The 57,088-nt window shown below is 70.7% G+C and carries 52 protein-coding genes and 1 pseudogene (1 of these 53 running past the window's edge); 34 read left to right on the top strand and 19 right to left on the bottom strand.

What is annotated here, in order from left to right:
• Positions 1-39 precede the first annotated feature (39 nt).
• From tpiA to HNR73_RS17110, 6 genes are all read left to right on the top strand, one after another.
• Positions 40-834, top strand: a complete 795-nt coding sequence (gene tpiA, locus HNR73_RS17135) for a triose-phosphate isomerase (RefSeq protein ID WP_184788504.1) — start codon at positions 40-42, stop codon at positions 832-834.
• Between the two features lie 148 nt (positions 835-982).
• Positions 983-2,737, top strand: a complete 1,755-nt coding sequence (locus HNR73_RS17130; RefSeq protein ID WP_184788503.1) for an ABC transporter substrate-binding protein — start codon at positions 983-985, stop codon at positions 2,735-2,737.
• 1,113 nt (positions 2,738-3,850) lie between these two features.
• Positions 3,851-4,093: a preprotein translocase subunit SecG gene (secG, locus tag HNR73_RS17125; protein WP_184788502.1), complete on the top strand. Its 243-nt coding sequence runs from the start codon at positions 3,851-3,853 to the stop codon at positions 4,091-4,093.
• A 139-nt stretch (positions 4,094-4,232) separates the two neighbouring features.
• Complete coding sequence (locus HNR73_RS17120) at positions 4,233-4,574, top strand: RNA polymerase-binding protein RbpA (protein WP_184788501.1); 342 nt, start codon at positions 4,233-4,235, stop codon at positions 4,572-4,574.
• Between the two features lie 127 nt (positions 4,575-4,701).
• Positions 4,702-5,379: a DUF2975 domain-containing protein gene (locus tag HNR73_RS17115; RefSeq protein ID WP_184788500.1), complete on the top strand. Its 678-nt coding sequence runs from the start codon at positions 4,702-4,704 to the stop codon at positions 5,377-5,379.
• Positions 5,379-5,615 (top strand): helix-turn-helix domain-containing protein, encoded by a 237-nt coding sequence (locus tag HNR73_RS17110; protein WP_184788499.1) that lies wholly within the window; start codon positions 5,379-5,381, stop codon positions 5,613-5,615. Before HNR73_RS17115 ends, HNR73_RS17110 begins: the two co-directional genes overlap by 1 nt.
• 47 nt (positions 5,616-5,662) lie before the next feature.
• On the opposite strand, the gene HNR73_RS17105 is transcribed toward HNR73_RS17110, so the two are convergent.
• A complete protein-coding gene (locus tag HNR73_RS17105; protein WP_184788498.1) occupies positions 5,663-6,625 on the bottom strand; it encodes a trypsin-like serine peptidase in 963 nt (320 codons plus the stop codon).
• A 317-nt stretch (positions 6,626-6,942) separates the two neighbouring features.
• On the opposite strand from HNR73_RS17105, the gene HNR73_RS17100 reads away from it, so the two are divergent.
• Together HNR73_RS17100 and HNR73_RS17095 are read left to right on the top strand one after the other, a co-directional pair.
• The gene (locus HNR73_RS17100) at positions 6,943-8,157 is read left to right on the top strand and encodes a tetratricopeptide repeat protein (protein ID WP_184788497.1); all 1,215 of its coding nucleotides are present in this window, start codon (positions 6,943-6,945) and stop codon (positions 8,155-8,157) included.
• A gap of 7 nt (positions 8,158-8,164) precedes the next feature.
• Positions 8,165-9,208: a tetratricopeptide repeat protein gene (locus HNR73_RS17095; protein WP_184788496.1), complete on the top strand. Its 1,044-nt coding sequence runs from the start codon at positions 8,165-8,167 to the stop codon at positions 9,206-9,208.
• 24 nt (positions 9,209-9,232) lie between these two features.
• On the opposite strand, the gene pgl is transcribed toward HNR73_RS17095, so the two are convergent.
• The 6 genes from pgl to tkt all read right to left on the bottom strand — a co-directional run bounded on the left by pgl (position 9,233) and on the right by tkt (position 17,463).
• The gene (gene pgl, locus HNR73_RS17090) at positions 9,233-10,003 is read right to left on the bottom strand and encodes a 6-phosphogluconolactonase (protein ID WP_184788495.1); all 771 of its coding nucleotides are present in this window, start codon (positions 10,001-10,003) and stop codon (positions 9,233-9,235) included.
• Complete coding sequence (locus tag HNR73_RS17085) at positions 10,000-10,962, bottom strand: glucose-6-phosphate dehydrogenase assembly protein OpcA (RefSeq protein WP_184788494.1); 963 nt, start codon at positions 10,960-10,962, stop codon at positions 10,000-10,002. The genes pgl and HNR73_RS17085 overlap by 4 nt, the downstream gene beginning before the upstream one ends.
• A gap of 19 nt (positions 10,963-10,981) precedes the next feature.
• Positions 10,982-12,499: a glucose-6-phosphate dehydrogenase gene (gene zwf, locus HNR73_RS17080; protein WP_184788766.1), complete on the bottom strand. Its 1,518-nt coding sequence runs from the start codon at positions 12,497-12,499 to the stop codon at positions 10,982-10,984.
• Positions 12,500-12,501: 2 nt separating this feature from the next.
• Positions 12,502-14,094, bottom strand: a complete 1,593-nt coding sequence (locus HNR73_RS17075; RefSeq protein ID WP_221330962.1) for a phosphoglucose isomerase-related protein — start codon at positions 14,092-14,094, stop codon at positions 12,502-12,504.
• A gap of 135 nt (positions 14,095-14,229) precedes the next feature.
• Complete coding sequence (gene tal, locus HNR73_RS17070) at positions 14,230-15,345, bottom strand: transaldolase (protein ID WP_184788492.1); 1,116 nt, start codon at positions 15,343-15,345, stop codon at positions 14,230-14,232.
• A 30-nt stretch (positions 15,346-15,375) separates the two neighbouring features.
• Complete coding sequence (tkt, locus tag HNR73_RS17065; protein ID WP_184788491.1) at positions 15,376-17,463, bottom strand: transketolase; 2,088 nt, start codon at positions 17,461-17,463, stop codon at positions 15,376-15,378.
• Positions 17,464-17,769: 306 nt separating this feature from the next.
• On the opposite strand from tkt, the gene HNR73_RS17060 reads away from it, so the two are divergent.
• Entirely contained in the window at positions 17,770-18,762 is a 993-nt protein-coding gene (locus HNR73_RS17060) for a heme o synthase (protein WP_184788765.1), read from the top strand.
• A 17-nt stretch (positions 18,763-18,779) separates the two neighbouring features.
• Entirely contained in the window at positions 18,780-19,655 is an 876-nt protein-coding gene (locus tag HNR73_RS17055; protein WP_184788490.1) for an ATP-grasp domain-containing protein, read from the top strand.
• On the opposite strand, the gene HNR73_RS17050 is transcribed toward HNR73_RS17055, so the two are convergent.
• The gene (locus tag HNR73_RS17050; RefSeq protein WP_184788489.1) at positions 19,652-20,800 is read right to left on the bottom strand and encodes a low temperature requirement protein A; all 1,149 of its coding nucleotides are present in this window, start codon (positions 20,798-20,800) and stop codon (positions 19,652-19,654) included. The genes HNR73_RS17055 and HNR73_RS17050 overlap by 4 nt on opposite strands.
• Positions 20,801-20,915: 115 nt before the next feature.
• On the opposite strand from HNR73_RS17050, the gene HNR73_RS17045 reads away from it, so the two are divergent.
• Both HNR73_RS17045 and HNR73_RS17040 read left to right on the top strand, forming a co-directional pair.
• Positions 20,916-22,904 carry a hypothetical protein gene (locus HNR73_RS17045; RefSeq protein ID WP_184788488.1) on the top strand — a complete coding sequence of 663 codons (1,989 nt, stop codon included), beginning with the start codon at positions 20,916-20,918 and terminating at the stop codon, positions 22,902-22,904.
• Positions 22,905-22,935: 31 nt separating this feature from the next.
• Positions 22,936-23,871, top strand: coding sequence for an SMP-30/gluconolactonase/LRE family protein (locus HNR73_RS17040; protein WP_239122319.1), 936 nt, complete (start codon positions 22,936-22,938; stop codon positions 23,869-23,871).
• Between the two features lie 84 nt (positions 23,872-23,955).
• Here the strand turns inward: HNR73_RS17040 and HNR73_RS17035 are convergent, their stop codons facing one another.
• On the bottom strand, positions 23,956-24,864 hold the full coding sequence (locus HNR73_RS17035) for a nitroreductase/quinone reductase family protein (RefSeq protein WP_184788487.1): 909 nt from the start codon (positions 24,862-24,864) through the stop codon (positions 23,956-23,958).
• Between the two features lie 999 nt (positions 24,865-25,863).
• Between HNR73_RS17035 and HNR73_RS17030 the strand changes: the two genes are divergently transcribed.
• Positions 25,864-26,655 (top strand): metallophosphoesterase family protein, encoded by a 792-nt coding sequence (locus HNR73_RS17030; protein WP_184788486.1) that lies wholly within the window; start codon positions 25,864-25,866, stop codon positions 26,653-26,655.
• Between the two features lie 233 nt (positions 26,656-26,888).
• The gene (locus HNR73_RS17025; RefSeq protein ID WP_184788485.1) at positions 26,889-28,325 is read left to right on the top strand and encodes a hypothetical protein; all 1,437 of its coding nucleotides are present in this window, start codon (positions 26,889-26,891) and stop codon (positions 28,323-28,325) included.
• 43 nt (positions 28,326-28,368) lie between these two features.
• Here the strand turns inward: HNR73_RS17025 and HNR73_RS17020 are convergent, their stop codons facing one another.
• Both HNR73_RS17020 and HNR73_RS17015 read right to left on the bottom strand, forming a co-directional pair.
• Entirely contained in the window at positions 28,369-29,925 is a 1,557-nt protein-coding gene (locus tag HNR73_RS17020; protein WP_184788484.1) for an SMI1/KNR4 family protein, read from the bottom strand.
• Between the two features lie 63 nt (positions 29,926-29,988).
• Positions 29,989-31,203 (bottom strand): cytochrome P450 family protein, encoded by a 1,215-nt coding sequence (locus HNR73_RS17015; protein WP_184788483.1) that lies wholly within the window; start codon positions 31,201-31,203, stop codon positions 29,989-29,991.
• Positions 31,204-31,366: 163 nt separating this feature from the next.
• Here HNR73_RS17015 and HNR73_RS17010 point away from each other — a divergent pair, with 163 nt between their 5' ends.
• From HNR73_RS17010 to HNR73_RS17000, 3 genes are all read left to right on the top strand, one after another.
• Entirely contained in the window at positions 31,367-31,510 is a 144-nt protein-coding gene (locus tag HNR73_RS17010; RefSeq protein WP_184788482.1) for a hypothetical protein, read from the top strand.
• A gap of 137 nt (positions 31,511-31,647) precedes the next feature.
• Entirely contained in the window at positions 31,648-32,637 is a 990-nt protein-coding gene (locus HNR73_RS17005) for a GlxA family transcriptional regulator (RefSeq protein ID WP_184788481.1), read from the top strand.
• A 71-nt stretch (positions 32,638-32,708) separates the two neighbouring features.
• Positions 32,709-33,332, top strand: coding sequence for an isochorismatase family protein (locus HNR73_RS17000; protein WP_184788480.1), 624 nt, complete (start codon positions 32,709-32,711; stop codon positions 33,330-33,332).
• Positions 33,333-33,365: 33 nt separating this feature from the next.
• On the opposite strand, the gene HNR73_RS16995 is transcribed toward HNR73_RS17000, so the two are convergent.
• Positions 33,366-33,743, bottom strand: a complete 378-nt coding sequence (locus HNR73_RS16995; protein WP_184788479.1) for an MmcQ/YjbR family DNA-binding protein — start codon at positions 33,741-33,743, stop codon at positions 33,366-33,368.
• A 217-nt stretch (positions 33,744-33,960) separates the two neighbouring features.
• On the opposite strand from HNR73_RS16995, the gene HNR73_RS16990 reads away from it, so the two are divergent.
• From HNR73_RS16990 to HNR73_RS16935, 12 genes are all read left to right on the top strand, one after another.
• A complete protein-coding gene (locus HNR73_RS16990; protein WP_239122320.1) occupies positions 33,961-34,701 on the top strand; it encodes an SDR family oxidoreductase in 741 nt (246 codons plus the stop codon).
• A gap of 12 nt (positions 34,702-34,713) precedes the next feature.
• A complete protein-coding gene (locus tag HNR73_RS16985) occupies positions 34,714-35,298 on the top strand; it encodes a TetR/AcrR family transcriptional regulator (RefSeq protein ID WP_184788477.1) in 585 nt (194 codons plus the stop codon).
• Entirely contained in the window at positions 35,291-36,274 is a 984-nt protein-coding gene (locus HNR73_RS16980; protein WP_239122321.1) for an NADPH:quinone oxidoreductase family protein, read from the top strand. The genes HNR73_RS16985 and HNR73_RS16980 overlap by 8 nt, the downstream gene beginning before the upstream one ends.
• Positions 36,271-37,008: an SDR family oxidoreductase gene (locus tag HNR73_RS16975; protein WP_184788476.1), complete on the top strand. Its 738-nt coding sequence runs from the start codon at positions 36,271-36,273 to the stop codon at positions 37,006-37,008. The genes HNR73_RS16980 and HNR73_RS16975 overlap by 4 nt, the downstream gene beginning before the upstream one ends.
• A gap of 94 nt (positions 37,009-37,102) precedes the next feature.
• On the top strand, positions 37,103-37,840 hold the full coding sequence (locus HNR73_RS16970) for an ABC transporter ATP-binding protein (protein ID WP_184788475.1): 738 nt from the start codon (positions 37,103-37,105) through the stop codon (positions 37,838-37,840).
• The gene (locus tag HNR73_RS16965) at positions 37,837-38,553 is read left to right on the top strand and encodes an ABC transporter ATP-binding protein (protein ID WP_184788474.1); all 717 of its coding nucleotides are present in this window, start codon (positions 37,837-37,839) and stop codon (positions 38,551-38,553) included. The genes HNR73_RS16970 and HNR73_RS16965 overlap by 4 nt, the downstream gene beginning before the upstream one ends.
• Positions 38,553-39,431, top strand: a complete 879-nt coding sequence (locus HNR73_RS16960; RefSeq protein ID WP_184788473.1) for a branched-chain amino acid ABC transporter permease — start codon at positions 38,553-38,555, stop codon at positions 39,429-39,431. The genes HNR73_RS16965 and HNR73_RS16960 overlap by 1 nt, the downstream gene beginning before the upstream one ends.
• Entirely contained in the window at positions 39,428-40,492 is a 1,065-nt protein-coding gene (locus tag HNR73_RS16955) for a branched-chain amino acid ABC transporter permease (RefSeq protein WP_184788472.1), read from the top strand. Before HNR73_RS16960 ends, HNR73_RS16955 begins: the two co-directional genes overlap by 4 nt.
• A gap of 5 nt (positions 40,493-40,497) precedes the next feature.
• Positions 40,498-41,763 (top strand): ABC transporter substrate-binding protein, encoded by a 1,266-nt coding sequence (locus HNR73_RS16950; protein WP_184788471.1) that lies wholly within the window; start codon positions 40,498-40,500, stop codon positions 41,761-41,763.
• 19 nt (positions 41,764-41,782) lie between these two features.
• The gene (locus HNR73_RS16945) at positions 41,783-42,880 is read left to right on the top strand and encodes a phosphotransferase family protein (RefSeq protein ID WP_184788470.1); all 1,098 of its coding nucleotides are present in this window, start codon (positions 41,783-41,785) and stop codon (positions 42,878-42,880) included.
• A complete protein-coding gene (locus HNR73_RS16940) occupies positions 42,856-44,085 on the top strand; it encodes an acyl-CoA dehydrogenase family protein (RefSeq protein WP_184788469.1) in 1,230 nt (409 codons plus the stop codon). The genes HNR73_RS16945 and HNR73_RS16940 overlap by 25 nt, the downstream gene beginning before the upstream one ends.
• Positions 44,082-45,707, top strand: a complete 1,626-nt coding sequence (locus tag HNR73_RS16935; protein WP_184788468.1) for an AMP-binding protein — start codon at positions 44,082-44,084, stop codon at positions 45,705-45,707. Before HNR73_RS16940 ends, HNR73_RS16935 begins: the two co-directional genes overlap by 4 nt.
• Here HNR73_RS16935 and HNR73_RS16930 read toward each other — a convergent pair.
• Both HNR73_RS16930 and HNR73_RS16925 read right to left on the bottom strand, forming a co-directional pair.
• Positions 45,673-46,095 (bottom strand): acyl-CoA thioesterase, encoded by a 423-nt coding sequence (locus HNR73_RS16930; protein WP_184788467.1) that lies wholly within the window; start codon positions 46,093-46,095, stop codon positions 45,673-45,675. The genes HNR73_RS16935 and HNR73_RS16930 overlap by 35 nt on opposite strands.
• Positions 46,096-46,112: 17 nt before the next feature.
• Complete coding sequence (locus HNR73_RS16925; protein ID WP_184788466.1) at positions 46,113-46,760, bottom strand: QsdR family transcriptional regulator; 648 nt, start codon at positions 46,758-46,760, stop codon at positions 46,113-46,115.
• Between the two features lie 88 nt (positions 46,761-46,848).
• Here HNR73_RS16925 and HNR73_RS16920 point away from each other — a divergent pair, with 88 nt between their 5' ends.
• Together HNR73_RS16920 and HNR73_RS16915 are read left to right on the top strand one after the other, a co-directional pair.
• On the top strand, positions 46,849-48,042 hold the full coding sequence (locus tag HNR73_RS16920) for an acyl-CoA dehydrogenase family protein (protein ID WP_184788465.1): 1,194 nt from the start codon (positions 46,849-46,851) through the stop codon (positions 48,040-48,042).
• Positions 48,043-48,068: 26 nt separating this feature from the next.
• A pseudogene (locus HNR73_RS16915) lies at positions 48,069-49,291 on the top strand (acetyl-CoA C-acetyltransferase).
• 44 nt (positions 49,292-49,335) lie between these two features.
• On the opposite strand, the gene HNR73_RS16910 reads toward HNR73_RS16915, so the two are convergent.
• The 4 genes from HNR73_RS16910 to HNR73_RS16895 form a co-directional block, all read right to left on the bottom strand.
• Complete coding sequence (locus tag HNR73_RS16910; RefSeq protein WP_184788464.1) at positions 49,336-49,800, bottom strand: MaoC family dehydratase; 465 nt, start codon at positions 49,798-49,800, stop codon at positions 49,336-49,338.
• On the bottom strand, positions 49,797-50,549 hold the full coding sequence (fabG, locus tag HNR73_RS16905; RefSeq protein ID WP_184788463.1) for a 3-oxoacyl-ACP reductase FabG: 753 nt from the start codon (positions 50,547-50,549) through the stop codon (positions 49,797-49,799). The genes HNR73_RS16910 and fabG overlap by 4 nt, the downstream gene beginning before the upstream one ends.
• Positions 50,550-50,574: 25 nt before the next feature.
• Complete coding sequence (locus HNR73_RS16900) at positions 50,575-51,666, bottom strand: zinc-binding dehydrogenase (protein WP_184788462.1); 1,092 nt, start codon at positions 51,664-51,666, stop codon at positions 50,575-50,577.
• 94 nt (positions 51,667-51,760) lie between these two features.
• Positions 51,761-52,504, bottom strand: a complete 744-nt coding sequence (locus HNR73_RS16895) for a CPBP family intramembrane glutamic endopeptidase (protein WP_184788461.1) — start codon at positions 52,502-52,504, stop codon at positions 51,761-51,763.
• 106 nt (positions 52,505-52,610) lie between these two features.
• On the opposite strand from HNR73_RS16895, the gene HNR73_RS16890 reads away from it, so the two are divergent.
• Complete coding sequence (locus tag HNR73_RS16890) at positions 52,611-53,432, top strand: hypothetical protein (protein WP_184788460.1); 822 nt, start codon at positions 52,611-52,613, stop codon at positions 53,430-53,432.
• Positions 53,433-53,926: 494 nt separating this feature from the next.
• Positions 53,927-55,960, top strand: coding sequence for a right-handed parallel beta-helix repeat-containing protein (locus HNR73_RS16885; RefSeq protein WP_203686813.1), 2,034 nt, complete (start codon positions 53,927-53,929; stop codon positions 55,958-55,960).
• Positions 55,961-56,086: 126 nt separating this feature from the next.
• Here the strand turns inward: HNR73_RS16885 and HNR73_RS16880 are convergent, their stop codons facing one another.
• Positions 56,087-56,635 (bottom strand): EF-hand domain-containing protein, encoded by a 549-nt coding sequence (locus tag HNR73_RS16880; protein ID WP_184788458.1) that lies wholly within the window; start codon positions 56,633-56,635, stop codon positions 56,087-56,089.
• A 90-nt stretch (positions 56,636-56,725) separates the two neighbouring features.
• On the opposite strand from HNR73_RS16880, the gene HNR73_RS16875 reads away from it, so the two are divergent.
• On the top strand, positions 56,726-57,088 hold the beginning of the coding sequence (locus HNR73_RS16875; RefSeq protein ID WP_184788457.1) for an SDR family oxidoreductase. It continues 786 nt past the right edge of the window; 363 of the gene's 1,149 nt are visible here — the first part of the coding sequence; the start codon lies at positions 56,726-56,728; its stop codon lies off the right edge, out of view.

Raw genomic sequence — 57,088 nt, 5'->3', positions numbered from 1 at the left:
CCGCTTCGACCACAGACCAACGCTCCCGGAAGTGGAACCATGACCAAAAGCACCCGCCGCCCGCTCATCGCCGGTAACTGGAAGATGAACCTCAACCACTTCGAGGCTCTCGCGCTCGTCCAGAAGCTGGCCTTCAGCCTCGACGAGAAGCAGCTGTCCGACGTCGAGGTCGTGGTCCTCCCGCCCTTCACCGACCTGCGCAGCGTGCAGACCCTCATCGACGGCGACAAGCTCCTCATCGGTTACGGCGCCCAGGACATCTCCGAGCACAAGTCCGGCGCCTACACCGGCGAGATCGCCGGTTCGATGCTGGCCAAGCTCGGCTGCGCCTACGTCGTCATCGGCCACTCCGAGCGCCGCGAGTACCACAACGAGGACGACGCGCTCGTCAACCGCAAGGTCAAGGCCGCCCTCGACGTCGAACTGACCCCGATCGTGTGCGTCGGCGAGAAGCTCGACGTGCGCGAGGCCGAAGGCCACATCGAGCACTGCCACACCCAGCTCGACGGCGCCCTCGACGGACTCAAGGCCGAGGACGTCGCGCGGATCGTCGTCGCCTACGAGCCCGTCTGGGCCATCGGCACCGGCCGCACCGCGACCCCCGAGGACGCCCAGGAGGTCATCGGGGCCCTGCGCGCGCGTCTCGCCGAGCGCCACGGCGACGCCACCGCGACCCAGGTGCGGATCCTGTACGGCGGTTCGGTCAAGTCGACCAACGTCGCCTCGATCATGGCCAAGGCGGACGTCGACGGCGCCCTCGTCGGCGGCGCGAGCCTCGACGGCGACGAGTTCGCCGCCCTCTGCCGCTTCCCGGAGCACGCGCGCCTGTCCTAGACCGCGCGGACGGACCGGTCCTATATGGACAACGGTGACTTCCGCAATACGGTTGAATATCAGAAGAGTTTCATCGAGGGACGCAACGGGATCGGTCGGTTACCATCGACCGATCCTTATGCCTTCCCCCGACAGATGGATCTCGACCATGCCCGAGTCCGGTCCCACCCCACGTCGCAGGACCGCCCGGCGCGCGGTCGCCGCCGGGGTCATCGCGCTCGCCGTCGCCGCCTCGGGGGCCGCCTGCACCGCCGAGGAGCCGCCGACGCCCGAGGGCATCAGCGGTCTCCCGGCGAAAGGCGGAACGCTGACGCTGCTCGACGAGGCGCCCTACTTCGATTCCCTGGACCCGCAAGAGGTCTACGTGCTCAACCAGCTGAACCTGAGCTCGCTGATCTACCGGACACTGGTGTCGATCAAGGTGGAGGCGGGGGCCGAGCCGCAGTTGACGCCGGACCTGGCGACCGACCTGGGCCGCCCGTCGAACCAGAACAGGACCTGGGAGTTCAGTCTCCGGCACGGCCTCAAATGGGAGGACGGGCAGGACATCACCTGCGAACAGGTCCGGCACGGCGTCGCGCGGTCCTTCGACGCGCGCAACGGCGGCGACGCCGTCGTGCAGGGCGGGCCGACCTACCCGCGGCAGGTCCTCGACGTCGACGCGGACTACACCGGGCCGTACACGCAACCGAACGCTGAATTCAAGGCCGTGGAGTGCCTTGACGACTGGACGGTGCGGTTCCATCTCAAGCACGGCGTCGGCGACTTCCCGTACATGCTGACGCTTCCGGTGTTCTCGCCGGCGCGGCCGCTGGGCGTCGAGCGGGAGAGCAGGTTCGACCGCAGCCCGCTGGCGAACGGCCCGTACAAGGTCGTCGAGTCGCGGCTGCCGGATCCGGACAACGGGGTCACGGGACAGCTCATCCTCGGCCGCAACGCCTACTGGGACGCCTCGACGGATCCCGTGCGCCCGGCCTACCCGGACCGCGTCGAGGTCAAGTACGGCGTCGACCGCGAACTGGCGACGCAGCAGATGATCGCGGGGAACACCGACTACGACGGCGCGGTGTTCCTGGGATCGAACGTGCCGGGGAACTACATCCAGCAGGTGCTCGCCGACCCGGCGCTCTACGCGCGGGCGCTGACCGGGTACACGAACTCGGTGCGGTACCTGGCGATCAACACGAGCAAGGTGACGGAGTTGGGCTGCCGGCAGGCGCTGGAGTACGCCTTCGACCGGCGGAAGTTCCTGAGCGTCTACGGCGGGACGATCTTCGGGGACTACGCGTCGACCATGGTGTCGCCGCAGTCGCCGGCCTACCGCGAGTTCGACGTGTACAAGGGCAAGGACAACCCCGACGGCGATCTGGCCACCGCGCGCGAACTGTGGACGGATCGCTGTCCTGAGAAGCTGCGGCTGGACCACGCCGACACTCCGCAGCTGCGCAGGGCGGCCGAGACGATCGTCGACACCTACGGGAAGCTCGGGATCAAGGTCGAGACGCGGCCCATCCCCGCCGACGAGTTCTTCCCGACCGTTCAGCAGCCGGACGAGCAGGGTGACCTGACGCTGGCCGCGTGGGTCTCCGACTGGCCGAACGGCTCGGGGACGATCCCGACGCTCTTCCACGGCGACTCCATCGTGGACGGGAGCAACCTCAACCTCGCCCAGCTCGACGTGCCCGAGATCAACGCGCTGATCGACCAGGCCTCGCAGGAACCGGACCTGGCGAAGCAGTACGCCCTGTGGGGCGAGCTCGACGAGCGCATCTCGCGCGAGGCGCCGACGATCCCGATCAGCTGGGGCAAGGCGGTTCAGCTGATGGGGACGAAGGTGCGGGGAGCGGTGATGCACCCGCAGTACGGGATGGCGGGCGTCGCGGCGCTGGGGGTCGCGGGGTAGGGCGCTTTGGGGGGCCGTCGTCGTCTCGGCCGGGGCTCGGATGCGTCCAGGCGCGGGTGGGCGTGGGGGTGACGACATCCTCGACGACGGCGGCGAGTCCGTCTCCGCGCGCGGGCGAGCGTATGGCGGCGGGGTTCTCGCCGTGTTCGGCCGCGCCCGGCAAGTGGTTGCAGATGCCCGCGCACACGTCCCCCGGCCCCGCCCGCGCTCGGCAGGCTCTCCGTGGGGAGATGGTGTCGCGTCGCGGTGTCGGGCGGGGCGGATGGCAGACGCCGATAGTCGGCGGTCGTGGACGGCCTTTGGTGGCGCGCGTTCGAACGAATCGCGCGCTTCCCCATCGCGCCCAAAGGGGCCCCAAAAAATACGATACGGACGAGGTCCGACAATTTCCTACGGCCCTGATCCGGCGACTCGGTTCGTGATCGATCGCTGAGCGGGGTTATCCGCGCGATCTTTTCCGGCGCGCATTCACGTTCTCCGAGTCATTAACCGGCCGGTCGAGTCGCGACTTCCCAGATCGTCGCGGCGCGCGGTTCACGTCGGGCGAGAGTCGGTCAGGGCGGGTGTCCGGCCGTCACCGCGCACACCGGATCGCGCCGCACGTGAGCCGGCCAGAGGAGAGCGCCGCCTGCCGTCGTGCGGACCGGTCGTGCCCCTCGCGAGCCGGTTGCGGGTAAGTCGCGACGTGTGCCCGCCCGCGCCATGGGCAGGCCGGCCGGAGCAGGGCCGAGTCGCCGCCGGACGCCCCGCACCGCTCGGAAGAAGCCTGGCCGGGCGCCGACCACCGCTTGAGGACAGTGGGGCGGGAGAGGTTCGCGGTAGGCGTGTGGTGTCGTGGAACGTGATAGATGGGCCCTCGCCGCCCGCGTGGACGAGCTCGTGCCGGGGGCCACGTGAGCCAGGGTCCCACCGCGCGATCGCACTCGTTCGCCGCACACCGAGCCGGAGATCGCCTCACCCGCCCCACCACCGGATCCGTGCCCCGGGGGGCACCGAATCGCACCCGCCACGTCCACCCCGAGCCGGAGATCGTCGGCACCCGCCCGGTCCTACCCCCCGGCGCGCCCGTCGGCTAAGCTGGCTCGGATCGTGCCTAAGGAAGGGACTGACTACATGTTGGCCTATTCGCTCGTCGGCGGCCTGCTGCTCACCAGTGTGCTGCTGATCGTGCTCGTCCTGCTGCACAAGGGCAAGGGCGGTGGTCTCTCCAGCATGTTCGGTGGCGGCGTCTCCTCCAACCTCAGCGGCTCGTCCGTGGCGGAGAAGAACCTCGACCGCATCACGGTCATCATCGGCGTGCTGTGGCTCGCGTGCATTGTGGCCTTCGGCGTACTGCTCAAGTCCGGCGGTAGCTGAGGTCTTCCATCTGAGCGCGAATCAACTTAGACTCATGCGCGCGGCCCCAATTCGGGCCGCGCGCATTGTGCATACTGCGTCTTCGCTGTCTTCCGGCAGTGCGCCCCGCACAGCAGCCCCCCTGTGACAGGAGCGGAACGTGGCAAGTGGCAACGCCATTCGTGGTACCCGGATCGGCTCCGGACCGGCAAGGTTCATCGAACGTGGCGAACCGGCACCGCGGCAGTTCATCAGTTACTGGTGTGCGAACGATCATGAGACCCGTCCGTCGTTCGCCATGGATGTTCAACCCCCGGAGACCTGGGACTGCACGCGGTGCGGCCTCCCGTCGGGACCGAACCGTGAGGCACCCCCGGACAAGCCCCACGCGAAACCCTTCAAGACCCATATCGCCTACGTCATGGAGCGTCGCTCCGAGGCCGACGGCGCGGCTCTCCTGGAAGAGGCCCTGGCCAACCTCCGCCGACGGCGCGGAGAGTAGACGGGCCGATTTTTTTTGCGCCGGGCGGGTGGTGACGACGGTCACCACCCGCCCGGCTTTTCGTGCCCTTGACACTGCCGCTAGCCTTATCGAAAATCGATGCATCGATAAACGATAAGGAGCTTCGATGACCCTGAACACGGCGGCGAAAGCCCAGGCGAGCGCCCGGCTGTCGTCCAGCTGGCTGGGACGCCTGCAAAAGGCGCTGACGGTCTTCTGCGTCCTCGCCCTCATCGCCGCGGGCCTGACGGCCGCCGCGTGCGCGTATGCCGGTGTCACGGCCGACGACAACCCGCTCTCCTTCATCGTCGGCGACGTTCCGCAGCTCGAACAGGCGATGGAGGACGAGTCCGTGGCGCGGGAGGCGGCGGGCCGTCCGGCCGAGGTCGCCTACGGCAATCCCGAGGGCGTGCGGCTCCAGATCTACACCGCTCTCGGCTGGCTGCCGAGCCTGCTCCTCGTCGCGGGCCTGCTGTTCGTTCTCCGCCGCACGATCCGGCGCGCGCGGCAGTCGGACACCTTCAGCGGGGACACCGCCGACGGGCTGCGGCTGGCCGGCCGCCTGGCCCTCATCGGGGGACTGGTCGCCTGGCTGGCGGAATGGGCCGCGAGGGTCACGCTGAACAACGCGTCGATGAACCTGCGCCCCGGTGAAGAGATCTGGGCCTACATTCCTTACACATTGCGCGCGCTGATCGTTGACCTCCCGTGGCTGTGGGTCCTCCTGGGGGTCGGTCTGCTCGCCATCTCGGCGGTGTTCGCACGCGCGGTCGCGATGCGCGAGGACCTGGACGGCCTGGTGTGATGGTCGATCCCGAGCACCGCGTCTCCGTGCACCTCGACGAGCTGCTCACCGCCCGCGGCATGACCCTCACCGAACTGTCCAGAAAGGTCGATCTGACGCTGGCCAACCTCTCCATCCTGAAGAACGGCCGTGCGCGGGCGATGCGCTTCTCCACCCTCACCGCGCTGTGCGACGCCCTGGACTGCACGCCCGGCGACATCCTGCGCGTCGAATCCGCGGATCCCGCGGACGAATGAGCGGTGGGGGCCCGGGAGGGCCCCCACCGCCGTGGAGGAGTCAGGTTCTAGGCGGACTGCGCCGAGCCGTACAGGTTCTGGGCGTCGGTGCCGAAGTACGGCCCGAACATGTAGGTCGGCAGGAAGTTGTACTTGAAGCTGTTGACCGAGGTCTGCACGCCGGTACCGGTGGCCTCGTTGAAGGTCCGGAACCACGGACCGCCGCTCGAACCACCGGTCATGTTGCAGGCGAGGCCGATGTCGCTGCTGAGCAGGAAGTCGTTGATCGTCCGGCCGGAGCAGTAGATCAGGGTCTCCCCGTTGTACGGCGAGGCGGCCGGGAAGCCGAAGTCGTAGACCTGCTCACCGCGCGGCTGGTTGAACGCGATGCCCTGCGAGCCGACGACGTCGGTGAGGGACTGCCCGTCGAGCTGGTTGACGACGGCGGCGCCGATGTCGAAGTTGATGTCCTCGCTGGCCGTCCACTGCGGCGTCGACAGCGTCTGCCGGGCCGTCCAGGTGCCGTAGGGCCGGTTGCCGTTGTTGTAGCCGGGCACGAAGACCCAGTTGGTGTGCCAGGCCCCTTCCAGCTTCACACAGTGGCCGGCCGTCATGACCGTGCTCTTGTTGTTACTGGTGACGGCGTTGCCGGAGCAGGACGCCGTGCGGCCCTGGTAGCTGAAGAACACGCGGCCGGAGGTCTTGACGACCGCGCCCCCGCCCGTCCACGCGCTGCCGCCGTTGGTTGGCGCCAGCGGGGTGATCGTCTCCGGGCTTCCGGTGGGCACCTTGGTCGACATGCCGGGTATCGCGTCGACCGTGATGACGTCGAGGGGGGTGGCCTCGCGCATCCGCTCATCGGTCCAGAAGGACAGGACGTCGGACTGCTGTTTCGTGGTGACCGCCGCCGAGCGGGAGGTCGCCGTCGCCGAGGTGCCGTCGGCGGGCTCGCCCGCGGAGGCGATCGACGGGGTCGCCGCCAGGAGCGCGCCGCTTAAGAGGGAGAGGAGTACGAGTCTGGTCGATCGCATGGTCGTCCTCTTTCTCGGGGGCAAATACGCCGGGTCGGCGCATCTGTCCGGATGGATGCTGAGGGTCATGTTATGGGTGGATGAGACCCGTGCGCTACCCCCTGGTAACCGAATGTTGACGCGACAATCGCTCCGCGCGGAGATCACCGTTCGTCGAGGAGTCTCCTATGTGGACCTTTTCGTACATCTTCGCCGCCACCGACGGCGAGCGCGGCGACCCGCTCGCACTATCGCACCCACTCACGGGCGGCGAGGACTGACGCCTTCGGCTTTAAGCCCGATGACCACGATGCTCCGGACGCATATCCTCGGTGACCATGAGCACCCCCGACTCGCCCCTGCTCCGCAGCCTCCTGGCCGCGGTCGAGGCCGCTCCCGACGACGTCCCCCTGCGCCTGCACGTCGCCGAACAACTGCTGACGGCCGGACGCGCCGACGAGGCGACCGTCCACATCGGAGCCGCCCTCCAGCGCGAACCCGGCTCCGGTGCGGCCCGCGCGCTCATGGCCCGCGTGCTCGGCGGCCCCACCGGCGAGACCCCCGCCGAGTTCGACTGGAAGCGCGCCGAACAGGAACTCGGTGTTGAGGTCCCGCCCCGCTTCACCGCCGAACGCGACGCCACCGAGACCACCGCCCCCGTGCCCGGCGAGGAAAGCCACGAGATCACCGTCGAATCGGTCCGGCTGAGCGACGTCGCCGGGATGGAGCGGGTCAAGGAACGCCTCGAAACCGCCTTCCTCGCGCCCATGCGCAACGAAAGGCTACGCAGGCTCTTCGGCAAGAGCCTGCGCGGCGGCCTCCTCCTCTACGGCCCGCCCGGATGCGGCAAGACCTTCATCGCCCGCGCCGTCGCCGGTGAACTCGGCGCCGGGTTCATGGCCGTGTCCATCGCCGACGTCCTCGACATGTGGATCGGCAACAGCGAGAAGAGCCTCGCCGAGATCTTCGCGACCGCCCGCCGCAACAAGCCCTGCGTCCTCTTCTTCGACGAACTCGACGGCCTCGGCGGCAAACGCGCCCGCATGCACGCCTCCGGCATCCGCAACACCGTCACGCAACTGCTCACCGAACTCGACTCGGTCGCCTCCGGCAACGACGGCGTCTTCGTCCTCGCCGCCACCAACCACCCCTGGGACATCGACAGCGCCCTGCGCCGGCCCGGCCGCCTCGACCGCACCATCCTGGTCCTCCCGCCCGACGCCGCCGCCCGCGAGGCGCTGCTGCGCTCGGCGCTCGCCGAACGGCCCATCGCCGGGATCGACCTGCCCGGCATCGTCGCCGCCACCGAGGGCTTCTCCGGCGCCGACCTCGTCCACCTCTGCGACAGCGCCGCCGAGAAGGCCATGATCGACTCGATCCGCGACGGCGAGGTCCGCATGATCGAAATGCGCGACTTCACCGCGGCCCTCGGCGAGGTCGCCTCCAGCGTCGGCCCGTGGTTCGACACCGCCCGCAACGTCGCCATGTTCGCCAACGAGGGCGGCGTCTACGACGAACTCGTCGCCTACATGAAGAAGCGGCGCCAGTGGTGACCGCCCGATGAGCGAGGACATCGCCGAGCGGCGCGCCGACGCGCTGCTGGACGCCGGACGCCCCGCCGAGGCCCGCGTGCACGCCGCCCAGGCCGTCGCCTCCGACCCCGGCAACGGCGGCGCCTGGCTCTCCCTCGCCCACGCCCTCAACGAGCTCGGCGAGCACGAGGAGGCCCTCACCGCCGCCGAACGCGTCATCGTCTTGTGGCACGACCCCGCCGCCGGGCACCTCCAGCGCTGCGACGCCCTGCTCCGGCTCGGCCGCATCGACGAGGCGCTCGACGCCGCCCGCGAATCGGTCCGCCTGCGCCCCAACTCCTGGCGCACCCACTTCGAGCTCGCCCGCGCCACCATCGCCGTGCACCGCCGCGCCGAGGCGTGGCCGGTCCTCGGTGAAGGCCGGGCCGCGGCCGCCGAGTCGGTGCGCCTGGGTCCCGAGGAGTCCGACGCCTTCCGGATCCTCGGCGTGATCCACGGCGAGTTCAAGGACCGCGCCGACGCCCGCGTGGCCTTCGAGGAGGCGGTACGGCTCGATCCCAACGCCGCCAACACCTGGCACGCCTACGCCGAGTTCGAGTACCACGCCGACCGCGACCGGGTCGGCGCCGAGTACTACAGCCGCTCGCTGCGCCTCGACCCGCACCGCCGCAACACCGCCGAACGACTGCGTGAGCTGGCCGTGTTCACGTCCTGGGGCCCGGTCCGCAACCTCGGCATCGCCGGTGTCGTCCTCACCCTGTTCTGGCTCACGTCGCTGTTCGCCGCCGACCCCATCGACCACGTCAGCCGCGTGGTGTTCTCCGGCGTCGCGCTGGCCGCGTGCTGGTTCCAGCCGGTGCTGCGACTGTCGCGGACCTCGCGGGACCTGCGCCGCTTCGGCTGGAACGTACTGCGCCGGTCGTGGGTCACGCGCGCGCTCGCCGGTGCCACCGCGGCCCTCGTCGTGGCGGCGGCACTTCCGTGGGACGTTCCCGCCGCCTTCGGCTACCCGCTGGTGCTCGTCTGCGCGGCCACCGCGCTCCTGGCACGCAAACGGGCGCTCCTGGCATAGGAGCGCCCGTTGGCGTGTCGCCGTCTACTTGTTGAGGCTGCGGAACTTCTGCGGCAGCTCGACCGCCGCGTCGGCGTCGAGCAGCCACCGGGTCGCCGAGGTGCCGTGCACGCCCGCCGCCGGGATCTGCACCGGCCCGGCGCCCGACAGCGCCAGCCCGACCGCCGCGGCCTTCCCGAAACCGGAGCTCACCAGCCACACCTCGCGGGCGGTGTTGATCGCCCGCTGGGTCAGCGAGATCCGGTTCGGCGGCGGTTTCGGCGCACCGCGCACCGCCACCACGTCACGCTCGTCGTAGGTCGCGGGATGACCGGGGAACACCGACGCGACGTGCCCGTCCTCGCCGACGCCGAGCATCAGCACGTCGAAGGTCGGCAGGACCAGGTCGCCGGTGGCGCTGTCGGCGAGTTCGGCGGCGTACCGCGCGGCGGCCGCCTCCGGGTCGTCGCCGTCCGGGCCGTCCGCGGCGGGCATCGCGTGCACGCGTGCCGGGTCGACCGGCAGCGTGTCCAGGAACGCCTCCCTGGCCTGCGTCTCGTTGCGTTCCGGGTCGCCGGCGGGCAGGAAACGCTCGTCGCCCCACCAGAAGTCCACCGCCGACCAGTCGACCGCCTCGCGCGCCGGGCTGTCCCGCACGGCGGCGTGGATCCTCGCCGCGATCCGGCCGCCGGTGAGCACCACCGAGGCCGAACCGCGGTTCGCCTGCGCGTCGATCAGCCGCACGATCAGCCGCGCGGCGACCGCCTGGGCCAGGATCTCGGCGTCGCGGTGCACGACGACGCTGGAGGAGGTCATGCCGAGGCCGCCTCGGCGTCCCGGCACAGCTCCAGGTGACCGGTGCACTGCCCGAGGGCCGCCTCATAGGGCTGATCGGGGTCGAGGTGCCGTAGCTCCTCGGCGAGCAGCTCACCGAGGGTGCGGCCCTTGATGGTCTGGGTCCGGTCGGGGAATCCCGTCCGGCGCAGCAGCGTGTTGCCGCCCTCGTCGCGGGTGATGGCGATCTCGTGGCCGTTCTCCAGCGTGATCGTCACCGCCTTGATCGCGGGCAGGTGCTCGCTGTCGCGGACCACGTCGGTGTCGTCGATGGTCGGCGTGACGCCGAGGCGCCCGCCCAGCCAGCCCGACATCAGCACGGCGCTCGGGTCGGTCTGCTTCGCCGTGATCGTCACCGACGCGGCCGGGGCCGACGCGGTGTCGAAGGCACTGGCGATCAGCGAACGCCAGTAGGTGATCCGGGTCCACGAGATGTCGGTGTCGCCGGCGGAGTAGTCCTCCGCGCGGCCCCGCAGCGACGCGATCGGGTCGGCCGAGCGCGCGCTGTAGGTGATGCGGCGGTCGGCGAAGGCGCCCAGCGGGTCGGCCGACGTGTGCACCGGAGGCGACACGAACCAGCACGTCACCACCGGCACGTCCGGCGCCAGCAGCGGCATGACGACCGACTCGGCGTGCTCGACGAGCGGCCCGTAGACCCGCATGACGACGGCCTCGCACGGGCCGAGCCGTCCACCGACGACGATCTCGGCGTCGAGGCGCGGCGCGGTCTGGTCGCTGTCGCGGCGGACCACGATCAGCAGCCGGCAGGGGTGTTGCTGCGCGGCGTGCGTCAGCGCGGCCTCGGCCTCCCGCTCGCCCTTCTCGTCGACGATCACCACCAGGTTGAGCGCGAGCCCACTGGTGAGGCCGCCCGAACTGTGCCGCTCGGAGGCGAGCGCCTTGACGACCTCGGTCGCCGTGGTGTCCCACAACGCGATCACAACTGTCTCCTTTAGGTCGTCAGGCCCGGCGCCACGTGCGGCCGTCGCGGGAGAGCATCTCGTCGGCGGCGGCCGGGCCCCAGCTGCCCGCCGCGTACGGGTGCGGCTTGCGGCCCGCCCAGAAGGCCTCCAGGGGGTCGATGACCGCCCAGCTGGCCTCAACCTCGGCGGCGTCGGGGAAGAGCGTCTTGTCGCCGATGAGGACGTCGCGGATGAGTCGCTCGTAGGCCTCCGGGCTCGACTCGGTGAAGGCCTCGCCGTAGAGGAAGTCCATGGAGATGTCGCGCAGCTCCATGCCCGTCCCCGGCACCTTCGAACCGAACTTCACGGTCACGCCCTCGTCGGGCTGGACCCGGATGACGAGCTGGTTGTGGCCGAGGGTTTCGGTGTCGTAGGCGTGGAACGGCAGGTGCGGGGCCTTCTTGAACATCACGGCGATCTCGGTGACCCGGCGCGGCAGGCGCTTGCCGGTCCGCACGTAGAACGGGACCCCGGCCCAGCGGCGGTTCTGGATGCCCAGTTTGACCGCGGCGTAGGTCTCGGTGGTCGACCCGGCGGGGATGTTCTCCTCCGACAGGTACCCGTCGACCTTCTCCCCGGCGACCCAGCCCTCGGCGTACTGACCGCGGACGGCGTTGTTCTCCAGGTCGCCCGGCAGCGTGATGGCGCGCAGCACCTTCAGTTTCTCGGTGCGGATCTCGTCGGGGGAGTACCCGACGGGCTCCTCCATCGCCGTCAGCGCCAGCAGCTGCAGCAGGTGGTTCTGCAGGACGTCGCGGGCGGCGCCGGCGGTGTCGTAGAACCCCGCGCGCGAGCCGATCCCGACGTCCTCGGCCATGGTGATCTGCACCGAGTCGACGTAGTTGGAGTTCCACACCGGCTCGAACATCGCGTTGGCGAAGCGCAGCGCCAGGATGTTCTGGACCGTCTCCTTGCCGAGGTAGTGGTCGATCCGGTACACGTCCTCGCCGGTGAACACGTCGTCGACGAGGTCGTCGAGCTCGCGCGCCGAATCGAGGTCGTTGCCGAAGGGCTTCTCGACGACGACGCGGCGCCAGCCGCCGCTGACGGTGTTGTCGGCCGCGCCGGTGCGCTCCAGCTGCTTCAGGACCAGCGGGAACGCGCCCGGCGGGATCGAGAAGTAGAAGGCCGCGTTGCCCTGGATCGCGTGCGAGGCGCGCAGATCGTCCAGGGTCGAGGTCAGGGTGTCGAAGGCGTCGTTGTCGTCGAAGGAACCGCCGACGAACTTGAAGTTGCCCGCCAGCCGCGTCCAGACCTCTTCACGCCAGGGCGTGCGGGCGTGCTTCTTGGCGGCCTCGCGCGCGAGGTCCTCGAAGTCGCCGTCGCCCCAGTCACGGCGGGCGAAACCGAGGATCACGAAGGCCGCGGGCAGCAGACCGCGGTTGGCGAGGTCGTAGACCGCCGGGATCAGCTTCTTGCGCGCCAGGTCGCCGGTGACACCGAAGATGACCAGGGCGCAGGGTTCGGGAATCCGCGGGAGCCGCCGGTCCTGGGGATCGCGGAGCGGGTTGGGCACGGTCATTTCGCGAGCTCCTTGACTGCTGCGACGATCTGCGCGATCCCGGCCGCCCGGTCGGTGAGGTGGAGCCTCAGGAGCGGACGCGAGCGCTTGTTCAGCGCCTGCCGGTCGCCGGCGGCCTGCGCGGCCTGGAGTTCGCCGAAGCCGTAGGGCTTCCCCGGCACGTCCAGGTCCTCGGGCGTGGCCCCGGTGATCTGCAGGAAGACGCCGGTGAGCCGGCCGCCCTTGTGGAACTGCCCGGTCGAGTGCAGGAACCGCGGTCCCCACCCGAAGGTGACCGGTGCGGGCGTGGCGGCGGCGAGCAGGTCCCTCAGGCCTTCGGCCGGGGCGTCGCCGACGCGGTCGAGGTAGGCCATCACCGCGAGGTATCCCTCGTCGCCGATCGCGCCGACCAGGCTCCGCAGCGCCGAGACGAGCGTGTCGCCCTCGCCGCCGTAGACCTCGACGGCGTCCTCGGTGAACGACGGCTCCTCGGCGGGCAGGCCGCCTTCGAGGATGGCGTTGGTGTTGTTCTTGCTCTCGGTGACGTTCGGCTGGTTGAACGGGTCGATCCCGATGAGCTTGCCCGCGTAGGCGGTGGCGAGCTCCCAGGCGAGGAACTGCGCGCCGAGGGGGCCGTTGACGGCGACGGCGGCCAGTTCCAGGTGCCCGCTGGTCGACAGGTGCCCGACGGCGGATCCGCCGACGGTCACGGGTACGACGCCCTCGCCGTTGAAGCCGGGGGAGGACGGGCCGTCGACGACCACGGGCAGGATCCCGAGGCCGTCCTTGCCGGTCGACTCGGCGATCAGCTGCTCGGCCCAGTCGCCGAGACCGACGATGCCCGAGCCGTCCGGGGCGATGGTGACGGTCTTCGCCGACGCCAGCGCGGCGCCGAGGGCGAGGGCCGGGTTGTCCTTCTCGTCGGTGATCGACTCGGCGAACTCGGCCGCCTGGTCGAGCAGTTCGGCGATGTCGACCCCGGCCAGCGCCGAGGGGACCAGGCCGAACGCGGTCAGTGCCGAGTAGCGGCCGCCGACGTCGGGGTCGGCGAGGATGACCTCGGCGCCCATCTCGCGGCCGGTAGCCTCCAGCGGCGAGCCCGGGTCGGTGACGATCACGAAGCGGCCGCCGATGTCGGGCAGTCCGTGGTCTTCGAAGGCCTGCCAGAAGGCGCGGCGGTGGCTGTCGGTCTCGACCGTCCCGCCGGACTTGCTCGACACCACGACGACCGTGTTCTCCAGGTCGTTCGACAGTGCCGCGAGGATCTGGCCCGGGTCGGTGGTGTCGAGGACGGTCAGCGGCACGTCGAGCGTGCGGGTGATGACCTCGGGCGCCAGCGACGAGCCGCCCATCCCGGCCAGCACCACGCGGGTGAGGCCCTTCTCCCGCAGCGTGCTTCGCAGTTCCCGCAGGCGGGCCACGAGCTCGCGGCTGCGTTCGTGCGTGTCAACCCAGCCGAGTCGTACCGCCGCCTCGGCCTCGGCCGCCGGACCCCACAAGGTGGAGTCCTTCGCGGCCAGGCGGGCGGGGGTGTCGTCGGCGATCAGCTGAGCCCGGCTCGCTGACGTGTCCACCGTGGTGGTAACCGCCAGCCCCCCGGCAGCCTCCATGCGTATCACCGCGTTCACCTCTTCTTATGTGTATGCAGTTGGTTCGTGGTCTGTGCCTGTTCGGCCGGCGCGACCGAGACGTCCCGCGAGGGACGGGATCGGTCGCGCCGGCCGGCAGAGCTCATGTCTCTATTACTAGCCGACCTTGTCCATCTCGGACGTGATCGTGGCCAGAAGTTCGTTCCAGCTGACCTCGAACTTCTCCACGCCTTCACGCTCCAGGACGGCGATGACGTCGTCGTACTCGACACCGATGGCGGCGAGGGCGTCGAGGACCTCGCGCGACTCGGCGTAGTTCGCGGTGATGGTGTCGCCCCGGGTCTCGCCGTGGTCTTCGAAGGCGCGCATGGTCGCCTCGGGCATCGTGTTGACGATGCCGGGGGCGACGAGCTCCTCGACGTAGAGGACGTCGGAGTAGTCGGGGTTCTTGACGCCCGTCGACGCCCACAGGGGACGCTGCGGGCGCGCACCGGCGTCGGCCAGGGCCTGCCAGCGCGGGGTCCCGAAGGCCTCTTCGTAGGCCTGGTAGGCGAGGCGGGCGTTGGCGACGCCGGCCTTGCCGCGCAGGGCGAGGGCCTCGGGGCTGCCCAGCTTGTCGAGGCGCTTGTCGATCTCGGTGTCCACACGCGACACGAAGAACGACGCGACCGACTCGATCTTCGACAGGTCGTGCCCGTTGGCCTTGGCGGCTTCGAGGCCGGTGAAGAACGCGTCCATGACGTCCTTGTACCGGTCGAGCCCGAAGATCAGGGTCACGTTGACGCTGATGCCCTCGGCGAGGACCGCGCTGATCGCGGGGAGGCCCTCGACGGTGGCCGGGATCTTGATGAACAGGTTCTCGCGGTCCACGGCCCACCACAGGGCCTTAGCCTCGGCGACGGTCGCCGCGGTGTCGAAGGCCAGGCGCGGGTCGACCTCGATCGACACGCGGCCGTCGACGCCGTTGCTGGCGTCGAACGCCGGGCGCAGCACGTCGCAGGCGGCGCGCACGTCGAAGGTCGTCAGCGAGCGCGCGGCCTCGTCGACGGTGACCTTGCGGGTGGCGAGATCGGCGAGCTGGCCGGCGTAGGCCTCGCCCTTGGCGAGCGCGTTGGCGAAGATCGACGGGTTCGTGGTCACGCCGACGACGCTCTGCTGGCGGCGCATGCCGTCGAGGTTGCCGGTGTTGATCCGGTCGCGCGACAGGTCGTCGAGCCACACGGCGACACCGGCGGCGGACAGTGCGGCGAGCCGGTCGTTGTTCTCAGTCATGACGGTGATCCTTTGTCTGATGCGGCCCGGTCAGCCCTGGGCCTTCGCGAGGCTCCGCTTGGCCGCGGCAACGACGTTGTCGACGGTGAAGCCGAACTCGGTGAAGAGCGTCTGGAAGGGCGCGCTGGCGCCGTAGTGCTCAAGGCTGACGGCCTCGCCGGCGTCGCCGATGAGGTCGCGCCACGACATGGCGATCCCGGCCTCGACGCTGACGCGGGCCTTGACCGACTTCGGGAGGACCTCGGCGCGGTAGACCTCGTCCTGCTCGTCGAACCATTCCCGGCAGGGGACGGAGACGACGCGGGTGGCGATGCCCTCGGCCTGGAGCGCCGCGCGGGCCTCGACGGCGAGGCTCACCTCGGAACCGGTGGCCATGAGGATGACCTGCGGGGTGCCGCCGTCGGCCTCGGCCAGGACGTAGGCGCCCTTGGCGGTGCCGTCGGCCGCGCCGAACTCGGTGCGGTCCCAGGTCGGGAGGTTCTGGCGGCTCAGGGCCAGGGCGGTGGGCCGGTCGGTGTTCTCCAGGGCCCTGCGCCACGCCCACACGGTCTCGTTGGCGTCGGCGGGGCGGACCACGTCGAGGCCGGGGATCGCGCGCAGCGCCGAGAGGTGCTCGACGGGCTGGTGCGTGGGGCCGTCCTCGCCGAGGCCGATGGAGTCGTGCGTCCACACGTAGACGACCGGCTGCTTCATCAGCGCGGCCAGGCGCACGGCCGGGCGCATGTAGTCGCTGAAGACGAGGAAGGTGCCGCCGTAGGGGCGGGTCCCGCCGTGCAGCGTGATGCCGTTGAGGATCGAGCCCATCGCGTGCTCGCGGATCCCGAAGTGCAGGGTCCGGCCGTAGGGGTTGCCGGGGAACTTCTTGGTCGAGTGCTCCACCGGGAGGAACGACGGCTCGCCGTCCATGGTCGTGTTGTTGCTGCCGGCGAGGTCGGCCGAGCCGCCCCACAGCTCGGGCAGCACGGGCGCGAGCGCGTTGAGGACCTTGCCCGACGCGACACGGGTCGCGACGCCCTTGGCGTCGGCCGGGAACTCCGGCAGTGCCTCGGTCCAGCCATCGGGGAGGGTGTGCGACGAGAGACGCTCGAACAGCGCCGCGTTCTCGGGGTTCGCCGCGGCCCAGGCGTCGACGGCCTTCTGCCACTCGGCGCGGGCGGCCTTGCCCCGCTCGCCGACGGAGCGGGCGTGCTCGATGACCTTGGCGTCGACGTCGAAGGATTTCTCCGGGTCGAAGCCGAGGATCTTCTTGGTCTCCGCGACCTCCGTGGAGCCGAGCGCCGAGCCGTGCGCGCCGCCGGTGTTCTGCTTGGTCGGGGCGGGCCAGCCGATGATCGTCTTCAGCGAGATGAACGAGGGTTTGTCCGTGACGGCCTTGGCGGCCTCGATCGCGGCGTAGAGCGCGTCGATGTCCTCGTGGTATTCGTCGCCGGCGCGCCAGTCGACGGTCTGCGTGTGCCAGCCGTAGGCGGCGTAGCGGGCGTTGACGTCCTCGGCGAGGGCGACGCGGGTGTCGTCCTCGATCGAGATCTGGTTGTCGTCGTAGATGACGACGAGGTTGCCCAGCTGCTGCACGCCCGCGATGGCGCTCGCCTCGTGGGTGACGCCCTCTTCGATGTCGCCGTCGGAGCACAGCACGAAGATGTTGTGGTCGAAGGGCGACTCACCGGTCGCGGCCTCCGGGTCGTACAGGCCGCGCTCGCGGCGGGCGGCCATCGCCATGCCCACGGCGTTGGCGAGGCCCTGACCGAGCGGGCCGGTGGTGACCTCGACGCCCTTGGTGTGGCCGTGCTCGGGGTGACCCGGGGTGAGCGAACCCCACTGGCGGAGAGCCTTCAGGTCGTCGAGCTCAAGGCCGTAGCCGGAGAGGTAGAGCTGCGTGTACAGCGTGAGGCTGGAGTGTCCACAGGAGAGGACGAAGCGGTCGCGGCCGGCCCAGTCGGCGTCACTGGGGTCGTGCCGCATGACCTTCTGGAACAACAGGTACGCGGCCGGAGCGAGGCTCATCGCCGTGCCGGGGTGACCGTTGGTCGCCTTCTCCACAGCGTCTGCGGCGAGCACCCTCGCGGTGTCCACCGCGCGTGAGTCGAGTTCGGACCAGTCGAGACGGGGCTCGGACACAGCGCTTGCTCCTTTGTGTTCGGACGGACGTACCGGGTGTACCCCCGGCGACGCGGTGGTAATTATTGCCGCCGACGTTTCCTATAGAACCACCGCCCGCCGTGAACCTATCCCGCAGGACGCTCCGGGGAGGCGTGTTTCAGGCCACGTGGCGGGCCTGGAAGAGCCGATCGGGGGTCCGCGTGAGGCCCCGGGAACATGGGGTGCGCGACATAGTCCGGCCCCCATCGCCGCGGCCGCGCGGCCTGCCACATACTCTCCTCTACGATGCGTAGACATGTCACGGCTGAACCCAGCGGCATCCGGATGAGTCTCCTCTCCGACCCGCCCGTCGCCAGCGCCGAGCCCGCTGCTGGTACCGCGACCGACCCGTCGCCGTCCACCGCGTCCGAGCCCACCGGCATGGAGCGGTCTTCGGCCCGGGGGGTCATCGCCGCGTACGCGTCGCTGATGAAGCTGCGCATCGTCGAGCTGCTCCTGATCACCACGGTCCCGGCGATGATGCTCGCCGCGCGCCTCCACCACGACGGACTCCCGTCGCTGGGGGTCGTGCTGACCGTCGTCGTCGGCGGCGCGATGGCGGCCGGGGCGGCCAACGCCCTCAACTGCTACATCGACCGTGACATCGACCAGCTCATGAAGCGCACCTCGCGCCGACCGCTGCCGCAGCACACGGTGACGCCGCGCAACGCGCTCGTCTTCGGTCTCGTGCTCGCCGTGCTGTCGGTCGCGCTGATCTGGATCACCACGAACGCCGTCGCCGCCCTGCTCACCCTCGGCGCGATCGCCTACTACGACCTCGTCTACACGCTGTGGCTCAAGCGCCGCACCGCCCAGAACACCGTCCTCGGCGGCGTCTGCGGCGCCGCGCCGGTGCTCATCGGCTGGTCGGCCATCACCGGCGACCTGAGCTGGGAGGCGTGGATCCTCTTCGCGGTCGTCTTCTTCTGGCAGCCCCCGCACTTCTGGGCCCTCGCCGTGAAGTACCGCGACGACTACGCCGCCGTCGGCATCCCGATGCTCCCCGTCGTGGCCACGCTGCGCCGGGTCGGCCTGGAGTCGGTCGTCTACGCCTGGCTCACCCTCGCCGCGTCCCTGGCGCTGTGGCCCCTGGCGACGACCCTGCTGTACGCGATCGTCGCGGTCGTCACCGGCGGCCTGTTCTGCCTGGAAGCGCACCGCATGTACAACCGCGCCCGCCGCGACGAGGACCTCAAGCCGATGCGGCTGTTCCACTGGTCCACGACCTACCTGACGCTGCTGTTCGTCGCGCTCGCCGTGGACACCTTCCTGATCTAGTCGGATAGGGTCCACGCGTGCCGAGAACTCCTCACATCGCGCTGGTGACCTGCGCCCAGATCCCCGAACTCGACGCCGACGAGCGGCTCCTCATCGAGCCGCTCGCCGCTCGGGGGATCACCGCGAGCCCCGTCGTCTGGGACGACCCCGCCGTGGACTGGGACGCCTTCGACCTCACCGTCGTCCGCAACACCTGGGACTACCCCACCCGGCACGAGCGGTTCGTCGCCTGGGCCCACCGCGTGCCGCGCCTGGCCAACCCCGCCGCGGTCATCGAGTGGAACATCGACAAGCGCTACCTCGCCGAACTCGCCGACGCCGGGGTCACCGTCATCCACACCGACTGGTACGCGCCCGGCGAGGTCCCGCGACTCGGCGACGAGGGCATGTGGGTCGTCAAACCGACCGTCAGCGCCGGCAGCCAGGACACCGAACGCTACGACCTGACCTCCCCGCAGCGCCGGGCGCTCGCCGGCGCCCACGTCGCGCGCCTGCACTCCGCCGGGAAGACCGCGATGGCCCAGCCGTACCTCTCGGCGGTCGACACCGCCGGGGAGACCGCACTGCTCTACTTCCGCGGGCGGTTCAGCCACGCCGTGCGCAAGGGGCCCATGCTCAACGGCAACCATCTCGACTCCACCGGCCTGTACGTCACCGAGGAGATCAGCCGGCGCGTGCCCTCCGGCGCCGAGCTCGCCGCCGCCGAGAAGGCCCTCGCGGCCGTCCCGGGAGGCACCGAGGCGCTGCTCTACGCACGCGTCGACCTCATCCCGGGCGCGGACGGGGAACCGACCCTGCTGGAACTGGAGCTGGCCGAGCCCTCGCTGTTCCTCGCGCACGACGACGGCGCCGCCGGAAGGTTCGCCGACGCCGTCGTGTCGATGCTCGGTTAGAGCCTGCGGTACTTCGCCCGCATGTCCGCGATGACGATGACGGCGAAGATCACCGCGAGCGCGCCGACGGCGGCGATCGCGGGCCCGAACATGGCCAGCGGCGTGACCGCCAGGCACCCGGCGATGCCGACGGGCGTCGACCAGCCGATCGCCTCGTCCCGGCGCAACCGCATCGCGGCCAGCATCAGCAGGAACAACGCGGCCCCACCGCACAGGAGGATCGCGGGCAGGGTCTTGAGATGGTCGCCGGGATGCCCGATGGTCTTCTTGATACCGACCGCCATGAGCACGATCGAGCCGACGAGCGGCATGTGCAGGTAGCTGAAAACGTCGCGGGCCAGGCGCGAACGCGCCACCCCCGTCCGGGCCATCAGCGCGTGCTCGGCACGGGCGGCCTCGGCGTCGAAGTAGCGCCACCACATGGCGCTGACCAGGGCGATCGTGACCAGCCCGGCGACGAGCTCCAGCCCGGAGACCGACGTCCCGTCGGCGGTCGCGCCGACGCCGATGGCCACGATCGTCTCCCCGAAGGCGATGATCACGATGAGGCTGTGCCGCTCGGCGAAGTGGGTCGGGTGGACCCGGAAGCGGCCGATGTCGCTGAGGAAGGGGCCGACGTACAAGACCGCCACCGCCACCACCCACAACCAGATCCGCACCTGCGCGGGCACGAACGCGGCCCCGAGGACGAGCAGCGAGGCGATCACGTTCGTCGGCGCCAGACGCAGGATCCCGGCCCGGTCGAGCCGCCCGCCCGCCGACGCGTACAACACCGCGTGCAGCAGGAACACCAGCAGGATGCCGACGGCGAAGGGCACCGCCGCCGACTCGAAGGCCTCCGGCACCGACAGCGCCACCACGGTGAACCCCGCCATCGACGCGAGCAGGACCAGCCGTGGCAGGAGGAACTCGGTCGAGACGGCGTTGGTGAGCCACGCGTACGCGCCCCACGCCCACCACATGATCGCCAGCAGCAGCACCGCGTGCGAGAGGCCCGTCAGCGTGGGATTCTCCGCGAGCATGCCGGTGACCTGGGTGAACGCGAAGACGAAGACCAGGTCGAAGAACAGTTCGAGGGTGGAGGCGCGGCGTTCGTCGGCGACGGCGGGTTCGGCGCCGCCGGCGGGGGAGGGGTCATCGGTCACCGGGGAATTGTGTGACGCGATCGGCGCTTCGGCAAATCCATGATCCACGACGTCACCCACGGTGATGGGAGCGCTTCCCGTTGACGGCGACCCCGTCGTCCGATAGACCTCAACCATGCGTTTACGTCCCCTCCCGGCCGCAGCGGCCGCCCTCGTCATGGCCGCCGTGCTCCTCGTGGCCCCGCCCGTCCAGGCGGCGGAGGACGCCGTGGCGCCCGGCTGCGACCCGATCGACCCGGCCGCCTGCCTCCTGCCGTTCCCGAACGACTGGTTCACGGTCCCCGCCGACACGCCCACCGGGCGCCGGATCGCCTTCGACCCGGCCGCGACCCCGCGCAACGCGCTCGGGAAGGGCATCGACCCGGCCGCCTGGAACCAGGCCGACGGCTTCTCGCCCGGCTCGATGATCCTGGCGCGCGTCCCCGGCCTCGACCTGGCCACGACCGGAGCCGCCCCCGTCACCGACATCGGCCGCTCCCTCGCCCGCGACGCGCCCATCGTGCTGCTCGACGCCGACACCGGCCGCAGGCACCCCTACTGGGCCGAACTCGACGCCAACGCGAGCACCGGACGGCAGGCCCTCATCGTCCGGCCCGCCGAGAACCTGACCGACGGCCACCGCTACGTCGTCGCCCTCCGCGACCTCAAAGCCGCCGACGGCTCGGCCATCGCCCCCGGCGAGACCTTTACCCGACTCCTCGGCCGCACCCTCCCCGCCGACGACCCGCTCCGTGACCGCCAGCGCGCCCTCAGACCCGCGCTCCGCGACCTCGCCCGCGCCGGCGTCGGCACCCGGGACCTCCACCTCGCCTGGGACTTCACCGTCGCCTCCACCGAGTCCACCACCGGCCGGCTCACCCACATGCGCGACGAGGCACTCGCCGAACTCGACGGCGAGGCACCCGACTTCACGGTGACCTCCGTCGTGGAGCACACGCCCGAGCAGGACCCGCTGATCGCCCGCGAGATCAGCGGCGAGATGCCCGTCCCCAACTACCTCTCCCGGCCCGGCGGCCCACCCGGATCCACCCTCCGCCTCGACGCCGACGGCGTCCCGAGCCGCAACCCCGGCGACGTCGTCAAAGCCCGTTTCCTCTGCGTCGTCCCGCACACCGCCCTGACGAAACCCGCGCAGGCGTCCCTCTACGGCCACGGCCTCCTCGGCCGCGACACCGAGGTCCGCGCCGGGAACGTCAAGGCCATGGCCGCCGAACACGGCTTCGTCTTCTGCGCCACCCGCTGGATCGGCATGGCCGACGAGGACATCCCCTACGTCGCGGGCGTCTTCGGCGACCTCTCCGGCTTCGGCGCCGTCCCCGACCGGCTCCAGCAGGGCATGCTCGCGTTCCTGTTCCTCGGCCGCGCGCTCGGCCACCGCGACGGCCTGGCCACGCACCCCGCGTTCCGCAACGACCGCGACCGGCCCGTCATCGACCCGCGCAAGGGGGTCGTCTTCGACGGCAACAGCCAGGGCGGGATCGCCGGGGGAGCCCTCCTCGCCGTCTCCACCGACGTCCGGCGGGGCGTCCTTGGCGTGCCGGGCATGAACTACTCGACGCTGCTGAACCGCTCGGTCGACTTCCAGCCCTTCCAGCAGATCATGAACGTCTCCTACCCCGACAAACTCGACCAGCAACTCATCTTCGCCCTCCTGCAGATGCTCTGGGACCGCGGCGAGGCCAACGGATACGCCGCCCACATGACCGGCGACCCACTGCCGGGAACACCCCGCCACCAGGTCCTCATGCACGTCGCCTTCGGCGACCACCAGGTGACCACCGTCGCCGCCGAGGTCGAGGCCCGCACGATCGGCGCACGGATCCACCGGCCCGCGCTCGCGCCGGGCCGCGGCCCCGACGTCGTGCCCTACTGGGGCCTGCCTCCGCTGCCGTGGTGGCCCTATCCCGGTTCGGCGATGGTCGTGTGGGACAGCGGCGCACCCGTGCCCCCGACCGGCAACGTCCCGCCCTACGCCGGCGAGGACTCCCACGAAGATCCCCGCGCCGACCCGGACGCACGGGTGCAGAAGGCGTGGTTCCTCAAGTACGGACTCGTCGTCGACGTCTGCGGCGGGCGGCCCTGCACGGCCGCCCCCGTCGGCTGACGCCGAATCGCCCACCGGAAGGCTGGACAACGTGACCGACGACCGCACGCTCACCCGACGCACCCTCATCACCGCCTGCGCCGCCGTGCCCGCCGCACTCCTCGTCGCGGGACCGGCGGAGGCCGCCGACCACCACCCCGACCGGATCGCCCTCCCGAACGGCTGGCGCCCGGAAGGCATCGCCATCGTGGGGCACCACGCCTACGCCGGCTCGCTCGCCGACGGCTCGGTCTACCGCGCCGACCTACGCACCGGCGCCGGCACCGTCCACATCACCGGGCCCGGCACCGGCGTGGTCGGGCTGCACGCCGACCGTCGCGGGAGGCTGTTCGGCGCCGGTGGCGCCACCGGGGAAGGGCGGGTCTTCGACCTCGACAGCGGCCGGACGCTGGCGACCTACCGGCTCGCCGCCGACGCCGCCACCTTCGTCAACGACGTCGTCGTCACCCCGTGGGCGGCCTACTTCACCGACTCGGTCTCGCCGTTCTTCTACGAGGTGCCTTTCGGGCCGCACGGGCGCCTGCCGGGGCAGGAGCGGGTCCGGCGGGTGCCGATCACCGGTGACTTCGTCTACGACACCGGCTTCAACGCCAACGGCGTCACGACCACGCCGGACGGTCGCGCGCTGCTCATCGTCCAGTCGAACAGGGGCCTGCTGTTCCGGGTCGGCCGTGACGGCGGATCCCGGGCCGTCGACACCGGGGGAGTCGGCCTCACCTTCGGCGACGGGCTCCTGCGCGACGGGCGGCGGCTGTACGTCGTGCGCAACCGTGCCAACGAGGTGCCGGTCCTCGGTCTCGACCACAGCGGCACGAGCGCCGAACCCCTCCGCACGGTGACCGACTCGCGTTTCGACGTGCCGACGACGGCCGCCCGGTACCGCGACCGTGTCTACTTCGTCAACGCGCGCTTCAACACTCCGCCGACGCCGGACACGACCTACGACATCGTCGCGGTCCGGCGCTGAGGAAAGCGTTTCCGGGCACGGCCCGGTGCCGTTTCACCCTTTCCGGGAAACGGCACCGGGCCGTTCTGTTCGGTTCTGGAAAGGTCAGGGAATGACCGGTGCCGGTCCCATCGTGTTGAGGGCGTCGACGATGGTCCATTCCTCGTAGTCGAAATGCGCTTCCAGGCGGTCGGCGAGGACACCGAGTTCGTCGCGGAGTCGTGCGGGATCGGTTTCTCCGGGCACGTAGGCGTCGACGAGTGCGCGGATCTCCTCTTGGAGCCGGGCGACGACCTCGTGTTCCTCTCCGAGGCGGCGCAAAGGCGCCGCGAGGTCGGGGAAGCGTTGTGCCAGCGCCGGGAAACCGCCGCGGTCCTCACCTGTGTGGTGTTGTTTCAGGGCGGCACAGAAGTCGAGGCAGTGGGTGCGCATCTGACGGCCCAGGTCCGGTGGTGTCGCGGTGAGCACGTCGGGGTCACCGCCGTCGGCGATCGCGTCGACCTGCCGGCGGAGCTTCGCGAGTTCGTCGCGGAGCCAGTCGTGGCCTTCGACGATGAAGTCCCCGAGTCCCCGGACCCGTTCCGCGCCGGGCGACTCGTCGATACGGTGCAGGACCACGACGGGGATGATCCGGCTGGTCTTCTGCTGGTAGTCGGCGTATCCGGGGGCTTGCGCGATGGCTTCGGCCCAGAGGTTCTCGCGGTCGACGACCGTGGGGACGGCGGCGATCGCCTGGTAGGTCTCGGTGCCCGTTTCGACGCTCACGACCGGGTTGTGGAGGACGTTGTGGTACCAGCCGGGGTGGCGGTCGGCACCCATCGCGGAGGCGACGACGACGGCTTTGCCGTCGATGTGGAGGTAGCCCAGTGGACTTGTCCGGCGGAGGCCGGACTTCGCGCCGATCGTGGTCAGCAGCGCCAGTGTCGAGCCTTCGAACATGCCGCCGACCTTGCCGCGGTTGGCGCGGAACTCATCGATGACCCAACGCTGGAAATCGTGAACGTGCTCGGACATGTATGCCTTTCGGTGAAGGGTAAAAGGGGTCGCGGAAGCACGCCTTCGCGAGAAGGCGTCGAGGTTTCCCGCAGGTCTGAACGGGTGGGGAGAAGGGCACCTTGCCCTGGATGTGTGGGATCCCGGAACACGAGGGACGTCGAAACGCGTCAACCTGTCGTGCCGGTGAAGAAATACCTCCAAACCCACTCCGCCGGCGCATCGTCTGCAGGGCAGAGAATGCACGGGCTCGGGACGAACGATAGCACGGTGCGCCGGAGTCGAGAGGACGGGCCGCAGTGCGATTCGGTGCCGGCAGGGTGAGTTCCTCTTCGCGGCTTACTCACGCCGGGGACCTGGCACCGGCGGTGGGCGGCAGTGCGATTCGGTGTCGGCAGGGTGAGTTCCTCTTCGCGGCTTACTCACGCCGGGGACCTGGCATCGGCGGTGGGCGGCAGTGCGATTCGGTGTCGGCAGGGTGAGTTCCTCTTCGCGGCTTACTCACGCCGGGGATCCGGCATCGGCGGCGGGCGGCAGTGCGATTCGGTGTCGGCAGGGTGAGTTCCTCTTCGCGGCTTACTCACGCCGGGGATCCGGCACCGGCGGTGGGCCGCAGTGCGATTCGGTGTCGGCAGGGTGAGTTCCTCTTCGCGGCTTACTCACGCCGGGGACCTGGCACCGGCGGTGGGCCGCAGTGCGATTCGGTGTCGGCAGGGTGAGTTCCTCTTCGCGGCTTACTCACGCCGGGGACCTGGCACCGGCGGCGGGCGGCAGTGCGATCCGGTGTCGGCAGGGTGAGTTCCTCTTCGCGGCTTACTCACGCCGGGGACCTGGCACCGGCGGTGGGCCGCAGTGCGATTCGGTGCCGGCAGGGTGAGTTCCTCTTCGCGGCGCACTCACGCCGGGGACCTGGCACCGGCGGCGGGCCGCAGCCCGATCCCATACCCGCAAGGCGGTTTCGTTCGCGCCGCCCAAAAGAGCAGAGCGCGGCCCGAACCTGCAGAGTGCGAGGATGTCGCGATGCACCCTGCCCTCGAACGCATCGCTCTCATCTCGGACGTCCACGGCAACCTCACCGCCCTCGAAGCCGTCCTCGCGGACATCGATGCTCGTGGCATCACCCGCGTCTTCAATCTCGGCGACTATGTCGGGAAGGGCCCGCGGGGCCGCGAGGTCATCGACATCTGCCGGGAACGCTGTGCGGTCAACATCCTCGGGAACTGGGACGACTTCCTCCCTGATCCCGATCGCGAATTCGACAGCCCTTCCCTGACCTGGTGGCTTGACCAGCTCGCCGAGGGCCAGGGCGAGTGGCTTCGTGGCCTCCCCTTCAGTCACGACTTCGTCGTCAGCGGCCGTCGTATCCGCTTGTTCCACGCCTCGCCGACGTCGGTCCATCGCCGGGTCCGCTTCGATCACTTCGAGGCCGAGTTCCTGGAGATGTTCACCAACACTCCCGCCACCGGTGACGGGCCCGTCCCCACCGTCGTCGGTTACGGCGACACCCACGACGCGTACCTCGAAGTCGATCGCGAGAGCCGCACCTTGTTCAACACCGGCAGTGTCGGCAACAGTCTCGATGACCCGACTCCGGTGTACGTCATCGTCGAGGGCGTCGTCGACTCGCTCGACGACGCGCCTTTCTCGCTCCAGTTCGTGCGTGTCCCCTACGACGTGGAGGCCGAACTCGCCGTCGCGAAGGCGATGGGGCTGCCGCAGTTCGAGGGTTACGAAGCCGAACTGCGTCATGGGGTCTACCGCAAGGACTTCGTCGCCGGGGTGGCGCCCGGTTACCACCGCACGGAGCGGTAGTTCTTGGCGCGCAACGCTTCCCGGACCTGGTGAACATCGGGTGAACGGTGGCGGGAGTTCGCCCGCTCGGCCGAACTCGTGCCGTTGCGCGGTGGTCCGCCATAGCCTGACCGGATATGCCGGTTCAGGTCCGGCGCGCGGCTGTGGGGCCGGTGGTCTTCCTCCGGACGCCGCGAGGGGCAAGTGCTGTCCGCACGGCGGTGGATCCGTCGTGCCCAAAGGGGAGGAAACACATGAGGAAACGTGTGGCGAGCCTGCTCGTCCTCGCGTTGAGCGCGGTCCTGCTGGCGACGGGAGCCGCCGGCACCGCGCAGGCCACGGTGTCGGCGTCGATCCCGTTCACCTACGACGGCAAGGACGTTCGGGTCAAGATCTACTCGCGCGACGTCGGCGACACCACCAACAGCCCGGTGTTCAAGTACGGGGACCTGCTCAACCGTGCGATCCGTTACAAGGACGCGAATCCCTCGACCGAGGTGACGGTCAGGTTCGCGATGTACACCATGGCGCACGACGTCTACATCGGCTTCAACCCCGACGATCCGGCCTCGTACGGCCGGGTCGAGGACAACGACTTCGGCGGGACGAACTCCGAGAAGCTGTCGTACTCGCTGGTGAAGGCCGCGATGCACAAGGTGAAGGTGGACTTCGTCTACCAGAAGGACGCTCCCGACGAGATGCCGCCGAAGTCGGGCAACAAGACCAACACGGTCTTGAACTACGTCACCGGCCTTCTCGACGACCCCTGCACCGGCGACGCGAACTGCCAGGTCGGCGACTACCTCAGGATCCGCAAGGTCACCTGGGGCGACGCCAGTGAGAAGCAGATGCACGCCAAGTACATGACCGTAAGCCACTACCTGGGCGACAGTGGCGCCGCGGTACTCGGCACCACCTACACGACGACGACCAATGTGGACCAGCACAACAGCGTCGGTGTCCCCGACGGCCCGATCGAACCGGACGTGGTGGGGAACTCCGACGACCACAACTGGGTCCAGTCCGGGACCCTCGTCAACGGGCACCCGGAGTTGATGCGGGCCTACGACGGCTACTTCGGCAAGATCTACGACAACGCCACGAACCAGGCCGCGTTCCACACGGCGGTGCGCGCCGCTCATGCGGCCGGTCGGCTGAACTACGACGACAAGCACTTCAGCGCGTACTTCTTCCCGATCCCGGAGACGACGGACGCCTGGAACACCACGTTCAACCCCATCGCGAAGTACGTCGACCAGATGGCGAAGGTCTCGGGCGATCGTTACCTCAAGGTCAACATGTATCACCTGAAGACCGATGACTTCGGGGAGCGCCTGTACCAGGAGCTCAAGAAGATCTACGACTCGCCGGACACCGCGCTGAAGCATTTCCGCTTCATCGTCAAGACCAACACCGGTAACGAGGAGCTGTCGCTGCAGAGCACCTACGGCGAGATCGGCAAGCTCAAGTACTACGAGGCGGATCACGGCGTCAAGAAGACCCACACCAAGAACACGATGTTCGCGTTCAGCGGCCCTCACGAGTACTACTCGATCACGGGCTCGACGAACCTCAAGTACGACGAGAACACGTCGAAGGCGAACTCAAGCCTGGTGATCAAGGAGTTCACCACCGATCACCCGGTCTACAACGAGTACAAGAAGATCTACGAGTACATCAGCCTCGACTAGCGGCCGCGTTTCCCACCGGGCGCGAGCCCGGTGGGAAACCGCCTCACTCCGAGGTCTTCCCGGTGAGCCATTCCCGCCAGGTGACGGCCTCGTCGAGGAAGCAGCGGCCCGCCATCCGCGCGGCGGCCAGGTGCGGCGGCACGCGGTCGGCTTCCCGAAGGCGGCTCCACTGGGCGGCGTTGAGGGTCAGCACGCGCAGGCCGGTCAGGTCGGCGAGGGCTTCGACGTCGTCGACGTCCACTTCGGACAGATCAAGTGCCGACAGTGCGGGCAGGGCGGCCAGTGCCTCGACCGCCACGGGCGCGGTGAGACCGGCGAGTTCGAGTTGCCACAGGTCCGGGTGTCCGGACAACAGGGCGAGGTCGGCGTCGGCGGCGCTGAGGCGCAGTGACTCGACCGGCAGCTCATGCGGCAGGGGCGTCGTGACCCGTGCCGCCCGGTTGATCGACAGCGCGCGCAGGTTCGCCAGCGGAGTGAGCGCGGCGAGCTCGATCATCTCGGCGTCGTTGAGGTAGAGCAGCTGTGCCGTCAACGGATCGGTGAGCCTTTCGACGACCGAGGCGGTGCTGTCGGGCCCGACCCGGTTGGCGGGCCGGTAGCCGGCCTCCGTGGAGCGCCCGACACGTTCGTCCAGGATCAGATAGGTCGATCCGGGTTCCTCGTCCTTCTCGTAGGCACCGGCACGCAGGGCCGTCACGACCTGCCGGAGTACCTCGGTGACGGACGCGGCCACCAGGCCGACGGGGCCGTGGAAGTCGCGGCCGAACTCGATGAGCTGGCCGCGTGTGCCCTCGGCGGCGGGGTCGAGGTCGATGGCGCAGGAGTTGCCGCCCATGTCGGTCGCGACGGTCACCCACCAGTCGCTGCGCGACACGCGCCGGACGACGCCCGGCGGGTCGGCGTCGAAGACGACGGCGTTGACGGGGAACGGCCGTTCGTCCGCGGGTGATGTTCCGGGGCCCTCCGAGACATAGCCGTGCACCACGGAATCCAGGGGCAGCAGTGACTGCGCACCGAGCAGGCCGTGCTCGTGGGAGTCGGAGTGAACGCACCGGTAGAGCGCGCGCACGTCCTCGGGCAGCCGCAGGCCCATCGCGGTCTCGGCCGCGAGGATCTCCGCCTCGGTCAGCGGCTCGCCGAAGTCGGGCGCGGTGCCTTTGATCGACGTGTACAGCGCGATGTACTCGCCGACGAGGGCTCTCACCTCGGCGAGCACGGCCGGGTCGGTCGGCCGGTCGGTGACGTCGATGCCCTCCGGCCGGGGCATGCCGGGCGAGGGGTGGTTCGGGTAGCGGTGTTCGGGGTCCAGGAGGACTTCGGCGGGGGAGATGTCGCGCAGAGCGAAGGTGTGGGACAGCCGGTACCCGGTCTCGGTCCGGTTCACTTCGAGGATGAGGACGCGGTCGTCGTTCGGTTCGCACAGGGCCTGCGCCACGGCGGCGATCTCGCCGAAGAAGGCCCCGGCCGTCGCGGGGCGCCCCGAGCGGCTGAAGGCCTTGAGGGACATGGCTCCCCGACGGTGGACGGCCTGCACGAGGGCGTGGCCCTCGCCGGCGACCTTCGCAATGAGCGCGCGTTCGGCTGTGGTCGGTTCGGGCACGGGTCCTCCAGGCGGGGGCGTCACGGGTGGCCGGAGGCTACCGCGCGCCCCCGACACCGCCCGTCAGGCCTCACCTCCCAGGCGCACCGGCACGGCGGCGTAGTCGTTGCTGATGAAGGACGGGAGCTTGCGCAGTTCGCCCGCCTCGACGGCGAGGCGCAGGCCGGGGAAGCGGCTGAACAGCCCGCTGAGGGCGATGCTCGCCTCCAGCCGCGCGAGGGGCGCGCCGATGCAGAAGTGGACGCCGTGACCGAAGGCGAGGTGCTCGGTGTCGGCGCGGTCGAGGTTCCAGCTTCCCGGGTCGGCGTGCACCGCCGGGTCGCGGCCGTGTGCGAGGAAACCGATGATCAGCGGCTCGCCGGCGCCGATGACCGTGCCGCCGGGCAGTGTGATGTCCTCGACGGCGTAGCGCAGCGGGAGGTACCCGACGGGGGAGTCCAGGCGCAGGGTCTCGTCGATGACGTCGTTCCAGCGCGACGGGTCGCGGCGGACGGTGGCGAGCGCTTCGGGATGCGTGAGGAGGTTGACGGCCGCGTGGTCGATGAGCGACACGGCCGTCTCCGAGCCCGCGCCGACGATGAGGATGAAGGTGGCGACCAGTTCGTCGGCGGTGAGCGCCTCGCCGTCCTCGTCGTGGATGCCGAGCAGGCGCGTGAGGAGGTCGTCGCCGGGTTCGGTGCGCTTGCGGTCGAGGAGGGCGAGGATCTCGTCGATCATCTCCGCGCTGTTGGCGTTGGCCTCCTCGGTGGTCAGGGAGGTGTCGTTGGAGGCGTCGAAGACGCGTGACATGGTGGCGCGGCGGTCCTCCGGGACGCCGAACAGGTCGCAGATGACGGTGATCGGGATCCGGTAGGAGAACACGCGGCGGAGGTCGACGACATCGCCCGGCGGGGTCTCGGCGAGTGCGCGCAACCGTCCCTCGACGATCGTCTCGACGGCCGGGCGCATCGCCTCGATGGTGCGGACGGTGAAGGCCTTGGCGATCATCCTCCGAAGCCTGGTGTGGTCGGCGCCGTAGGCGTTGAACATGCTCGGGGAGGTCCACGGGACGAGCCAGCTCGGCGGGGCCTTCTCGTCGAAGCCGTGCCAGTGGCGGCGGGCGTCGCGGGAGACGCGCGGGTCGGTGAGGAGCCGTTTGACGAGGGTCCCGTCGGTGACGGCCCAGGCGGTGACGCCGTCGCGGAGGGCGACGCGGACGGCCTCGTGCCCGCGCAGCTCGTCGGTCTGCCGCTGGAGCCGGGTGCCGGTGGAATCTAACTGGAGCGGGGTGGTGGTCATCCCCGCACCCAATCACCCGGCGCGGTCTCGTCGCCACCGTACGGTCAGGTTGCTGACATCGCGATGTGCCGGGAACTTTCTCGCGGGGAACGTGAACCGCCGCGCAGGGACGCCCGTACTACTACTCGAACGCACCGCCGCACCGCGAGAGGGGACCGGGATCATGCCCGAACACACCGTGGACTTCGATGAGTACGACGGCACCAACGCCGAGGAGTACGGCTACGAGGGCGACGCCGCCCACTCGGGCGAGGACATCTCCCAGGCCTACGCCGAGGCTGAGGACGACGCCGTGAACACGTGGTAGTCCACGTCTTCACCCACGGAGCACGGAGTCGCGGCATGGCCGCCTCCGTGCCCGTTCTGTTCTCCGGCCCGGCGGATGGCCGGATCTGACAGGTACTCGTCATTGCGGTCACGCCCGATGGTGATCATGATGGAGTCATGTCCATTCCGCATCGCGTCGTCATCGCGGTCTTCCCCGACGTCGACCTCCTCGACGTCACCGGCCCGGCCGAGGTCTTCGCCCTGGCCAACCGGGAGACCGCGGGCCGCGCCGGTTACCAGGTCCGGCTCGCCGGGCCCGTGGCCGGTGAGGTCCGCACCTCGGCGGGCGTGCGGCTGCTCACCGACGTGGCCTTCGGCGACGTCGGCGCGGACGTGGACACGCTCCTGGTGCCGGGCGCGGTCGACATGACCGCCGAAGGCCCGGTCGCCCGTATCGACGACGAGGTCGTCGACTGGGTGAAGGCGACCGCCCCGCACGCGCGGCGGGTGGCGTCGGTGTGCGTCGGAGCGCACCTCCTCGCCAAGGCGGGGCTCCTGGACGGTCACACGGCGACCACGCACTGGTCGACCGCCGCCCAGCTGGCCGCCGAGCACCCGGAGATCACCGTCGACCCCGACCCGATCTTCGTGCGCACCGACCGCGGGCGCCTCTGGACGGGCGCGGGCATCAGTGCCTGCCTCGACCTCACGCTGGCCCTGGTCGCCGAAGACCTCGGCGAGCAGACGGCACTGGCGGTCGCGCGTCAGCTCGTGGTGTACCTCAAGCGGCAGGGCGGGCAGAGCCAGTTCTCCGTGCCGCTCAGCCGTCCCGCCGCGGCCCGCCGTGACATCGACGAGCTGCAACTGTGGATCGCCGACAATCTCGGCGCCGACCTGTCCGCGCCGGCCCTGGCCGCCCGGATGCGCCTGAGCGAACGGCACTTCGCGCGCGTCTTCAAGCAGGAGACGGGCGCCAGTCCCGCCGCCTACGTCGAAGCCGCCCGCACCGAGGCGGCCCGGCGCCTGCTGGAGACCACCGACGACCCGCTCGACCGGGTGGCCTCGGCCGCCGGGCTCGGGTCGGGCGAGACCCTGCACCGCGCGTTCCGCAGACAGCTCGCCACCACCCCGGCGGCCTATCGCCGCCGCTTCCGCACGCGGGCCTGACCCGCCTGGATCCGACCCATGGTGAGGCAGGTGGCCTCGCCATGCCCGAAAACAACCACGAAAGGCCTCTGATGAGCCACGACACCGCTTCGACGACCCTGCGCGACATCATCGGACTCGACGGCGCCCCGCCGCGCCTGAGCGAGTCGGTGCTGGTCATGGTCGACTTCCAGAACACCTACCGGTCGGGCGTCATGGCCCTCGAAGGCGCCGAAGAGGCCGTCGCGGCCGCCGCCCGGCTCCTCGCGCGGGCCCGTGCCGCCGGCACCCCGGTCGTCCATATCGTCAACGACGGCGGCGAGGGCACGCCCTACGACATCCGCGCCCGCATCGGCTCGATCAGCGACGAACTCGCCCCCGCCGACGGCGAACCGGTCGTGGTGAAGCAGTTCCCGAACGCCTTCCACGCGACCGAGCTGGAGAAGACCCTGCGCGACCTCGGGCACGGCCCCGAGGCCGGCGGTGACCTCGTGCTCGCCGGGTTCATGACCCACATGTGCGTCACCTTCACCGCGCAGGGCGCGTTCAACCTGGGTTACCGGCCCACCGTGGTCGCCGAGACCACCGCCACCCGCGCGCTCGCCGCGCCCGACGGGACCGTCGTGCCCGCCGCGACCCTCCAGGCCGGGGCGCTCACCACGGTGACCGACCTGTTCGGCCTGGTCGTCGCGACGGTCGACGAGCTGACGGACTAGTACGCCGAGCCGGGGGCGCGAGCGCCCCCGGCCTCACGACGTGGCCTTCTCCTCCTCGTCGCTCGCGGTCAGGCGCGAGGGGGCCTGGATGCGGTGGGAGTCGGTGAGCAGTTCGGCCAGCTCCTCCCAGTCGGTCTCCTCGTCGATGACCATGCCGACGACGTTGGAACCCCAGCTCGCCCGGAAGTAGGGCGTGCCCAGGTTCTCGAAGGCCAGCACCTCCGAGGGCTCGGCTCGGAAGGTGATGCGGAACAGACCGTCCTCACCGCCGAAGACGTGCGCCACGGTGGCCCGGCCGACGCGCCAGCACACGCCCACCCAGGCGCGTTCCTCGACGCATTCGGGCAACTCGGCGAACACGTCGCCCAGTCGCCGCAACCACTCGTCGGGAACATCAGGTCGTTCGCTCATGGCCCGAGTCTCCTATGCGCCCGCGGGCGGCGCCTCGGCGACGTCGGTGGTTCGGGGCACCGCTTCGGGCCGGCGGGAGCCGGGCGATCCTAGGTGGGCGACGGCGGTTTCGGCGGCCGGTGGCACGCCTCGGCTCCGCGCCCGTTCCACCCATCGCCATGTGACCCCGCTCATGCTACGGTCAGGTTACAAACCGACCGGACGGTATGGAGGTTGTGTGCGCAGGTTCGCGGGCAGGGTCGCCCTGATCACGGGTGCGAGCAGGGGAATCGGGCTCGCCATCGCCCGGCGGCTGGTGTCGGAGGGCGCCTCGGTGGTCATCACCGGGCGCGATGAAGGCGCGCTCAAGGACGCCGTCGCGCGTCTCGGCGAGGAGCACGCCACGGGCGTCGCCGGCCGCGCCGACGACGCCGCCCACCGAACGGAAGCCGTCGCCCATGCCGTCGAGCACTTCGGGCGCCTCGACCACCTCGTCAACAACGCCGGCATCAACCCGGTCTGGGGACCGCTGACGGGACTCGACCCCGTCGCGGCCCGCAAGACCTTCGAGGTCAACGTCCTCGCCGCGCTGGACTGGACCCGGGCGGCCCTCGCCGCGGGCGGCCTGCGCTCGGTGGTGAACATCGCCTCGATCGCCGGGACGACCGCCGGCGGGAACATCGGCTTCTACGGCGTGACCAAGGCGGCACTGATCAACCTCACCGTCCAGTTCGCCGAAGAGCTCGCACCCGCCGTCCGCGTCAACGCGCTCGCGCCCGCCGTGGTGAAGACGAAGCTCTCCCGCGCCCTCTACGAGGGACGTGAGGAGGAGGCCGCGCGGGCGTATCCGCTGGGGCGCCTCGGCGTGCCCGACGACGTCGCGGGACCCGCCGCGTTCCTGCTGTCCGACGACGCCGCCTGGGTGACCGGCCAGACGCTGCTGGTCGACGGTGGCGCGAGCATCCGGCCGGTGGGGTGAAAAATGGGGCGGATGAAGACCTCGAACGTCGCCGACCAGGTGCTCAAGGCCGCCCTTGACCTGTTCGCCACCCAGGGATACGCCACCACGAGCGTGCAGCAGATCGTGAAGGCCGCGGGAGTCACCAAAGGCGCCATGTACCACTACTTCACGTCCAAGGACGACCTGCTCTTCGCGATCTACGAGCGGATCCTGTCCCTGCAGAAGCGGCGCCTCGACGAGATCACCGCGCGAGGCGGCGCCGCCGTGGACGTGGTGCGCGAGGTCTGCGAGGACGTGGTCGTCACCTCCATCGACTTCCTGCCCGAGGGCACCGTCTTCTTCCGCAGCCAGCACATGCTCGTCCCCGAGCGGCAGAAGGAGGTCAAGCGGCGCCGGCGGGAGTACCACGACGAGTTCGCCGCGCTCCTGCTCCGCGGCCAGGCCGAGGGCGCGTTCCGCGACGACGTCCCGGTGCCGGTGCTCATCGCGCACTTCTTCTCCGACGTCCACTACCTCTCCCAGTGGTACTCGCCGGACGGCCCCGAGGACAAGAACGAGGTCGCCCGGCAGTTGACCGACCTGTTCCTGCGCAGCATCCGGAGGACCGATGGCTGAGACCATGCGCGCCTGGCACGTGACCGCACACGGCGAGCCCGAGCGGGTGATGGCGCTCGGCGAGGTGGACGTGCCGGAACCGGCGCCCGGCGAGGTCCTGCTGCGCGTCCGCACGGTCGCGGTGAACTTCCCCGACGTGCTCCTCGCACGCGGTGAGTACCAGGAACGCCCCGAACTCCCCTTCATCCCGGGCGTCGAGCTGTGCGGCGACGTCGCCGCGCTCGGCGAGGGTGTGACCGGCCTCGCGGTCGGGCAGCGCGTCGTCGGCTCGAAGATCGGCGTGCTGGCGGAGTACGCGACGGTTCCGGCGGTGGCCGTGCGCCCGGCACCGGAACCGCTCGACGACCCGGCTGCGGCGGCACTGACCGTCGCCTACCAGACGGCCTGGTTCGGGCTGCACCGCCGCGCGGCGATCCGGCCGGGGGAGACCCTGCTCGTGCACGCCGCCGCCGGTGGCGTCGGCACCGCCGCCTGCCAGCTCGGCGCCGCCGCGGGCGCGACCGTGATCGGCGTGGTCGGCGGCCCCGCCAAGGCCGAGGTCGCCAAGGCCGCCGGAGCCCACGAGGTCCACCTGCGCGGCGACGACTGGGCCGGCGCCGTCAAACGCGCGCACCGGAGCGTCGACGTGGTCTTCGATCCGGTCGGCGGAGCCGCCTTCGAGGGTTCCGTGCGCTGCCTGGCCTTCGAAGGCCGCGTCATCGTCGTCGGCTTCGCCGGCGGCGTCGTGCCGACGGTCCGCGCCGACCACGCCCTCGTCAAGAACTACTCCGTCCTCGGCCTGCACTGGGGCCTCTACCAGCTGCGGCGCCCCGACCTCGTCGACGAGGCGCACGCCGAACTGACCCGGCTGGCCGCCGAAGGCGTCGTCCGGCCCGTCATCGACGACGTCGTGCCCTTCGAGGACGCCCCGGCGGCCGTGCAGCGGCTCGCCGGCGGCACCACCACCGGGCGCCTCGTCGTCCGGGTCGCGACATGAACGACGCGGCCTCCCTGGCCGGGCGCGTCGCGATCGTCACCGGCGGCGCGCGGGGGATAGGCGAGGCCTACGTCCGCGCGCTGCACGGGGCGGGAGCGCACGTCGTGATCGCCGACGTCCTCACCGGCGAAGGGCACGCGCTCGCCGAGGAGCTCGGCGCGTCCTTCGCTCACCTCGACGTCACCGACGAGGCGGCCTGGACGCGCGTCGTCGACGGCGTGCTCGCCGAGCACGGCGCCGTCGACGTCCTGGTCAACAACGCCGGGATCGCCAACGCGGCACCGATCGAGCACTTCACGCTGCGGAAGTGGAACGCCGTGCTCGCGGTGAACCTCACCGGCACGTTCCTCGGCTGCCGGGCGGTCGTGCCGGCGATGAAGGCCGCCGGGCGCGGCTCGATCATCAACATCTCCTCGGTGGAGGGTCTGCGCGGCAGCGTCCACCTGCACGGCTACACCGCCTCGAAGTTCGCCGTCCGGGGACTCACCAAGTCCCTTGCCGTCGAGCTCGGCCCGGCGGGGATCCGGGTCAACTCGATCCACCCGGGCCTCATCCTCACCGAGATGACCACGCGCATCGACCCCGGCGTGCTCATCGTCCCGCTGGCCCGCCCGGGTGTTCCGGCGGACCTGGCCGGGACGGTCCTGTTCCTCGCCGGCGACGCCTCGGCCTACGTGACGGGCACCGAGACCGTCGTCGACGGCGGCATGACCGCCGGCATCCCACACCACTGACCAAGACGGCGACGTCTGCGACCCCGAACCCGTCCCCGAGACATACCGTCCAGTCGGTTTCCTGATCCCGAGGCCGCGACACGAAGAGGTGCCGATGACCATCCCCTCAACCCCCGATGCCGTACCCCGCCTGGAGATCAGCGGCCTCGGCGTCGCCTTCGGCGGGCTGACCGTCCTCGACGACGTCTCCTTCACGGTCGGCCGCGGCGAGACCGTGGCGCTCATCGGCCCGAACGGCGCCGGCAAGACCACCGTCTTCAACGCCGTCTGCGGCCTCGTCCGCCCCCACGCGGGCGGCGTCCGGATCAACGGCCGCCCGGCACCCGCCTCGGCGACCCGGCTGCCGTCGGCCGGGGTCTCCCGGACACTCCAGGGCCTCGGCCTCTTCGAGCGGATGACCGTCCTGGAGAACGTCCTCGTCCCGCTCTCCGGCACACGCGGCGACCACACTGCCGAGGCCCGCGCGATCCTCGCCCGGCTCGGCCTCACCGCCCTCGCCGAACGCCCCGCCGGCGCACTGCCCTACCCGGAACGCAAACGCGTCGCCCTCGCCCGCGCGCTCGTCACCGCACCGGACCTGCTCCTGCTCGACGAACCCGCCGGCGGCCTCGGCGCCGCCGACATCGACGCCCTCGCCGGCACGGTCGCCGAGGTCGCGGCCTCCGGCTGCTCCGTCCTCGTCGTCGAACACCACGTCGACTTCGTCATGGGCGTCGCCGACCGGATCGTCGTCCTCGACTTCGGCCGGGTCATCGCCTGCGGCACTCCCGGCGAGGTGCGCGGAGACCCCGCCGTCGAGGCCGCCTACCTCGGACTGGGGGCCGCGTCGTGAGCACCGTGACGATCGAGGCCCTGACCGCCGGATACGGCGACGGCGCGCCCGTCCTCGACGAACTGAGCCTCGACGTCCCCGACGGTGCCGTCGTCGCCGTCCTCGGCGCGAACGGCGCCGGGAAGACCACGCTCCTGCGCGCCCTCACCGGCCTCGTCCCGGCCCGCTCGGGCCGCGTGCTCCTCGACGGCACCGACCTGACCGGCCTGCCCACCGAGGACCGCGTCCGCCGCGGCCTCGCGCTCGTGCCCGAGGGCCGCGGCGTGGTCGTCGAACTCACCGTCGACGAGAACCTCCGCCTCGGCGGCCTGTGGCGCCACCGCGGCGCCGGCCTGCGCTCGGCCGTGGCAGAGATGTACGCGCTGTTCCCCGCCCTCCACCGCCGCCGCGACGCGGCCGGCCACACCCTCTCCGGCGGCGAACGCCAGATGCTCGCCCTTGCCCGCGCCCTCGTGTCCCACCCCGACGTGCTGCTCCTCGACGAACCCTCGCTCGGACTCGCGCCGCTCGTCGTGGCACAGCTCCTCGGCGTCCTGCGCGACACCGCCGCGCGCACCGGCCTCACCGTCCTGCTCGCCGAGCAGAACGTCACCGGGGCCCTCTCGGTCGCCGACCGGGGAGTGGTGCTGTCCCTCGGCGCGGTCGTCGCCGACCGGCCCGCCCGCGAGCTCGCCGCCGATCCCGCCCTCCGCCACGCCTACCTGGGGTTCTGATGGACCGACTCGTCTTCCTCCTGTCCTCGGGACTGGCCCGCGGGGCCGTCCTGGCGCTCTTCGCCCTGTCCCTGGTGATCGTGTGGCGCTCGGCCCGCGTGGTGAACTTCGCGCAGGCCGCCATGGCCATCACCGCCGTCTACGCCGCCTTCGCCATCACCGCCGCGTCGGGTTCCTACTGGCTCGGGCTGCTCGGTGCCCTCGCCGCCGGAGCCCTGCTCGGGGCCCTCGTCGAACGCGGGCCACTGCGCTTCGTGCGCGGCGACGACCCGCTGTCCGGCATGATCATCGCGATCGGGCTGGTGATGGTGCTCCAGGCCGGGCTGGCGATGGCCTTCGGGCCCGAGCACCGGCCGATGCGGGCCCCCTTCCCCGAGCGCCCGCTCATGATCGGCGAGATCCCCGTCCTCTCGCCCTACGAGGTCTTCGTGCTCATCGTGGCCGCCGCCGTGATGTGCGCCCTCGCCCTGCTGTTCGGGAAGACCCCGCTCGGTCTGAAACTGCGCGCGGCCGCCTTCGCCCCCGAGACCTCCCGCCTCCTCGGCGTGCGGGTACCGCGCATGGTCACGATCGGATGGATGCTCTCGGTCGCCACGGCGGCACTCGCCGCGCTGCTGCTGGTGCCGACCGAACTCGGCCTCAACCCCCACGCCGCCGACCTGCTGTTCGTCGACGCCTTCGCCGTCGCCGTGGTCGGTGGACTCGACTCGCCCGTCGGCGCGCTCGCCGCCGGGCTGATCATCGGGATACTCGACAGTCTCGTGACCGGTTACGCCACGGCCGCCGCGGCGCCCCTGGCCGTGCTGGTGCTGCTCACGGGGGTCCTTCTGGTGCGGCCGCGCGGGCTCTTCGCGGCGGCGGACAGGCGGACGGGATGAACGCCCCGACCGCGCGGATCCTCCGGCGAGCGGCGGTTATCGCGCTCCTCGCGATCGCCGCGACCTTCGCCCTCGATCCCTTCCGCAACTACCAGCTCGCCGTCGCCGCGGCGTGCTTCGCCGCCGTCGCCGGGCTGAGCGTCCTCGTCGGGCTGACCGGTCAGCTCTCGCTCGGCCACGCCGTCCTCATGGCCGCCGGTGGATACGGCTACGCGATCACCGCCTCGGCCGTCGCCGAAGCGCTGCCCGGGGCACCCGCCCTCGCCTTCCTCACGGGACTGCTGGGAGCCGCGGTCGTCGCCGGCGCCCTCGGCCTGCTCCTGGGTCTGGCCGCCGCCCGCCTCACCGGCCCGTACCTGGCCGGGCTCACCCTCGCGCTGGTCATCGCGCTGCCGTCGGCGGCGAACGTGATCCCGGCGCTGTCGGGCGATCAGGGGCGCGCCGCGCCCTTCTTCGCCGTACCCGACGGCCTGGCGTCGCTCATCGTCGTCGAGCAATGGCACGCCTGGCTCGCGATCGCCGTCGCCGCGGTCGCGGTCACGCCCCTGGTGATCCTGCGCCGGGGGCGTGGCGGGCTGCGGATGCGCGCCGCCCTCGGCGACGAGACCGGCGCCCGCCTCGCCGGAGTGGACCCCGGTCGCGTCAAGGCGGGCGCCTTCGCGATGAGCGCGCTGTCGGCGGGCCTCGGCGGGGCCGTGCTCGCGCTGGCGACGCAGTCGGTGAGCCCCGGCGCCTACGGCCTCGGCTTCTCCCTGCTGCTGGTCGTGGCCGCCGTCGTCGGCGGGCTCGGCAGCATCGGCGGCGCCGCCCTCGGGTCGGCCCTCGTCGTCGTCCTGCCCTGGCTCGTCGACACCTTCGCCGGCACCCTCCCGGCCGACCTGGGCCGCCGCCTCAACGGCAACCTCGCCGTCCTGCTCTTCGGCGCCGTCGTCATCGCCGTGACGGCCGCCGCGCCCGGCGGCCTCGCCCGCCTGCTGGGCCGCCTGCCCCGGCCCGCCTCCCCGCGGGCCGCGACACCCACCACCGAACCCCACGAGCCCGCCCAGAACCCAGAGAGGTGAACGGAATGCACGCACCTTTAAAGAGGACCGCCACGCTGGCCGCGGTCGCGGCACTGGCCGCCACCGCCCTCGCCGCCTGCTCCACGCCCGACGCGGAGGGCGTGCCCGGCGTCGCCGAGAAGACGGTCACCGTCGGCACCCACCAGCCGCTGACCGGCCCGGCCGCCGCCGGCTACGCCTCCATCTCGGCCGCCACGGCCGCCTACTTCAAGTACCTCAACGACAACGGCGGGATCCACGGCCGCACCATCGAGTACATCGTCAAAGACGACGGCTACAACCCCGCCAACACCCAGACCGTGGTGCGCCAGCTCGTCGCCGAGGACAAGGTCTTCGCGCTCCTCAACGGACTCGGCACCCCGACCCACTCGACCGTGCTCGACTACCTCCAGCAGCAGGACGTGCCCGACCTGTTCGTCGCCTCGGGATCGAGCACCTGGAACCAGCCCGGCAAGTACCCCAACACCTTCGGCTTCAACGCCGACTACGTCACCGAGGGAGCGGCGCTCGCGAAGTACGCCGTCGAGCAGAAACCCGACGCGAGGGTCTGCGTCCTCGGGCAGGACGACGACTTCGGCGAGGGCATCCTGCAGGGCGTCCAGTCGGTCGTCGGACCCGGCGGCGTCACCGACGCGCAGACCTACTCGACGTCCAACGAGGACGTCACCGCCCAGATCGGCGCCATGAAGGCCGCCGGCTGCGAGGTCAACGTCCTCGGCACCATCAACGGGTTCACCGCGCTGGCCATCGGCACCGCCGCCCAGCTCGAATGGTTCCCGAAGTGGCACGTGTCCTCCTCCGGCGGCGACTACCCGACGCTCACCGGATACCTCGGCGCCGAGGTCGCGCCCGCGCTCCTCCAGGGCATGGTCAGTGCCAACTACCTGCCGTTCAGTCCCGGCGGGGAATGGGCCGAGCTGTTCACGAAGATCAACGACCAGTACAACGGTGGCGCGCCGTTCACCGGAAACACCGTCTACGGCATGAGCGTCGGCTACCTGTTCGCCGAGGCCCTCGCCGCCGCCGGGCAGGACCCGACACGCGACTCGCTCGTCGCGGCCGTGACCTCGGGGAAGCTCGTCGGCAACGGCATCGTCCCCCTCTCCTTCGGCGCCGACGACCACGCCGCCTTCCGGGGCGTCGGGATCACCCTCGTGGACAAGGGAATCCAGGACTATGAGGGCACGACCTACAACGTCGCCGACGGAGTGGTGACCTCCGTCCAGCCGACACCCGTGCCGCTCGCGAACGGAGGCCTACCCGGCCGGTGACCCGGCCCCGGCGTGCTCCATGACGGCAACGAAGGGACAACCCGTGAACGCGAAGAACGAGGCGGCCGAAACCGCCGGCCCGCCCGGACTCGACGTCGCCGGCTTCGGCCGGTGGCTCGCCCGGGAGCACCCCGGCCTCACCGGCGACGGACCGCTGCGCGCGGCCCTGATCACCGGCGGCCGCAGCAACCTCACCTACCGGATCGACGGCACGCGCGTCCCGCTCGTACTGCGGCGCCCGCCGCTGGGCCACGTGCTCAGCACGGCGCACGACATGGCGCGCGAACACCGGGTGACGTCCGTGCTGCACGGGATCATCCCGGTCCCGCCCACGGTCGACGTCGCCGACGACACCGGCACGGACGAGGTGACGGGCACGGTCTTCTTCGTCATGGAGCACGTCACGGGAAGCGTCATGTCCCGCCCCTCGATGAACGCGTTGTGGACCCGCGAGGGCCTCCACCGCATCGGCATCGAACTCGCCGAGGTCCTCGCCGACCTGCACGCCGTCGACCCTGAGGCCGTCGGGCTCGGCGACTTCGGCCGCCCCGGGGGCTACCTCCACCGCCAGATGAGGACCTGGAGGCGCCAGTACGACGCCTCCAGGTCGAGGGCGCAGCCCGCCCTCGACGAACTCCAGGACCGGCTCGCCGCCTCGATCCCCGAGGAAGGCGCCCGCAGCGGCATCGTCCACGGCGACTACCGCCTCGACAACGTCCTGGTCGACGGGACACCCGGCGAGCCGCGCGTCGCCGCCGTCCTCGACTGGGAGATGGCCACCCTCGGTGACCCGCTCGTCGACCTCGGCATGCTCGGCATGTACTGGCACATCCGCGATCTCGCCGGGGGCGAGATCGCGGCCGGAGCGGTCGACCTGGCAGCCGGTTACCCCGCCTTCGACGAGGTCGCCGACGCCTACGCCGCCCGCGCCGGGATCACCGTTCCCGACCTGTCCTGGTACCGGGCCTTCGCCTGCTACAAACTCGCGGTGATCCTGGAGGGGATCCACTACCGCTACACCGGCGGGCAGACCGTCGGTGAGGGCTTCGACGAGATCGGCGCCGTCGTGGCGCCACTGGCCGAGGAGGGCCTGTGGATTTCCAGCCGGACGCACTGACCGTCACCCGCACCGAGCAGGTGCGCGAGTTCCTCGACGAGCACGTGATCCCCGCCGAGCCCGTACTCGCCGAGCAGATCGCGGCGACACCGGACGACTGGTCGGCGCGGCCGGTCGTCCGGGAGCTGCGGGAGAAGGCCCGCGAACGAGGGCTGTGGAACCTTTTCCTGCCGCCCGGACCGCACGGCGACGGGCTGACGAACCTCCAGTACGCGCCGGTCGCCGAACTCACCGGCCGCAGCCCTCGCCTGGCGCCGGTCGCGATGAACTGCGCCGCCCCGGACACCGGCAACATGGAACTGCTCGCCCACTTCGGTACACCGGCCCAGCGCGCCGAGTGGCTCGACCCGCTGCTCGACGCCCGGATCCGTTCGGCGTTCTGCATGACCGAACCGGCGGTGGCCTCCTCCGACGCGACCCGCGTCGAGACCGCGATCCGGCGCGACGGCGGCGACTATGTGATCTCCGGCCGCAAGTGGTTCGCCACCGGCGCCATGGATCCCGGCTGCGCCGTCTTCATCGTGATGGGCAAGACCGATCCCGGCGCGGCCCGTCACCGGCAGCAGTCGATGGTGCTCGTCCCGCGCGACACCCCCGGGGTCACGGTGGTGCGGCCCATGACCGTCTTCGGGTACGACGACCGCGACCACGGAGGCCACGCCGAGGTCCTCTTCGACGAGGTCCGCGTGCCCGCCGCCAACCTCATCGGCGGCGAGGGCGAGGGCTTCGCCATGGCGCAGGCCCGCCTCGGACCGGGCCGCGTCCACCACTGCATGCGCCTGCTCGGCATGGCCGAACGCGCCCTCGACCTGATGCGCGACCGCGCCAACGAGCGCGTCGCCTTCGGTGGGCTCCTCGCCGAAAAAGGCGTCGTGCGCACCTGGGTCGCCGAGTCCCGCGTCGAGGTCGAGGCGCTGCGCCTGCTCGTGCTCAAGACCGCCTGGCTCATGGACACCGCCGGCAACAAGGCCGCGATGACCGAGATCCAGGCCATCAAGGTCGCCGTACCCCGCGCCGTCCAGCGCGTCGCCGACCACGCGATCCAGCTGTTCGGGGCCGCCGGCCTGTCCCAGGACACGCCCCTGGCCGAGATCTTCGCCGCCGCCCGCGCGCTGCGCCTGGCCGACGGCCCCGACGAGGTCCACCTGGCCGCGCTCGGCAAAGCCGGGCTGCGGCCGAAGCACCCGGAAGGAAGACAGCCATGACCCATTCCCCCGACGCCGTCCTGGACGGCCGCGGGCACGGCACCCTCTCCATCGCGAGCATCCTCGCCGAAGCCGCCCGCCGCTCGCCGGAACGGACCGCCCTGCACTTCATGGACCGCACCATCGCCTACGGCGATCTGTGGGACCAGACCCGCGCCTACGCCGGAGCCCTCGCCGCGCGGGGGGTCGGGCGCGGTTCGCGGGTGGCGATGATCGTGCCGAACGTGCCCGATTTCCCGCGCGTCTACTACGCGGCGCTGGCCCTCGGGGCGGTCGTGATCCCCGTGCACCTGCTGTTCAAGGCCGACGAGATCGCCTTCGTGCTCACCGACGCTGGCGCCGACGTCGTCGTGGTCGCCGCGCCGATGCTCGCCGAGGCCCTGCCCGCCGCCGCCCGCGCGGGCGTCCCGTTGCTGACGGTCCTGGCGCCGGAAGGGCTCGAACTCGGTGGTGTTCCCGTCGCCAGGTTGGAGGCCGAGGCCGCCGCGGCCACCCCGATCGCGCGGCACACGTCGGTCAACCCCCTCGACCCGGCGACCGTGCTCTACACCAGCGGCACGACGGGGACGCCGAAAGGCGCCGTGGGCTCGCATCTGGCGATGATCGAGCAGGTGCACTGCTCCCTCATCGATTCCTTCGACCTGCGCCCCGAGGACGTCGTCTACGGCGGGCTGCCGTTCTTCCACTCCTTCGGGCAGATGGCCGTGCTGAACATCGCCTTCCGCCGCCGCGCCTCGATCATCCTGCTGCCGAAGTTCGATCCCGACGAGGCCCTGGCGTTGCTCGTGCGGCACAAGGCGACGGTGTTCACGGCCGTCCCGACGAACTTCGCGGGCATGATCGAGGCCGCGAAACGCTCCCTGGACCGTCCACCGCTGCGTTTCGCCGTCTCCGGTGGGGCCGCGCTGCCGGTCGCGCTCCTGGAGTCCTTCGAGGCGGTGTACGGCGCGCAGGTCCACGAGGGCTACGGCCTGACCGAGACCTCGCCGTCGTGCACCTTCAACGTCACCTCCGAACCGATCCGGCCCGGGACCGTCGGCCGTCCGATGTGGGGGGTCGACGTCGCGGTCGCCGACCCGGAGATCGAGGACCGGATCGTCCTGCTGCCGGATCCCCCGCCCGGCGGCACCGGCGCGCTCGGCGAGATCGTGGTGCGCGGCCACAACCTCATGAAGGGCTACCTCGGGCGCCCGGACGCCACGGCGGAGGCCGTCGTCGACGGCTGGTTCCGCACCGGCGACCTCGGCACCGTCTCCGACGGGGACGTCGTGACGATCGTGGACCGCAAGAAGGACATGATCATCCGCAACGGCTACAACGTCTACCCCTCCGAAGTGGAGGCCGTGCTGGCGCGGCACCCCGGGGTGTCGATCGCGGCCGTGTTCGGCCTGCCGGACGACGTGCACGGCCAGGAGGTGCACGCCGCCGTCGTGCCCGCCGGAGGGCACAGCGTCGACGAGGCGGAACTGGTGGCCTACATGAAGGAAAAGGTCGCCGCCTACAAGTACCCGCGCGTGGTGCACCTGGTGCGCAGCCTCCCGCTCGGGCCGAGCGGGAAGGTCCTCAAACGGGAACTCGTCGAGCGGTTCACGCGGCGGTCGGAGGCCCCAGCCGCTCCGTAACGGCCGCCCGGACGACCTCGGGGATCGGGACCGGGCGGCGCTTCGCCCGGTCCACGAACACGTGCGTGAACGACCCGTGTGCGAGCGGGCCCGCGCGGTCGGGGGCGCCCCGGCGCAGAATCGCCAGATCCCAGGTGACACTGGTGTTCCCGAGCCTGCCGACGGCGATGTCGACCTCCAGCTCCGCGGGGAACGACGCCGACTCCAGGAAACGGCACTGCGAGGCCGCGCAGACGCCGATGACCTCGCCGGCCGGGTCGAGCCCGGCCTCGCGGATCATCCACGCGTTCACGGCGGTGTCCATGGCCTCGTAGTAGACGACGTTGTTCATGTGGCCGTACTGGTCGTTGTCGTTCCAGCGGAGCGGGAAGACGTGGCGGACCGGCATCGGGATCCCTTCAGTGGTCAGACGCGCAGCAGGTGGCGGATCGCGGTCCCGGCGCGTTCGGCGCTGGGCTCCTCGCCGGTGATGAGGTCGGCGTAGGTGAACGACTCCGAGACCCGCACGAGGAGGTAGGCGAGCTCCTCGGGGGCGATGGTGCCGTCGAAGGGTTCTTCGCCGAGGTCGCGCCGCACGACCCAGGCGGTGGTGGCGAGGTAACGGCGCTGGATCGGGCTGTCGGCGGTGGTCAGCAGGCGAAGCGCCCGGGCGGGTTCACGGCGCAGGAACACGCGGAAGTACTCGGCCCGGATGAGGTCGTCGATGAAGGCGATGAGCAGCGCGGCGACGCGTTCGGCGCCGGCCAGGTCCTCGGCGGCATCCTCGGCCTGGAGCAGCGTCGGCACCGCCAGGGACCACAAGACCTCCGACAGCAGCGCGTCACGGTTGCCGACCCAGCGGAACAGCGACGTCCGGTCGACGCCGAGAGCGGCGGCGAGTGCGCCCATGTCGACGCGCTCGCCGCCGATGAAGGTCTCGCGGGCGAGCCGCAGTGCCCGGGCGGTGTCGGCGTGCGTGCCGAGGCGCTCGGAAAGCCGTGAGGGTGCGGCCGCCAGACCGACGGCGGCGATGCCCTCGACCGTGGGCGTGGCTGCGGTCGAAGGCGCTGTCATGGCGGCAGCCTAACATCGCGGAACCGGAGTTGTGCAACATTCTCAGAAATGATGCACACTGGGAGCGGACCGATGGATCGGAGAAACGATGGCAATCGCACCCACCCGCCCGGCACTCCTCGACGCCGACTTCTACTCCTTCCAGGACGTCCTCACCCCGGTGGAGCGAGAGGCCGCCGCCCGCCTGCGCGACTTCCTCGAACGCGAGATCCGCCCCATCGCCGACGACCAGTGGGACCGCGCCGAGTTCCCCCACCAGGTCATCCCCGGCCTCGCCGAACTCGGCATCCTCGGCCCGATGTGGCCCGAGACCGCGCGCTTCACCAACAGCGCCGTCTTCCGCGGCTGGGCCGCCCTCGAACTGGCCCGCGTCGACTGCTCCATCGCCACCTTCGTCGGCGTGACCAGCGGCCTGGCGATGGGCTCGATCGGCATCGGCGGCTCCACCGAACAACGCGCGGCCTGGCTCCCCGCGATGGGCCGCGGCGAACTCGTCGGCGCCTTCGGACTCACCGAACCCCTCGCCGGCTCCGACACCGCCCGCGGCCTGCGCACCACCGCGACCCGCCGCGGCGACACCTGGATCCTCGACGGCGCCAAACGCTGGATCGGCAACGCCACCTTCGCCGACGTCACCGTCATCATGGCCAAGGACACCGCCGACGACCGCGTCAAGGCCTTCCTCGTCCGCAAAGGAACCCCCGGCTTCACCGCAACCAAGATCGAGCGCAAACAGGCCCTGCGGACCGTCCAGAACGCCGACATCACCCTCACCGGAGTCGCCGTCCCCGAATCCGACCGCCTCGCCGGCATCGACTCGTTCCGCGACGTCGCCAAGATCCTTCGCGCCACCCGCGCCAACGTCGCCTGGCAGGCCATCGGCGTCTCCGTCGGCGCCTACGAGGCCGCCGTCCGCTACGCCCGCGAACGCGAACAGTTCGGCAAACCCATCGGCGCCTACCAACTCGTCCAGAACAAACTCGCCGGCGCGCTCGCCGACATCACCGCGAGCATCGCCCTGTGCGTCCGCGTCTCCCAGATGCAGGACGCCGGCGTCCAGCGCGACGAACACGCCGCCATGGCCAAGGCCTTCACCACCGCGCGCATGCGCGAGACGGTCGCCCGCTGCCGCGAGATCCTCGGCGGCAACGGCATCCAGCTCGACCACGGCGTCGCCCGCTACTTCGCCGACGCCGAGGCCGTCTACTCCTACGAGGGCACCCACGACATGAACACGCTCATCGTCGGCCGGGCCATCACCGGCCACCAGGCCTTCGTCTGACCGCTCCGGCACCGAGAGGGACCACCATGACCGAGGCATACATCGTGGCGACCGCGCGCTCGCCCATCGGCCGCGCCTACAAGGGATCGCTCAAGAACACCCGGGCCGACGACCTCGCCGCCCAGATGATCCGCGCGGCCATGGCCGCACTGCCCGGACTCGACCCCGCACGTGTCGACGACCTACTGCTCGGCTGCGGACTCCCCGGTGGCGGACAGGGTATGAACATGGCCCGCATCGTCGCCGTGATGCTCGGCTGGGACACCGTCCCCGGCGCCACCGTGACCCGGTACTGCGCGTCGAGCCTCCAGACCACACGCATGGCCTTTCACGCCATCAAAGCCGGGGAGGGCGACGTGTTCGTCTCCGCCGGCGCGGAATCGGTCAGCGGCATGACGATCGGATCCAGCGACCACATCCCCGGCCGGGACCTCACCAACCCCTCCTTCGCCGACGCACTCGCCCGCACCTTCGAGCACGCCGAAGGAGGCGCGCCGGCCTGGACCGACCCGCGCGAGACCGGAAACCGGCCCGACCCCTACATCCCCATGGGCCAGACCGCCGAGAACGTCGCCTCCTCCCGCGGCATCACCCGCGAAGAACAGGACGCCTTCGCCGCCCGCAGCCAGCAACGCGCCGAAAAGGCGATCGCCGAAGGCTTCTGGGCCCGCGACATCACCCCCGTCACCCTCGCCGACGGCACCGTCGTGTCCGCCGACGACGGCCCCCGCCCCGGCACCACCGTCGAGAGACTCGCGACGCTCGCCCCCGTCTTCCGCCCCGACGGCACCGTCACCGCCGGAAACGCCTGCCCCCTCAACGACGGAGCCGCCGCCGTCGTCATCGTCTCCGAACGCGTCGTCACCGAACTCGGCCTCGACCGCTCGCGCGCATCGTCTCCACCGGCGTCAGCGGCCTCTCACCCGAGATCATGGGCCTCGGGCCGATCGAGGCCAGCCGGCGCGCACTCGCCCGCGCGGGCCTCGGCATCGGCGACATGGACCTCGTCGAGATCAACGAGGCCTTCGCCGCCCAGGTCATCCCCTCGGCCCGCGAACTCGGCGTCGACGAGGAGAAACTCAACGTCAAAGGCGGCGCGATCGCCGTGGGCCACCCCTACGGAATGACCGGCGCGCGCATCACCTCCACCCTCATCAACGCACTCACCGACACCGGCGGGCGCTACGGGCTGGAGACGATGTGCGTCGGCGGGGGCCAGGGGATGGCGATGGTGCTGGAACGCCTGTGATCGTCGACCGTGGAGCGGGCTTCGTGCCCGCTCCACGGTCGTCACTACCCGGGGACGTAGAGGGTGAGGGTCTGCGCGACCAGCGCGGGCCGGTCGCCGCCCTCGATCTCGACGGTCACGAGGGTGCTCAGCCGCACTCCCGTGCCGGTGGTCTCGGCGGCGGTGACCTCGGTGGTCGCCCGCACGCGCGCTCCGGCGGGGACGGGACTGAGGAAGCGGACCTTGTCCATGCCGTAGTTCATCGCCATGGAGACCCCGTCGACCTCGACGAGCGAGGCCGCGAGGTGCGGCAGCAGCGACAGCGTCAGGAATCCGTGCGCGATCGTCGTGCCGAGCGGCCCGGCCGCGGCCCGCTCGGTGTCGAGGTGGATCCACTGGTGGTCCTCGGTGGCGTCGGCGAACGCGGCGATGCGGTCCTGCCCGACGGTGAACCAGCCCCCGGTCGCGACCTGCCCGACGGTCCCGGCGAGCGCGGCGGGGGAGTCGGCGTGGATCGTCGCGGCGGTCATGCGGCCGGACCGCCCGCCACGTAGAGGACCTGCCCGGAGACGAAACCGGCCGCCTCGGAGCAGAAGAACCCGATGGCGGCGGCGACGTCCTCGGGCTGCCCGACACGGCCGACGGGGACCTGCGCGGCGGCTCCGGTCAGGAAGTCCTCAAGGGAGACGCCGACCCTCTCGGCGGTCATGCGGACCATCTCGGTGTCGATGAAGCCGGGCGCGACGGCGTTGGCGGTGACGCCGAAGCGGCCCAGTTCGATGGCGAGGGTCTTGGTGAGGCCCTGCATCCCGGCCTTGGCCGCGGCGTAGTTGGCCTGCCCGCGGTTGCCGAGCGCCGAGGTGCTCGACAGGTTCACGATCCGGCCCCACTTCGCGGCGACCATGTGCGACTGTACGGCCCGGGTGGTGAGGAAGGCCCCGCGCAGGTGCACACCCATGACGGCGTCCCAGTCGTCGGCGGTCATCTTGAACAGCAGGTTGTCGCGTAGGATCCCGGCGTTGTTGACCAGGATCGTGGGCGCGCCGAGTTCCTCGGCGACCCGCTCGACGGCCGCGTTCACGGCCGCCTCGTCGGCGACGTCGACGCCGATCGCGATCGCCGTGCCACCGTCGTCGGCGATGGCCTTCGCGGTGGATCGTGCCTGGTCTTCGAGCAGGTCGAGCACGGCGACGGCGTGGCCGTCGGCGGCGAGCCGGCGGGCCGCGGCGGCCCCGATGCCGCGTGCGGCGCCGGTGACGATGGCGGTACGGGAGGCCATGAGGGGGTCCTTTCGGCGGTGCGGGTCAGAAGGTGACGAGCTGGCGGAGCGCTTCCCCGGCCGCGAGGCGGTCGAGGGCGGCGGGGAGTTCGCCGAGGCCGATGCGGCCGGAGATGAGGCGGTCGAGCGGAAGCCGCCCGGACCGCCAGAGTTCCACGTAGCGGGGGATGTCGCGGCTCGGGACGGCCGAACCGAGGTAGGAGCCGACGATCGTGCGCGCCTCGGCGGTCAGGCCGAGCGGGCTGATCGACGCGCGGGCGTCGGGATGGGGCAGGCCGACGGTGACGGTCGTGCCGCCCGGCGAGGTCATCGCGCAGGCGGTCTCGAAGGCGCGTGCCGAACCGGCCGCCTCGACGACCACCGGCGCGCGCAGTCCGGTCGCCTCGGCGGGTGTGCACGCGGTGGTGGCGCCCAGTTCGCGGGCCAGGTCGAGTTTCGCGGGGACGGCGTCGACGCCGATGACCTCGTGGCCGAGGGCCGCGGCGACGAGCAGGGCGGCCATGCCGACTCCGCCCAGGCCCACGACGGCGACGGTGTCGCCCGGTCCCGGGCGCCCGGCGTTGACGACCGCCCCTCCGCCGGTGAGGACGGCGCAGCCGAGCAGTGCGGCGATGCCGGGCGGGACGTCGTCGTCGACGGGTACGACCGAGTCGGCCGAGACGACGGCGTGTGTCGCGAAGGCGCTCACGCCCAGGTGGTGGCGCACCGGCACGCCGTTCCGGTGGAGCCGGATTCCGCCGCCGACCAGCGTCCCGGCCGCGTTGGCGGCGGCGCCCGCCGAACAGGGAAGGCGTCCGTCGGTGGCGCAGGCGGCGCAGTCTCCACAGCGCGGGAGGAAGGTGAGCACGACGCGCGTGCCCACCGCCACCGCGGTGCCGGGGCCGGTCCCGATCACGACGCCGGCGGCCTCGTGGCCGAGCAGCATGGGCGTCGGCCGCAGGCGACTGCCGTCGACGACCGACAGGTCGGAGTGGCACAGGCCCGCCGCTTCGATTCGCAGCAGGAGCTCGCCGGGACCGGGTGGGTCGAGGTCGAGTTCGCCGACGGTGATCGGGGTGGACTCGGCGAAAGGTGGGGGAGCGCCGCAGCGTTCCAGGACGGCGCCGGTGATCCGCATGTGGCCTCCTCGTCGGGGTCGAAGCCAGCATACCGACCGGGCGGTATGTAGCAGCCGTGGGCGCACGGCTTTCTTCGACGGCCCGGCCGGAGTCCTATGTGGCCGTCGCCGCCGCGACACCGGGCCGTCGCAGGAGCCACCAGCCGTACGCGACGAACGCGACGGCCACGGCGAGCTGCACCGGCCACGGGGCCGCGCCGGGGCTGGCGAGTTGGAGCTGGTCGTCGAGCGCGTGCGCGGCGACCAGCGGCCAGATCGTGGCCAGGTGGAAGCGCGCGGCGGCATAGCCGAAACCGAAGGCGGTCGTCGACACGACCTGGAAGGCCACGTCTTCGACAGGCGTCTCGAACCAGGCGCCCGACAGCGCGTGGCCGAGTCCGAAGAGGACTCCGACCGCTATCGCCGTGCGTGCCGGGGGCAATCCGCCGAGGACGTGCTGGACGACTCCGCGCGACAGGCTCTCCTCGGCGATCCCGACCGCGAGGCAGAGCCCCGCGAGCCGCAGCAGCGTTTCGGCGTCGCCTTCGAAACCCTGCGCGAGGTAGACGAGGTTCACCGCGAACAGCGGCAGCACCAGGAGAATCCGCCCCGCGCGCGGCGAGGCGGCCGCGTGCGCCGGAGTCGGCGCGAACCCCGTCAGCCGCCAGTCGCCGAGCACGAACGCCGCGACGAGCGCGACCGGCGCGGTGCTGAGGTTGATGAGGGTCGTGCTCAGGTAGGCCGCGTCGAACACGGGCACGAGTTCAGCCGAGGCGAACAGGATGGCGTGCCAGAGCACGGTCAGTCCGGCGGCCAGCGCGATGGCCATGGGTGGGGTGACCGGGCGGCGGGGAGTCACGCGCCCAGAATAGGGAGGCCGCGCACGCCCGGCGGACGGAATCGGTCGGCGGTGAAGGAAACCGGCGGATATCGACAGGTGGCGATGCCCACTTAGGATCACGCTCATGTCGATCACCCCTGCCGCCCCTGTCCTCAACAGCGGCGACGACACCTCGATGCGGCTCGACGGCGAGGACCTGTACCTGACCCAGGTGGACTTCGAGCACCGGATCCCGCTCAAGGCGATCGCCGTCGCGGAGGCGGGGGAGCGGACCTTCGCGATCACGCTGAAGTCGCGGTGGGAGGACGAGCCGGCCGTCTTCCGGATCGGCGACGTCGACACCGACGAGGCCGCCGCCTTCGCCCGGGCGGTGCTCGACGCCCTGCCCGAGCCGACCGAAGGCGACCGGGAGGTCAACGGTGTGTGGGTGGTCGCCTCCCGCGACATCCCGGCGGAGCCGCCCGAGGGGCTCAACGGCTTCCAGATCGGTGCGATCACCGTTGTGCTCCTGCTGGCCGGATGCGCCACCTACGCCGGGATCATGGGCGGGTTCTGGCCGATCACCGCCGTGCTCATCGTCGGGGGCATCACCGCCTTCGTGTTCGCCGCGGCGGTCATCCAGATCCCGGCCACGGCGCTGGCCTGGAGCCTGCCCAAGCGTGGCGTCAAGGCGGTCGCGGCGTACTCGCACAACGGCCAGTACAAGCGGCTTCACCTCTACACCGACAAGAGAGGGAACACCCGCACATTCCCCGGTCTCTACTCCTCGGCGTCGACGTGGGCACCGAAGGACATCGAGGTCGTCTACGACCCCGAGGCCCCCGGCACGGTCCTGCGCGCCGACGAGGGCCGCTGGGGCAAGGTGATCGGCCTGGTGCTCCTCGGGGCGCTCAGCGCGCTCGGACTGGCGGGCACGGTGCTCCTCACCCTCGGGTACGGGCTCTGAAACAGCCGGGAGACGATCGGCTCACAAACGCATATCCAATGCATGCTGGCGCAATGTCGCGACGTGGCGCGCGATTCGCCATGTCGTCACTCGCCGTGCCGTCGGCAAACGCTCAGGTGACCGAAATTCAGTTGCTATCGGTGGAATTCGTGCACCGCGCGCCGCGAATTTCGGCTACCCTTCGTCACTTTTCCAGGGCATTCCGTGCGGGCGATGTGTGCACAATCCGGCGAAAATCTTTCATTGCCGTCAGGTCTTGACGGGCTCGCACTGTCCGGTTTATAAAAGTTTGTAATCCCAAGCCAAAGTGGCGGCGCGTGCCAAAGGGCGTCGCCATGGGGTTGCGCTGCCCGCTCAACTCGGTAAGAAAGGTGCTGGATGCAAAGGGTTCTTCGTGAATTAATGACCGGTTCTCGGGTCATCCCTTGCGGCGCTCGCGCCTCATTCTCACGCAAAGGACGTAGCCAGTGATGGCGAATCGAAAAATTGCGCTCGTGGTGACCTGCGCTCTCGGGATCGCGGCCCTCCAGGCCGCGCCCGCGCAGGCCGCCGAGGAAAAGACCGGGACGTACGCGGCGGCCGCCGCGCCGACCACCCCGCCCGCGCAGATCTGCGGCAACACCGCACTGCTCACCGGTCCGGCGACCGCCCCCCAGGGTGCGGTGACCGTCCCCAAGGGGGACAACACCGGCTTCAACTTCTCCCAGGCCGGAGCCACGTACTGGTTCGCGCCGGGCGAGCACACCTTCGGCACCGGCCTGTACAGCAAGATCGTGCCGGGTACGGGCGCCACCTTCGTGGGCGGCCCCGGGGCGATCCTCGACGGGAAGAACCTGAACCTCTTCGCGTTCGAGAGCGACGCGGAGAACGTGACCATCCGGTACCTGACGATCCGCAACTTCGGCACCGGCAAGAGCAACGGCGACGAAGGTGTGATCAACCACGGCAACGCCGACGGCTGGGTCGTGGATCACAACACCATCCAGAACAACGACGGCGCCGGCGTCATGATCGGCAGTCGTTCCGTATTGAGCTACAACTGCATCAAGGACAATGGGCAGTACGGGTTCAGTATGTTCCAGGACCCCATCGAAAGTGACTCGGCGATCAAGAACATCGTCGTCGACCACAACGAGATCGCCGGTAACAACACCGACGACTGGGAATCGATCATTCCGGGCTGCGGCTGCACGGGTGGCGCGAAGTTCTGGGACGTCAACGGCGCCAAGGTCACCAACAACTGGGTGCACGACAACAAGAGCGTCGGTTTGTGGGCCGACACGAACAACATCGATTTCCTTTTCGAAGGCAATTACATCGACCACAACGACGACGAAGGCCTGTTCTACGAGATCAGCTACAACGCGACCATTCGCAACAACACCTTCAAGCGCAACGCCTGGGTGAAGGGCGTGCGCAACACCGGTTCACCGGCTCCGGCCATCTACCTCTCCGAGTCCGGTGGCGAGCCGCGACTGGCCAGCACGATCTCGGGTTCGACGAAGCTGCGGGTCTACGGCAACGCCTTCGAGGACAACTTCTCCGGCGTCTCGATCTTCGAGAGCGCCAACCGCTTCTGCAACTCCTACGGCAACACCAGCACCGGCTACTGCACCCCGCTGGTCGCGCCGACGCTGGTCAGAAAGCCCGCGGGCGAGGCGGATACGGCCTATCCCGAACCGCGGACCTTCGCGCACCCCTGCTACACCCAGATCAGCCAGGAACCGTACAAGACCGACTGCCGCTGGCACGCGAAGAACGTCGAGGTCACCGACAACGAGTTCCGCTTCAACCCCGCCGCCGTGCCGTGCACCGGCACGTACTGCGGGGCCAACGCGCTGATCGCGTCGGGCGCCAACAACATCAGCTGGGCGCCCTGGACGGTCGGCGACATCCAGAACGCCGTCATGTACAACAACGGCAACGTCTTCGCGAACAACCACTACTACGGTCCGTGGAAGTTCGCGAAGGGCTACGGCGAGACGATCAGCTGGGACACCTGGCGCGCCGCCCCGTTCAACCAGGACCAGGGCAGCACCAGCGACCAGGGCCCGCCGCCGGACGTCGCCAACGTCCTCGACGCCGCCACCGCCACCCTTGAGGGCACCGGCACCGGAACCTGGGGCGTGTGGTTCTCGGCGGCACTGGCCCAGAGCACCGCCGCGGCACACGGCGGTACGCACAGCCTGGAGATCAAGGCCACGGCGCCCGACGGCTGGGGCGCCACGGTCTCGGCCTTCCCCGGAAACGCCATCACCCCCGGCGACAAGACCGTTCGCCTGTGGGCCAAGGGAGCCACCGGCACCACGGTCGCACCGAAGCTCACCATCAAGTGGCTCAACGTGAACCAGGAGACCCTCCAGACCGACATCGTGCAGCTCCCGGCCCTGACCACCACGTGGCAGCAGGCGTCGGCGAACTTCGCGGCCCCGTCGGGCACCACCACGGTGTGGGCGTACCTCACCGGCCCCGGAACCGTGGGGACGACGCTCTACGTGGACGACATCTCCATCGGCGACACGCCCTGATGTCGGCACGCCCGGCGCGATCTCGTCGCGCCGGGCGTGCACCGACGGCTCCATCCGAAGGCACGGGGCCGTACCGAACACGACTGCCCGCACCGATGCCGGTGCGGGCCGTCGTTCGTGTCCGCGCTAGATCGGCCCGAAGAACGAGTTCCCCGGTGCCGACTCGTCGGCGCCGATGTAGAACTGCCGCGCGGCCTCGACCAGTTCGCCGACGGTGAGCTCACCGCTGCCGTCGGTGTCGATGCGCGCGAAGGCGGGTTCGACGTCTTCGGCGGCGGTGCCGAAGGCGCGCTGCATCGCGCGGAACTCCTCGATGCTCAGGGTTCCGTTCCCGTCGGTGTCGAGCAGGTCGGCGACAGCCTTGACCGCCGGGCGCATGCTCCGGTCGAAGCCGCCGTCGCGCTCGATGAAGGCACCGCTCATGCCCGCGCGCCACTCCTGCGGGCTGAGGCGGCGGTCGCCGTCCATGTCGGCGGCGGCGACCATCGCGTCCCAGAAGCCCTCGAAGGAGTCCAGCACCGCCTGGCCCTTGTCCGACGCCGGCGTCACCTCGAAGGCCGACAGCAGCCTGCTGGCCAGGTCGATCAGGTCCTGGTACTCGATCGAGCCGTTCTTGTCGACGTCGAGGTGCCCGAAGGCCCGGTCGAGCTTGCGGGTCTGGAGATCGTTGATCACTGGTGAGCCTTTCAAAGGAGCGGCCCGCGACGGAGGATCGTCCCGGCCTGAACGCCCACAGCCTAGGCGTTCTGCCTAAGATTGCCCGATATGACACGTACATCCGAGCCGGTGCGGAACGTACTGCTGACGGGCGCGACCGGCTTCCTCGGCGGGCACGTCTGCCTGGAGTTGTTGCGGCGCACCGGAACCGGCGTCCACTGCCTGGTCCGCGGCAAGAGCGGCGCCGGCGCCCGGCGGCGCCTCGTCGAACGGCTCGCCGAACTCGGCGCCGAACCGGAACTGACCCGGCGCGTCACGACCGTGCACGGCGACTTCACCCGTCCCCGCTTCGGTCTCGGCGCCGCCGACTACGACGCACTCGCCGAACGCGTCGACGCCGTGTACCACTGCGGGGCATGGGTCAGCATGGTCGCCGACCGCGCCCGGCTCGCGCCCGCCAACGTCGTGGGC

The organism is Phytomonospora endophytica, assembly GCF_014202425.1.
Classification (GTDB): Bacteria; Actinomycetota; Actinomycetes; order Mycobacteriales; family Micromonosporaceae; genus Phytomonospora; species Phytomonospora endophytica.
This window is presented reverse-complemented; position numbering and strand designations above follow the sequence as displayed.

Coding starts and splice junctions, on each gene's coding strand:
- tpiA (WP_184788504.1), top strand. CDS start 40: ATGACCAAAAGCACCCGCCGCCCGCTCATCGCCGGTAACTGGAAGATG.
- HNR73_RS17130 (WP_184788503.1), top strand. CDS start 983: ATGCCCGAGTCCGGTCCCACCCCACGTCGCAGGACCGCCCGGCGCGCG.
- secG (WP_184788502.1), top strand. CDS start 3,851: ATGTTGGCCTATTCGCTCGTCGGCGGCCTGCTGCTCACCAGTGTGCTG.
- HNR73_RS17115 (WP_184788500.1), top strand. CDS start 4,702: ATGACCCTGAACACGGCGGCGAAAGCCCAGGCGAGCGCCCGGCTGTCG.
- HNR73_RS17110 (WP_184788499.1), top strand. CDS start 5,379: ATGGTCGATCCCGAGCACCGCGTCTCCGTGCACCTCGACGAGCTGCTC.
- HNR73_RS17105 (WP_184788498.1), bottom strand. CDS start 6,625: ATGCGATCGACCAGACTCGTACTCCTCTCCCTCTTAAGCGGCGCGCTC.
- HNR73_RS17100 (WP_184788497.1), top strand. CDS start 6,943: ATGAGCACCCCCGACTCGCCCCTGCTCCGCAGCCTCCTGGCCGCGGTC.
- HNR73_RS17095 (WP_184788496.1), top strand. CDS start 8,165: ATGAGCGAGGACATCGCCGAGCGGCGCGCCGACGCGCTGCTGGACGCC.
- pgl (WP_184788495.1), bottom strand. CDS start 10,003: ATGACCTCCTCCAGCGTCGTCGTGCACCGCGACGCCGAGATCCTGGCC.
- HNR73_RS17075 (WP_221330962.1), bottom strand. CDS start 14,094: ATGGAGGCTGCCGGGGGGCTGGCGGTTACCACCACGGTGGACACGTCA.
- tal (WP_184788492.1), bottom strand. CDS start 15,345: ATGACTGAGAACAACGACCGGCTCGCCGCACTGTCCGCCGCCGGTGTC.
- HNR73_RS17060 (WP_184788765.1), top strand. CDS start 17,770: ATGAGTCTCCTCTCCGACCCGCCCGTCGCCAGCGCCGAGCCCGCTGCT.
- HNR73_RS17045 (WP_184788488.1), top strand. CDS start 20,916: ATGCGTTTACGTCCCCTCCCGGCCGCAGCGGCCGCCCTCGTCATGGCC.
- HNR73_RS17035 (WP_184788487.1), bottom strand. CDS start 24,864: ATGTCCGAGCACGTTCACGATTTCCAGCGTTGGGTCATCGATGAGTTC.
- HNR73_RS17030 (WP_184788486.1), top strand. CDS start 25,864: ATGCACCCTGCCCTCGAACGCATCGCTCTCATCTCGGACGTCCACGGC.
- HNR73_RS17025 (WP_184788485.1), top strand. CDS start 26,889: ATGAGGAAACGTGTGGCGAGCCTGCTCGTCCTCGCGTTGAGCGCGGTC.
- HNR73_RS17015 (WP_184788483.1), bottom strand. CDS start 31,203: ATGACCACCACCCCGCTCCAGTTAGATTCCACCGGCACCCGGCTCCAG.
- HNR73_RS17010 (WP_184788482.1), top strand. CDS start 31,367: ATGCCCGAACACACCGTGGACTTCGATGAGTACGACGGCACCAACGCC.
- HNR73_RS17005 (WP_184788481.1), top strand. CDS start 31,648: ATGTCCATTCCGCATCGCGTCGTCATCGCGGTCTTCCCCGACGTCGAC.
- HNR73_RS17000 (WP_184788480.1), top strand. CDS start 32,709: ATGAGCCACGACACCGCTTCGACGACCCTGCGCGACATCATCGGACTC.
- HNR73_RS16995 (WP_184788479.1), bottom strand. CDS start 33,743: ATGAGCGAACGACCTGATGTTCCCGACGAGTGGTTGCGGCGACTGGGC.
- HNR73_RS16985 (WP_184788477.1), top strand. CDS start 34,714: ATGAAGACCTCGAACGTCGCCGACCAGGTGCTCAAGGCCGCCCTTGAC.
- HNR73_RS16980 (WP_239122321.1), top strand. CDS start 35,291: ATGGCTGAGACCATGCGCGCCTGGCACGTGACCGCACACGGCGAGCCC.
- HNR73_RS16975 (WP_184788476.1), top strand. CDS start 36,271: ATGAACGACGCGGCCTCCCTGGCCGGGCGCGTCGCGATCGTCACCGGC.
- HNR73_RS16970 (WP_184788475.1), top strand. CDS start 37,103: ATGACCATCCCCTCAACCCCCGATGCCGTACCCCGCCTGGAGATCAGC.
- HNR73_RS16960 (WP_184788473.1), top strand. CDS start 38,553: ATGGACCGACTCGTCTTCCTCCTGTCCTCGGGACTGGCCCGCGGGGCC.
- HNR73_RS16955 (WP_184788472.1), top strand. CDS start 39,428: ATGAACGCCCCGACCGCGCGGATCCTCCGGCGAGCGGCGGTTATCGCG.
- HNR73_RS16950 (WP_184788471.1), top strand. CDS start 40,498: ATGCACGCACCTTTAAAGAGGACCGCCACGCTGGCCGCGGTCGCGGCA.
- HNR73_RS16945 (WP_184788470.1), top strand. CDS start 41,783: ATGACGGCAACGAAGGGACAACCCGTGAACGCGAAGAACGAGGCGGCC.
- HNR73_RS16935 (WP_184788468.1), top strand. CDS start 44,082: ATGACCCATTCCCCCGACGCCGTCCTGGACGGCCGCGGGCACGGCACC.
- HNR73_RS16930 (WP_184788467.1), bottom strand. CDS start 46,095: ATGCCGGTCCGCCACGTCTTCCCGCTCCGCTGGAACGACAACGACCAG.
- HNR73_RS16925 (WP_184788466.1), bottom strand. CDS start 46,760: ATGACAGCGCCTTCGACCGCAGCCACGCCCACGGTCGAGGGCATCGCC.
- HNR73_RS16920 (WP_184788465.1), top strand. CDS start 46,849: ATGGCAATCGCACCCACCCGCCCGGCACTCCTCGACGCCGACTTCTAC.
- HNR73_RS16910 (WP_184788464.1), bottom strand. CDS start 49,800: ATGACCGCCGCGACGATCCACGCCGACTCCCCCGCCGCGCTCGCCGGG.
- fabG (WP_184788463.1), bottom strand. CDS start 50,549: ATGGCCTCCCGTACCGCCATCGTCACCGGCGCCGCACGCGGCATCGGG.
- HNR73_RS16900 (WP_184788462.1), bottom strand. CDS start 51,666: ATGCGGATCACCGGCGCCGTCCTGGAACGCTGCGGCGCTCCCCCACCT.
- HNR73_RS16890 (WP_184788460.1), top strand. CDS start 52,611: ATGTCGATCACCCCTGCCGCCCCTGTCCTCAACAGCGGCGACGACACC.